This window comes from Nocardia sp. bgisy134, from assembly GCF_965341865.1.
In the GTDB taxonomy this organism is placed as follows: Bacteria; Actinomycetota; Actinomycetes; order Mycobacteriales; family Mycobacteriaceae; genus Nocardia.
Genome location: NZ_CBDQZP010000010.1, coordinates 225263 through 282933, shown reverse-complemented (window position 1 = coordinate 282933; position 57671 = coordinate 225263). Strand labels below are relative to the sequence as shown.

Here is a 57671-nt window from a genome sequence, read left to right as displayed (position 1 = left end):
GCCGATCTCCTTGCTTCGCGCGCACACGGCGGTCAGCAGGCTCGCCCGTCCCTCGGGATCGAAGACGTTCTGATCCACGATGTCCTCGGGCCCGAGGTTGCTCGCCGCCGTGGACAGCGGGTCGTAGCCGTCCCCGGCGGCCGAGGGGCGGCTCTGGAAGTACTGAACGAGCGCGTTGCCGTCGGCGTCGGTGAACGACTGGCCGATCAGGCTGCTGCCCACCACCGTTCCGTCCGACGTGAGCAGTGAGCCGTCGGCCTTCTCGTTCAGCCCCGGCAGTTGGCCGACCGCGAAAACCGCCAGCGGATAGACGATTCCGGTGATCGCGGTCAGCACGAGCAGGGCACGCAGCGCGGCAAGGTGCTGGCGGATCCAAGTGGACATACGCATGTCAGGACATCCCGGGGAGGAGGTGGACGACGAGATCGATGAGCTTGATGCCGACGAACGGCGCGACGATGCCGCCGAGGCCGTACACGGTCAGGTTGCGGCTCAACAGTTTCGACGCGTGCGACGGGCGGTAGCGCACGCCGCGCAACGCCAGCGGGATCAGCGCCACGATGACGATCGCGTTGAAGATCACCGCGGACAGGATCGCCGATTGCGGACTGGCCAGCCGCATGACATTGAGCAGGTCCAGGCCGGGGAACAGCCCGACGAACAGCGCCGGGATGATGGCGAAGTACTTGGCGATGTCGTTGGCGATGGAGAACGTGGTCAGCGCGCCCCGGGTGATGAGCAGCTGCTTGCCGATCTCCACGATCTCGATGAGCTTGGTCGGATCGGAGTCCAGATCGACCATGTTGCCCGCTTCTTTGGCCGCGGAGGTGCCGGTATTCATCGCGACGCCGACGTCGGCTTGGGCCAAGGCGGGAGCGTCGTTGGTGCCGTCGCCGGTCATGGCGACCAGACGTCCGCCGTCCTGTTCCTTCTTGATCAGGGCGAGCTTGTCCTCGGGAGTGGCCTCGGCGAGGAAGTCGTCGACGCCCGCCTCGTCCGCGATCGCTTTGGCGGTCAACGGATTGTCGCCGGTGATCATGACGGTGCGGATGCCCATCCTGCGCATCTCGTCGAAGCGCTCCCGCATGCCTTGCTTCACCACGTCTTTGAGGTGGATGACGCCGAGCAGTCGTGCGGTGCCGTCCTTGATCTCGCCGACGACCAGCGGGGTACCGCCGGAGGCGGCGATACCGTCGACGGTGATGCCGACCTCCTCGGGCACCGAACCGCCCTTGCCGCGCACCCATTCGGTCACCGCGCTCGCCGCGCCCTTGCGCAGCTGGTGTCCATCGGCGAGGTCGACGCCCGACATGCGGGTCTGCGCGGTGAATTCCACCCAGGTCGCGCCGGTCAGCTCGCCGGGGGTGCGCTCGCGCTTGCCGTAGGCCTGCTTGGCGTACACCACGATCGAACGGCCTTCGGGTGTTTCGTCCGCGAGACTGGACAACTGCGCGGCGTCGGCCACTTCGTCATCCGAAATACCGGGCATCGGAAGGAATTCCGAGGCCTGCCGGTTGCCGAGGGTGATGGTTCCGGTCTTGTCGAGCAGCAGCGTGTTCACGTCGCCGGCGGCCTCGACCGCGCGGCCGGACATGGCGAGCACGTTGCGCTGCACCAGCCGGTCCATGCCCGCGATGCCGATCGCCGACAGCAATGCGCCGATGGTGGTCGGAATCAGGCAGACCAGCAGCGCGACCATGACGATCCCGGTGATGCCGTCGGCGTTCAGCGCCGCCGTGTCGGGCACGCCAGGGTTGTTCGCCTTCGAGAAGATGGCCAGCGGCTGCAAGGTGGCGACGGCGAACACGAAGATGATCGTGAGCGCGGCGAGCAGGATGTTCAGCGCGATCTCGTTCGGCGTCTTCTGCCTGCTCGCGCCCTCGACCAGGGCGATCATCTTGTCGATGAAGCTCTGGCCCGGCTCCTGAGTGATCCGGACGACGATCCGGTCCGAGAGCACGGTGGTGCCGCCGGTCACCGCGGAGCGGTCGCCACCGGATTCTCTGATGACCGGGGCGGATTCGCCGGTGATGGCCGATTCGTCCACCGAGGCAATGCCTTCCACGACATCACCGTCGCCCGGGATGACCTGTCCCGCCTCGACCACCACGTAGTCGCCCCGGCGCAGTTCCGTTGCGGCGACCCGCTCTTCGACCACCCGAGCGCCGGGCGACCAGTCGGCGAGGCGCCGCGCCACCGTATCGGTCTTGGCCTTGCGCAGCGTGTCGGCCTGCGCCTTGCCGCGTCCCTCGGCGACCGCCTCGGCCAGGTTGGCGAACAGCACGGTGAGCCACAGCCAGACCACGATGGCCCAGGCGAACACGCTCGGATCGGCGATCGCGAGCACGGTCGACCAGACCGCGCCGATCTCCACGATCAGCATCACCGGATTGCGCCACAGCGTGCGCGGGTCCAGCTTGCGTACGGCGTCGGGCAGCGAGGTCAGCAGCAGGGCGGGGTCGAGCACGCCGCGGGCGACCTTGTGGTCGCCGCGTTCCGGCGCGGTGCCGGGCCGGGCGGCGGGTTCGGTTGCGGTACCGATCATGTCAGTCGATTCCTTCGGCGAGCGGCCCGAGCGCGAGCGCGGGCAGGAAGGTGAGCGCGACCAGGATCACGGTCACGCCGACCACCAGCCCGACGAACTGCGGGCGATGGGTCGGCAGCGTGCCGATCGAGGCGGGCGTGGTGCCCTGCTTGGCGAGTGATCCGGCGAGCGCGAGCACGAAGATGATCGGCAGGAACCGGCCGAGCACCATGGCCAGACCGAGTGCGGTGTTGTACCACTCGGTGTTGCCGGTGAGGCCCGCGAAGGCGGAGCCGTTGTTGTTGGCGGCCGAGCTGAACGCGTACAGCACCTCCGACAGGCCGTGCGGCCCGCCGTTCAGCATGCTCGCGCGCTGGCCGGGCAGCGCCATGGCGATCGCGGTGAACGTCAGCACCAGCAGCGGGCTGATGAGGAAATACGAAGCGGCCAGCTTGATTTCGCGCGGCGTGATCTTCTTGCCCAGGTACTCCGGGGTGCGTCCGACCATGAGGCCGGCGACGAAGACGGTGATCACCGCGAGGATCAACATGCCGTACAGGCCGGAGCCGACGCCGCCGGGCGCGACCTCGCCTAGTTGCATGTCGAACATCGTCATCAGGCCGCCGAGGCTGGTGTAGGAATCGTGGAAGGAGTCCACCGCGCCGGTGGAGGTGAGCGTGGTCGCGGCCGCGAAGGTGGCCGAATTCGACACGCCGAAGCGAGTTTCCACGCCCTCGGTGGCGGCTCCGATGGCCGTCGGCACGGTCCCGTGGTTCTGCAACTGGAAGAGATTCGTCAGCGCGATGCTCGTCAGCGCGATCGTGCCCATCACCGCCACGATCGCGTAGCCCTGCTTGGTGCTGCCGACCATGCGGCCGAAGGTGCGCGGCAGCGAGGAGGCGATGACCAGGATCAGGAAGATCTCGATCCAGTTCGTCCAAGTCGTCGGATTCTCGAACGGGTGGGCGGAGTTGGCGTTGTAGAAGCCGCCGCCGTTGGTGCCGAGTTCCTTGATGACCTCCTGGCTGGCGACCGGGCCGCCGGTGATCGTCTGCTGCGCGCCCGCGATCGTCTGGGCGACCTGATCGTGCAGCTGGAAGTTCTGGATGACGCCGCCCGCCACCAGCACGATCGCGAACACGAACGCGATCGGCAGCAGGATGCGCAGCGTGCCGCGCACCAGGTCGACCCAGAAGTTGCCGAGGTCGCCGGTGTGCCTGCGGGCGAACCCGCGCACCAGCGCGATCGCGACCGCCATGCCCACCGCCGCCGAGACGAAGTTCTGCACCGCGAGCCCGGCCATCTGCACCAAGTGGCCCTGGGTGGTCTCGCCGGAATAGTTCTGCCAGTTGGTGTTCGTCACGAAGCTGACGGCGGTGTTCCAGGCCAGCGCCGGGGTCATCTCGGTGGCGGGATCGTTCAGGTGCAGCGGCAGTCTGCCCTGGATCAACTGGAAGAAGAACAGGAACAGGATGCTGACCGCCGAGAACGCGAGCACACTGCGGGCGTAGACGGCCCACGTCTGCTCGACCTCCGGTTGCGCGCCGATGGCGCGGTAGACGAGCCGCTCCGCGCGGGAGTGCTTGGCGCTGCTGTAGACGCGGTACATGTAGTCGCCGAGCGGGATGTGCACCAGGGCCAGCGCGAGAACCAGGGACGCCACGAAGACGATCCCCGCGGTTGTCGTGTTCACCTAGAACCTCTCGGGGAAGAGCAGGGCCGCGACCATGTAGACGGCCACGGAAACGGCGAGCGCGAGACCGATCAGGTTCGCGGTCACAGCTTCTCCACCCCTCGTTGCACCAGACCCAGCAGTGCGAACACCGCGACCGTGAGCGCCGTGAACACCACGACAGACATGACTTTTCGACCTCCTTGCGGCTCCCGGATGCGGAGCGCACAGCGAGTCAAGCGCCCATTCGGGGGCGTGGCCGCTTCCCTGACGAGTTCTTAGCGCCTCTTGGCGCGCCATTGACGGTCCGTTAACGGGTCGGGCGCGCGGTGGCCGCGCGGGCGGGACACCGGTCTCGGGCACGAGCCGGACCGGTGTCGTGTCTCCCGCGCAGGGTGCGCACAAGGAGGACGTCAAGGACCGGGGCGGGACCGTCAATAGACCGTAAAGATCCGCCACTGGCGTCCGTGGCGGCGGTATTCCTGGTGGGGCCGGTCGGGCGGTGTATCCGCGCGACCGACGCCTTGCTCACCGTGTGGAAAGGTTCGATATGTCCCCCGTCACCGTCGCGGTGCTGCTCGGATTCGTGTGCTGCGCGCTGGTCATTCGCGTGTTCTCGCTGCGCGCAACGGAGTCGCGGCCGGTGACCGTCGCGTCGCCGAGTGCTCGGCAGGGAGACGCCGCGCCGGGCTTCGATGCGTGAAGGCCGGTGCAGCACGCCGCCTGATCAGAGGGATTCGCGGCGTGGATGCTGGAAAGCGCGATGATGGACGTGTGAAGCGCGGTCAACTACGGATCTACCTCGGTGCGGCGCCCGGTGTCGGCAAGACCTACGCCATGTTGGGCGAGGCCCACCGGCGGCTGGAGCGTGGTCGCGACGTGGTGGCGGCGGTGGTGGAGACGTACGGCCGGGCCAAGACCGAGAAGTTGCTGGCGGGTATCGAGCGGATTCCGCCGAAGATCATCGAGTACCGCGGCGCGCGGTTCCCGGAACTGGATGTGGACGCGGTGCTGCGGCGCGCGCCCGCGGTCGTGCTGGTGGACGAACTCGCGCACACCAACACGCCGGGCAGCGCCAATCAGAAGCGATGGCAGGACGTCGAGGAGTTGCTCGACGCGGGCATCGACGTCATCTCGACGGTCAACGTCCAGCATCTCGAGAGCCTCAACGACGTCGTCGAGCGGATCACCGGGATCACGCAGCGCGAGACGGTGCCGGACGCCGTGGTCCGCGACGCCGAACAGGTCGAACTGGTGGACATCACACCGGAGGCATTGCGGCGCAGGCTTTCCCACGGCAACGTCTACGCGGCCGACAAGGTGGACGCCGCGCTGCGCAACTACTTCCGTCCGGGCAATCTGACCGCGCTGCGCGAACTCGCGCTGCTGTGGCTGGCCGACCAGGTCGACGCCGCACTGGCGAAATACCGCGCCGACCACCACATCACCGAGCTGTGGGAGGCGCGCGAGCGCGTGGTGGTCGCGGTGACCGGCGGCCCGGAGTCGGAGACGATCGTGCGCCGGGCGAGCCGGATCGCGACGAAGTCCAGCGCCGATCTCGTCGTCGTGCACGTGGTGCGCGGGGATGGGCTGGCGGGCGTGTCGACCGAGCGGCTGGCTCGGCTGCGCGAACTCGCAGGCAGCCTGGACGCCTCGCTGCACACCGTCACCGGTGACGACGTGCCTGGCACGCTGCTGGAATTCGCCCGCGAGGTGAATGCGACCCAGCTGGTGCTCGGCACCTCACGCCGTTCCCGGTGGGCGCGCATCTTCGACGAGGGCATCGGCTCGGCCGTCGTGCAGCGCTCGGGGAAGATCGACGTGCACATGGTCACCCACGAGGAGGCCCACCGCGGTCTGCGCTGGCGTGCTCTGGTGCCGCGCCAACCGGCGCTCGCCTGGCCCGCCGCGATCCTGGTCCCGATTCTCGTGTGCGTGCTCAGCGCCGTGGCGCTGGACGGCTACCTCCAGTTGGGCGGGCTGAGCGCCGTGTTCTTCATCGGGGTCGTCGCGGTCGCGCTGCTCGGCGGCGTGCTGCCCGCCGCGTTCTCGGCGCTGCTGTCGGGATTGCTGCTGAACTGGTTCTTCACCGATCCGCGCTACAGCCTGACCATCGCCGAACCGGACAACTTCGTCACCGTGGTGGTGATGCTGTTCGTCGCGCTCGCGGTGGCCGCGTTGGTGGACGTCGCCGCCAAGCGAACGCGACAGTCGCGCAAGGCGTCTCGGGAGGCCGAGCTGTTGACCATGTTCGCCGGTGCGGTATTGCACGGGGCCGATCTGCCGAATCTGCTCGAGCAGGTGCGTGAGACGTTCGGGCTGCGGGCGGTGAGCATGGTGTGCGCGGGAACCGTCGTCGCGCGGGTCGGTATGGAGCCGCCGGAGCGGCCGGGCGCCGCCGACACCGTCATCGAGGCGGGGGACGGCACCAGCCTGCTGTTGCTGGCCGGGCACCCGCTCGACGCCGCCGACCTGCCGGTGCTCACCGCGGTGGCCAACCAGGCGGCGGGTCTGGTGCGCCAGGCCAGGCTGGCCGAGGAGGCGAGCGCCGCGGCGGCGCTGCTCGAGGCCGACCGCTTGCGCCGCGCGCTGCTCTCGGCGGTGAGCCACGATCTGCGGACGCCGCTGGCGGGCGCCAAGGCCGCGGTGTCCAGCCTGCGCAGCGACGACATCGAGTTCTCGCCGGAGGACACCACCGAATTGCTGGAGACCATCGAGGAATCGGTGGACCAGCTGACCGCGCTGGTGGGCAACCTCCTCGATTCCTCGCGACTGGCCGTCGGCGTGGTGAGCCCGCAGCTGCGACAGGTGTACATGGACGAGGTGGCGCACCGCGCCTTGGTGAGCGTCGGGATGGGCGCGCGCGGCCTGCGCCGCGCAGCGTTGAATCGGGTGGAGGTATCCGTCGACGAGGTGTCGGTGCTGGCCGACGCGGGGCTGCTGGAGCGCGTGCTGGCCAATTTGATCGACAACGCGATTCGCCACTCACCGCCCGACACCCACGTCCGGGTCACCGCCGAACACGATGGCGACCACGTCGCGATCGCGGTGGTCGACCGCGGACCCGGCGTGCCGCCCGGCGCGGAGGAACAGCTCTTCGAGCCGTTCCAGCGGCTGGGCGACCGGGACAACACCACCGGCGTCGGGCTCGGTCTCTCGGTGGTGCGCGGCTTCGTCGAGGCGATGGGCGGCGTCGTGCACGCCGAACCCACACCGGGCGGCGGACTGACGATGCTGGTCGACCTGCCCGCCGCGGAGTCGGCCGTCGCCGTGGGGAGTGCAGCTCTCGAAGCGTCGGACGTCGGCGACCAGGGCGGTGCGGCGGGCGACGGGGACGGGTCCGGCGAAGCGTCGGAGCAGAGTCGCGACCGGGCGTCGGCGGGCCGCGACACTACGCCCGCGGTGGACGGGGGCATCGCGCCCGAGGCGGGCTCGGGCGTCGTGCCTGCGACGAGCGGAGGGACCGGGGCGAGCGCGCGGCGCGCCTCCGACGCCGGGATCGGGCGTGTGTCGTCCGGCGCGGCTTCGGGGGAGCGCGTCGGTGCGGGGGACGATGGCAGAAATAGCAGGGACGGCGAGGACGCGGCGCGGACCGGGGGCGCGCACGGATGACGAGGGTGGTGGAAGGTGTCGAATCCGACGGGGCTGCAAGGGAATTCGTGGTGAACGAGGACAGGCCGGAAGCCGGAGCCGCGCAGGCTCCGTCGATCAGGGTGCTCGTGGTCGACGACGAACCGCAGATCGTGCGCGCGCTGCGGATCAACCTGTCGGTGCGCGGATACGAGGTGATCACCGCGGGAACCGGAGCGGCGGCGCTGCGCGCGGCCGCGGACAAACATCCCGACGTGGTGATCCTCGATCTCGGCCTGCCGGATATGGACGGCATCGAGGTGCTGGGCGGACTGCGCGGCTGGACCAGCGCGCCGGTGATCGTGCTCTCGGCGCGCACCGACTCCACCGACAAGGTGGAGGCGCTCGACGCGGGCGCCGACGACTACGTGACCAAGCCGTTCGGCATGGACGAGCTGCTGGCCCGGCTGCGCGCGGCCGTGCGCCGCGGGGCGACCGACGGCGAGACGTCCGATCCGGTGGTGGTGACCGATTCGTTCACCGTCGACCTGACCGCCAAGAAGGTCACCAAGAACGGCGAGCCCGTCCATCTCACCCCGACCGAGTGGGGGATGCTCGAGATGCTGGTCCGCAACAAGGGCAAGCTCGTCGGCCGCAAGGAATTGCTGCGCGAGGTCTGGGGTCCGTCCTACGCGACCGAAACCCATTATCTGCGGGTCTATCTCGCGCAATTGCGGCGCAAGCTGGAGGACGATCCCGCACGTCCGCGGCACCTGCTGACCGAGGCGGGCATGGGGTACCGCTTCCAGGTCTGACCGCGTCCGGCAGCGACGGCCGGGAGTGTGGCCGGGGTCGCAGCCAGGAATGGTGTCCGCCCGAGCGATGTTGGCAGGCGTGAGCCGTTCCCGACGAAGATGGCAGGATCGAACCCATGGCTGAACCAACCGTTGCCCCTGCGACCGCCACTACGGCATCGACCACCGCGGAGCCGACCACCCTCTGGGTCGAGCGCACCGGCACCCGTGCCTACACCGGCCGCAGCTCCCGCGGCGCCGAGGTGCTGATCGGATCGCAGGGCGTGCCCGGTGTGTTCACCCCCGGCGAGCTGCTGAAGATCGCGCTGGCCGCCTGCTCCGGGCTGAGCGCGGACTTCCCGCTCTCGCGCAAACTGGGCGACAACTTCGACGCGACCATCCGCGTCTCCGGCGACGCCGACCGGGAGAACGAGGTCTACCCGCAGCTCGACGAGGTGTTCGAGCTCGACCTGAGCGAACTGGACGAGCAGGCGCGCGAGCGGCTGCTGGTCACCGTGCAGCGCGCCATCGACAAGGTGTGCACCGTCGGCCGCACGCTGAAGGCGGGCAGCAAGGTCACCCTCTCCTTCGACGTCGACTCCTGAGGACGAAGTCCGCTCGCTGTGGTGGCAGCGCGGACAAGCTCTGACGACATCCCGGACGCCCGGCCGCGATGATGCGCCGCCGGGCGTTCGCCACGTCCTGCCCCCTGCGCCGCGCGCGGCGGCGGGTACGGCATTCTGATCGGATGACTGAAACTCCGCACGGCGCGGCCGCATCCACCGACCGGGTCCGGCTCGGCGCCTGGGTGCACGGCACGGTGCAGGGCGTCGGTTTCCGCTGGTGGACGCGGGCGCGGGCGCTGGAGCTCGGTCTGGTCGGATCCGCGCGCAACACCAGCGACGGCCGAGTGCACGTGATCGCGGAGGGCAGCCGCGCGGCGTGCGAGCGGTTGCTGGAACTGCTGCGATCGGGCGATACTCCTGGTCGGGTGACCTTGGTTGTGGAAAGCTGGGAGCCCCCGCGGGGAGATTCGACCGGATTCGAGGAGCGCTAGTGGTGGGTCCGAAGGGCATGGGGAGGGATCGGTGAGCACGCGGAATTCGGGCGACGGGGACCAACAGCGTCCCGACGAGCCCGCCAAGGAACCGGAGTGGACCACCCCCCAGCTGAACGTGCCCGAGCCGCCGGACCTACCGAGCCCGCAGGAACCACCGCCGCCCCTCGGTCCGCGGCCGGGCAGCATCCAGCGACAGGAGCCTGGCGTCACCCAGCCGCGCCCGCCGACCGTGGCCGAGGCGCGAGCCAGGGACAAGGCTCGCAAGCGCGCCGCCGACGCGCAGCGCGCGGCGCAGGCGGCGGCCGACGCCAAGAAACGCACCCGCAACCGGGTGCTGATCGGCGGCATCGCCATCGTGGGCGTCGCGGGACTCGTCGGCGGCGGATATCTGGCGTACCGGGCGCTCACCGCGCCGGACGAGGTCACCGCCTACTGCGTGCAGACCGAGAACGGCCAGGAGCTCGTCGTCGAGGACAAGTACTGCGGGCCGGGCCAGGCGGGTTTCGTCGACGACAGCGGCGGCTCGCACAGCCACGCGGGCCCGATCATCATCTACGGCGGCGGTCCGCAGTACCGCTACTACTACGGCGGCAGCAACACCGTCGGCAAGCCGCCCGTCGGCGGCTCCACCCTGAAACCCAAGGGCGCCCAGATCACCACCAAGTCCGGCACCACCATCCAGCGCGGCGGGCTCGGTAGCAAGAGCACCGGCGGCGGTGGTTCCTGATGCGTCGCGTCCGCGGCACACCGCGCCAGGATTGGCAGCGAATCATCGAGGGGCAGGGCCTGGTCTACGGCGCACCGGGCCGTGACGCGAGCGGTCTGCCGCGCCCGTACTGGGACGAGTCGGTGCACTACGAGTTCGACATGCCGGAGATCCTCGCGCTCGAGGCCGATGTCGAACTGCTGCACTCGATGTGCCTGAACGCCGTCGAACACGTCGTGCTCACCGAGCGGTTCCGGGATTTCGGTCTGCCGGAATGGAGTTGGGCGCCGATCGCCGAATCCTGGCGGCGCGGCGACCCGCACGTGTACGGCCGCTTCGACCTGCGCTACGACGCGCGCCGCCCGGCGAAACTGCTGGAGTACAACGCCGATACGCCGACCTCGCTGCTGGAGGCGGCGATCGTGCAGTGGCACTGGCTGACAGCGCTGTACCCCGACGACGACCAGTGGAACTCCTTGCACGAGAAGCTGGTCGAGCGCTGGGGCGTGCTGCGCGACACGTTGCCCTCGCCGCAGCTGCATTTCACCTGGTCCTCGGCCGACGCCACCGGCGAGGACAACGTCACGACGGCCTACATGCAGGAGACCGCCGCGGAGGCGGGCTTCGACACCATCGCGCTGCCCATCGAGGAAATCGGATTCGACACGGAGCTGGAGCGTTTCGTCGATCTGGCCGAGGCGCCGATCGAGTCGATCTTCAAGCTCTACCCGTGGGAGTGGGTGCTCGACGACGATTTCGGCAAGCGCGTGGTGCAGAGCCTGCCGCAGACCATGTGGATCGAGCCGCTGTGGAAGACGCTGCTCAGCAACAAGGCGATCCTCGCGATTCTGTGGGAGATGTATCCCGGGCACCCGAACCTGCTGCCCGCTTATCTCGATCAGCCCAACGAGCTCACCGAGTACATCCGCAAACCCAAGCTCGGCCGCGAGGGCGCCAACATGACCATCGTGGGCGCGGGCTTGGAGACCGCCACCGGCGGCGTCTACGGCGCAGAGGGTTTCGTGTACCAATTGCTCGACCCGCTCCCGGAATTCGACGAGATGCGGCCCGTGCTCGGCGCCTGGATCGTCGGCGACACCGCCGCGGGACTCGGCATCAGGGAGACCGCGGGACTGATCACCGACGACGGCGCGGCGTTCGTTCCGCACCGCATACCCACCGAATAGACCGGTGCGCGAGCACCACCGACCACCACACCAGCACCGAACCTTTCCGGAAGGACCACGATGACCGCAGTCGCCCTCGAATCGGGGTACTGGAGCGCGCTCGGCGAAGGCGTAGGGGCGATCGTCCTCTACGCCCTGGTCGGCCTCGTGCTCATGCTCGTCGGCTTCTACGCCATCGACCTGACCACACCGGGCGCCCTGCGCGGGCTGGTGGCCGAGGGCAAGCCCAACGCGATCATCGTCACGGCGGCGGGCATGCTCAGCATGGCGTTCATCGTCGTGCTCGCCATCTACTCGTCCGGCGGCAAGCTGGCCGAAGGGCTGATCGCCTCGCTGGTGTTCGGTCTGGTCGGCATTGTCGCCCAGGTCGTTTCGGTGCGGGTGGTCGAACGCGTCCTCGGCATCGATATCGGCGCCGCGCTGCACTCGGAGACCTTCACCACCGAGGTGCTCGTGGTCGCGGCCGCCCACTTCGCGCTCGGCCTGGTCGTGGCCGTCGCCATTCTCTGACCGGCGGGCGGCGCGGTTCGTTCCCGGAGCCCGCGCCGCGCTCAGTGGCCGCGGGCGATCCAGTCCGCCAGCGCGGGCTTCTCGGCGCCGATGGTGGTGCCCTCGCCGTGCCCGGTGTGCACCGTCGTCTCCTCGGGCAGCGTGAGCAGCCGGTCCCGAATGGAATCGATGATGGTGTCGAAGTCGGAATAGGAGCGGCCGGTCGCGCCGGGGCCGCCTGCGAAGAGCGTGTCGCCGGTGCACAGCGCGTGCAGGTCCGGCAGGTACAGGCAGACCGAGCCGGGCGAGTGTCCCGGCGTGTGCAGGATCTCGATCTCGGTGCCCGCCACCGAGATACGGGTGGTGTCGGCGAGCGAGCGATAGCCCGCGTCCGGATGGGTCATCCGCCACAGCGGATCGTCCGCGGGATGCAGCAGGACGGGCGCGTCGAATCGATCGCCGAGTTCCGGCGCGACGGTGACGTGGTCGTTGTGGCCGTGCGTGCACAGCACCGCGACGACGTGCCGCCCGCCGACCGCGTCCGCGATGGCGTCGGCGTCGTGCGCCGCGTCCACCACCAGCACCTCGCGGTCGTCGCCGACGAGCCAGACGTTGTTGTCGACCGCCCATGTCCCGCCGTCGAGGGAGAAGGTCCCCGAGGTGACCACCCGGTCGATGCGCGCGCTCACCAGACCACCACCGAGCGCAGCACCTCGCCCGCGTGCATGGCGGTGAAGGCCCGCTCCACCTCGTCGAGCGCGATCCGCTCGGTGACGAAGCGGTCCAGCGGCAGCCTGCCCTGCCGGTGCAGGTCGACGAGCATCGGGAAGTCGCGCTCCGGCAGGCAGTCGCCGTACCAGGAGGATTTCAGCGCGCCGCCGCGGGAGAACAGGTCGATCAGCGGCATCTCGATCGTCATGTCGGGCGTGGGGACGCCGACCAGCACCACGGTGCCCGCCAGATCGCGGCCGTAGAAGGCCTGCTTCCAGGTCTCCGGACGGCCGACCGCGTCGATCACCACGTCGGCGCCGAAGCCGTCGGTGAGCTCCTGGATGCGAGCGACCACGTCCTCCGCGCTCGCGTCGACGGTGTGAGTGGCCCCGAACTCGGTGGCCCAGGCCAGTTTCCGTGGGTCGCGATCGATCGCGATGATGGTGCGAGCCCCGGCCAGCCGGGCGCCTGCGATGGCGGCGTCGCCGACCCCGCCGCAGCCGATCACCGCGACGGTGTCGCCGCGTGAGACGTTGCCGGTGTTCAACGCGGCGCCGATGCCCGCCATCACGCCGCAGCCGAGCAGGCCCGCGACGGCCGGATCCGCCTCGGGATCGACCTTGGTGCACTGTCTTTCGTGCACCAGCGTTTTGTCGGCGAAGGCGCCGATGCCGAGCGCCGGGCTGAGCTCGGTGCCGTCGGTGAGGGTCATCTTCTTGCTCGCGTTGTCGCTCGCGAAGCAGTACCAGGGGCGCCCGCGCTTGCAGGCGCGGCATTCGCCGCAGATGGCGCGCCAGTTCAGCACCACGAAATCGCCCGGAGCCACGTGCGTGACCGCGGCGCCGACCGTCTCCACCACGCCCGCGGCCTCGTGGCCGAGCAGGAACGGGAACTCGTCGTTGATGCCGCCCTCGCGATAGTGCAGATCGGTGTGGCAGACGCCGCAGGCCTGCACCCGCACGACGACATCGTGCGGACCGGGATCGGGGATGACGATGTCGACCAGTTCGACCGGAGCGCCGATGGCTCGGGCGATGACGCCGCGCACGGTTTCGGACACGAAATCCTCCTCGAAGCTCGCATGCCGCCGTCGGCACCCGAACCATCTTGCCGTGCCGCGCGGCGCGCGGGGGCGCTGTCGGGCGAAGTCGGGCCGGAGCCCGCGCGTACCCAACAGGTAGGCGACGCGCCGTGCGGGGTTGACATTCCACATTGGAGGGTGCACGATTAGCGAATATTCCACTGTGGAGGGTGGAATCGTCGATAGGAACTGGCATGGACATCTCGACCGGTACCCGCGCCTCCGACGCCGAACGCGACCAGATCGTGCGGCTGCTCGGCAGGCACATGGCCGACGGCCGCATCGACTTGGCCGAATACGACCAGCGGGTCGCGCGCGTCTACGGCACCGCCACCCGCGACGACCTGCAATTGGTGCTCTCCGACCTGCCGAAGCTGTCGAAAGAGGCCGCCGCGCAACCGAAGCCACGCCCGCGCATCCCCATGTGGCAGCGCATCGAGGGCAGCAGCTGGCTCGGCGTCAGCATCCTGGTGCTCGTCATCTGGGCCGCCATCTCGATCGGCGTCGGCGAATTCACCTACCCGTGGCCGGTCTGGGTCATCGGCCCGTGGGGCGCGGTCCTGGCCTTCCGCATGCTCACCGGCTGGGAATCGGGACGCGGCGGCAAGCGGGCGGGGTAGTCGGCTTCCGTCCGAACCGATCGCGGGCAAGTGCGCGGAGAGAGCTGAACTGCCCGGGTGAAGCGCTGCTTACCGGTAGCGGTGCGCGCGGCGCTCGGACGTCGGCGGTGGATAGCTGCGCTCGGGTGGTTCCGAGGTGTGTCGGTCTTCGGAGGTCGCCTCGTAAGCGGCCGCCGCGGCGGGTCTACGCCGCGGGGGGACGCTTCGGTCGGAGGCCGCCTCGTAGGCGACTGCCGCCGCGGGCATGCGCTTCGGCGGTGCGGCGGACGGGGTCGAAGCGGCCGCCGTATGACGGCTCTGCGGCGCCGCGCCGCGATCGCGCGACGGTAGGTCCGCGGCGGATGGACGACCGTTCCGTTCCGGTGCGATCGGGTCGACGGGTACGGAGGGCGGCGCGTCCAGCGGGCGCGACCGGCGAGCGGCGCGTTCGGGTGCCCGCCTTTCGGCTGCCGGTTCCTCGGCTGGGCGCGGAGGTTCGTGGGCGGAGCGCGTGCGCCGGGTTGCCGACCGCTCCGGAGCGTCTGTGGTGCGGCTGCGCCGGGGCAGCGCGGGGCGGTGGTCCGCAGGTTCGGCTTCCGGTGTGGCGCGGCGGGATTCAGTGTCCTTCGCGGACTGCCGTGATTCGGTGACCTGGGTGGACCGCCGTGATTCGGTGACCTGGGCGGACCGCCGAGATTCGGTGACCGGGACGGACCGCCGGGATTCGGTGACTTGCGCTGACTGACGGGATTCGGTGACCGCGGCGGACCGCCGAGATTCGGTGACCTGCGCTGACCGTCGGGAGGCGGGGGCCGATGCCGCGCGACGGGACGCGACGGCGCTCCCGTCGGCCCGCGGGGCGACCGTCTCGCGGGCCGTTGCGGGTCGTGCCCGCTCCGGCGCCGCCTCGTCCGTCGCACGGGTAACTCCGGCGCGGGGGAGCGCCGCGGAACGGTCGGCCTCGGGCACGCGCCGCATGCCGACACGGAAGATCGGCAGTTTGGTGGTGACGCGGCTCGGGTGATCCCCCTTCTCGCGATAGGCGGCGGCGATGCCGTGCGCGCGCAGCCAGGCGCCGGGGTCGTCCCTGATCTCCGGCCCCGCCTCGAGAACGACGTCTTCGAGGAGTTCGATCAGATCGCTCTCGCTGTCGCCGCCCAGCGCCGCGCGGATGGCGGAGAACGTTTCGGGCCGGAAGGTCCAGGACCATTCGTGGCCGGGGTGCCGCCCGTCGTGGTCGTGGCCGTGCAGCACGAGGTTGCCCGACTTGGCGATGCGAGCGCGCACCGTGCGCCCGTCGGACTCGATGCGGCACTCGTTCGGCGGCTCCGCCCGGCGGGCCTCGTCGGCGGCGGGTTCGAGATCCTCTTCGTCTTCCAGTTCTTCGGCGCGGACGATCTCGAACCAGGCCACGACCATGGCGGCGACGCCCAGCGCGGCGGCGATCGCCAGCTCGATCCAGACGTCGGCCGGGATGACCCGCCTGGTGCGTTCGCACGCGTGCAGGAACAGCAGACAGCCGACGACGAGCGCGCCGATCCGGGCAAGCCGGAGAGCCGTGCCGGTGTCGACCGAAGGTGCGCGCATCCGCTGATAGCTCCCGAACAAGACTTGCCGCTGCCGAATCAGACAGGATCGTAAGCGCAGGAGCCCTCCGGTGGGAGACCGTAAGCGCCAGGGACGACAGGCGGTCGCTAGCCCGGCGGATGCCGGTCGATTACCAGCTCTCGGCAGCTAGGCTCGGGTCCAGATCCGCCCAAGCGGCCTCGCGCCCCTTGTGATGCGGCGCGATGTGGCCGATCCGGGTGCGACCGGCCCGGAGGCGACCAGGTGCGATGGTGCCGGAACGCGCCTGTGGCAAACCTCGAGCACATCGAAATGCGAAACATCGCCTGCCGACTCGTTAACCTGGATCGCACCGGTCGCCTCGAAGCCCACCCGCGACGCGGTGCGCCGCCCGCCGACGAACCCAGCCGCGACCGGCGGATACCATGGCTGGTCGCCCCGCGGGGACGCGTCCGACCACCGCGCACGGAAAGGTCGTCGAATTTGCACCTGAAGAGTTTGACGTTGAAGGGCTTCAAGTCCTTCGCGTCCGCGACGACGCTGCGCTTCGAACCCGGTATCACCTGTGTGGTCGGCCCGAACGGTTCCGGCAAGTCCAACGTCGTCGACGCGCTCACCTGGGTGATGGGCGAGCAAGGTGCGAAGGCGCTGCGCGGCGGCAAGATGCAGGACGTCATCTTCGCGGGCACGACGGGACGGGCTCCGCTCGGCCGCGCCGAGGTCACCCTGACCATCGACAACTCCGACGGCGCGCTGCCCATCGACTACGCCGAGGTCTCGATCACCCGGCGCATGTTCCGTGACGGCGCGGGCGAATACGAGATCAACGGCAGTTCCTGCCGTCTGATGGACGTGCAGGAACTGCTCAGCGACTCCGGCATCGGCCGGGAGATGCACGTCATCGTCGGACAGGGCCAGCTCTCCGCGATCCTGGAATCGCGCCCCGAGGACCGCCGCGCCTTCGTCGAAGAGGCGGCGGGCGTGCTGAAACACCGCAAGCGCAAGGAGAAGGCGGTCCGCAAGCTGGACGCGATGCAGGCCAACCTGGCGCGCCTGACCGACCTCACCACCGAACTGCGCCGCCAGCTCAAACCGCTGGGCAGGCAGGCCGAGGTGGCCAGGCGCGCGGCGACCGTGCAGGCCGACCTGCGCGACGCACGCCTGCGGCTGGCGGCCGACGACCTGGTGACCCGCCGCGGCGAGCTGGAGAGCCAGCAGAGCAAAGAGGCCTACGCCCGCGAACAGCAGATCACCGTGCAGACCGAGCTGGACGCCGCGAACGCCGCGCTGGCGCAGCAGGAATTCCAGCTGTCCAAGCTCACTCCGAGCGCGGAGGCCGCGGCCCAGATCTGGTTCCAGCTCTCCGCGCTGGCCGAGCGGGTGAACGCGACCATCCGCATCGCGAGCGACCGGGCCCGCCATCTCGACACCGAGACGCCGGTCGGCACCGGCCGCGACCCCGATCAGCTCGAGGCCGAGGCCGATCGCGTCGAGGCCGAGGAGGCCGAGCTGCGCGAGGCGGTCGAGATCGCGGTGGAGACCTTGGAGGCGGCCAGGGATCAGCTGGCCGAACGGGAGCACGCCGCGAAGGCCGCCGAACAGGCGCACCTGGCCGCCGTCCGTGCGATCGCCGACCGGCGCGAGGGTCTGGCCAGGCTCTCCGGCCAGGTCGACACGCTGCGGACCAGGGCGCAGTCGGTGGACGCGGAGATCGCCCGGCTGTCGGTGGCGATCGCCGAGGCCAGGCACCGCGGCGAGGCCGCGCAGGCCGAATTCGACAGCGTGCAGGACGAACTCGGCGAACTCGACGCGGGGGAGGAAGGGCTCGACGCCCAGCACGAGCACGCCGTGCAGGCGCTGGAGCTGGCCGACCAGCGGGTCACCGAGCTGCGCGAACAGGATCGCGACGCGGGCAAGCGGGTGGCCTCGCTGTCCGCGCGTATCGAGGCGCTCGGCATGGGCCTGGCCCGCCGCGACGGCGCCGCCTGGCTGGTGGAGAACCGCGCGGACGGACTGCTCGGCCCGCTGTCGGGGCTGCTGCGGGTGCACACCGGGTTCGAGGCCGTCGTCGCGGCGGCGCTCGGCCCGCTCGCCGACGCGGTGGCCGCCGACACCGAGGATGCCGCGCACGCGGCGGTGCGCGCGCTCAAAGCGGCCGACGGCGGCCGCGCCGCATTCGTTTTCGGCGCCGCGGAATCCGCGCGCTCGACCGGCGATCCGCTGCCGGGTTCGGCCCGGTGGCTGGCCGACGTGGTGGAATGCCCGGAGTCGGTGCGGGCGGCCATCGGCGCGCTCACCGCGGGTATCGCGGTGGTCGACGACCTCACGGCCGCGACCGAACTCGTCGCGGCCCGCCCCGAGCTGCGGGTGGTCACCCGCGACGGCGATCTCACCGGCACCGGCTGGCTGCTCGGCGGATCCGACCGCGCCCCCAGCCAATTGGAGATCCAGGCCGATATCGACGCGGCCGAATCTCAGCTGGTCGCGGCGCAGCGGCGCGCGGAGCAGCTGGAGGCGGCGCTCTCCGGCGCGCTGGCCGAACAGGCCGACCGCAAGGAGGCGGTGGACCACGCGCTGCTCTCGCTGCACGAATCCGATCAGGCGCTGATGGCCATCTACGACCGGCTCGGCAGGCTCGGCCAGGCGGCCCGCGCGGCACAGGCCGACAGCGACCGGCTCGCCGCTCAGCGCACCGAGGCGGAATCCGGGCGCGAGGAGGCGCTCGCCGCGCTGGCCGAGCTCGAGGACCGGCTGCGGCACGCGGAACTCGAACAATCCGAGATCGACGCCGACGGCCTCGGCGCGGCGGGCACCGAGACCGCCGGCCGTGACCGCGAGGAGGCGGCCGCCGCCTTGGCCGAGGCCCGCTCCATGGAGGTGGAGGCCAGGCTCGCCGTGCGCACCGCCGAGGAACGCGCGGAATCGGTTCGCGGCAAAGCGGATTCGCTGCGCCGCGCGGCCCGCGCCGAACGCGAGGCGCGGGCCCGCGCCGAACGCGCGCAGGCCGCGCGACGGCAAGCCGCGGCGGTCGCCGCCGCCGTCGCCGAGTCGGGCGCGCGGGTGGCGGGCGAGCTGGAGCGGGTGGTGGCCGAGGCGAGCACCCGCCGCGACGACCTGGTGCGCCGCCGCACCGAATGCGCGGCGCAGGTAGACCAGGTCAAGGAGCGGGCGCGCGCGCTGAGCACCCAGCTGGCCCAGCTCACCGACGCGGTGCATCGGGACGAGGTGGCCAAGGCGCAGGCCGCACTGCGGATCGAGCAGCTCGAGGCGACCATCGGAGAACAGTTCGGCATCGCGCTGAACGACCTGATCGCGGAGTACGGTCCCGACGTGCCGCTGCCGCCCTCGCCGCTGGAATGGGCGGAGTACGAGCAGGCCAAGGAGCGCGGCGAACAGGTCAGCGCGCCGCAGCCGATGCCCTACGATCGGGCCGGTCAGGAACGCCGCGCCAAACGCGCCGAGAAGGACCTGACCACCCTCGGCAAGGTGAACCCGCTGGCGCTGGAGGAGTTCGCGGCGCTGGAAGAGCGGTACAACTTCCTGTCCACGCAGCTCGAGGACGTCAAGAGCGCGCGCAAGGACCTGCTCGACGTGGTCGCCGAGGTGGACGCGCGCATCCTGCAGGTCTTCACCGAGGCATACGCCGACGTCGAGCGCGAGTTCGTCGAGGTGTTCGCCAAGCTGTTCCCCGGCGGCGAGGGCAGGTTGCTGCTCACCGATCCGTCCGACATGCTCACCACCGGTATCGAGGTGGAGGCTCGCCCGCCGGGCAAGAAGGTCAAGCGCCTGTCGCTGCTGTCCGGCGGCGAGAAATCGCTGACCGCGGTCGCCCTGCTGGTCGCCATCTTCCGCGCCCGCCCCTCGCCCTTCTACGTCATGGACGAGGTGGAGGCCGCGCTGGACGACACCAACCTGCGCAGGCTGATCGGGCTGTTCGAGCAGCTGCGCGAGAAGAGCCAGCTGATCGTCATCACGCACCAGAAGCCGACCATGGAGATCGCCGACGCGCTGTACGGCGTGAGCATGCGCGGCGACGGCATCACCCAGGTCATCTCGCAGCGATTGCGCGGCGAGAACCTCGCGCCCGCAACGGCTTAGGCGTACCTCCGCATCCGCTGCGGCCGTGCGCGGCTCGAAGAGGGACCGGCGTCCGGCAGCATTGGTCCAGGTGTACCTAAGCGCGGACCCCGGTCTCGATCACCTCGTGGACCGGGCGGCGTGGGGTGGACGGCAGCGGAGCGACACTGGCCGGCATGAAGCCGAGCCGGATCATCGCCTGCGGATGGGCGCAGTCGTGCAGCACGTCGGCGCGGATGGCGGAGCGCAATTCGGCCACGCCGAGCGGTTCGGTCTGCAGGCAGCTGGCCATGCCGAGGCTGGTCGCGGTGAGCAGCAGGGCGCTGGCGGCCTCACCCGCCCGCAGTTCGGTGCGGCGATCGTCGTCGGCCGTGCCGATCACCAGCCATTCCGAGCCGTCGGTCTCGAAGGAGGTATCGGCGAGTTCCGGCTCGAGGAAGGCGCGCTGCGAGATGTGGTCATCGGGACGCGGTCGCGGGGTGTTGGCCGCGGGCACGCCGTCCGCGGTGCCGTGCCTGCCGCTCCACGCGGCGAGCTCGGCGAGATAGGCGCGATCGTGAGCGTGCCGACCGGCCGCCGTGCGCGTCACCTGGCCGAGGGGCGTGCGCAGCGGCGGCGGGACCACCCGCGCCACCGCGCCGAACGGCACTGCGCGCTGCGCGACCTGGCGCAAGCGGCCGTACGGGACCCTACGGTCGCAGTAGTGCCTGCGATCGGATTGACGGTGCGCGATGGCGGCCCCGAGATCGATGTCGTCGCGGGTCGGGCTGTCCGTGTCCACCGAGATGCGGGCCAGATGATCGTGGTCGGCCGGATCGGGCAGGTAGTCGACCTCTGCGCTCCAGCCGTGCACCGCGAGCGCGACGCGCAGGTGGTGCAGCGCGGCGCCACAGCTGAGCAGCAGCGCGCGGCCGGTCGGGTCGGTCGACGGCAACCTACGGCGCGGGTCGGCGTACAGGTCGACGGATCGTTCGGATATTCGCCACCGCCACGGCTGGGTGTTGTGCACCGACGGTGCGCGGACCGCCATCGCCACGGCGTTTTCGAAGACCTCCGCGGTGGGTTGCCGCTGCTCCATGAATTCGGGTGATCCTTCCGGGGGGCCGGCGGCGATCGTGGCGCCGCGATATTTCCGGTTCGAAGCAATCTTCCCTGTTGACGACAGCCCGCACAGCCGAACAATTTCTCCGGGAGATATGTCACAAAGCTATGGACGTCAGCGGGCCCGTGCGGGCGCGAGCAGCCTGACCACCCCGGATTCCAGGTCGACCAGCGGATCGTCGCCCGCCTGCCGGTCGTCGAGCTTGGCGACCGCTACCCATTCTTTGCGTTCGTGGATGTGCTTGCGCGAGGGCCCGAAGATCTCGTCGATCTCGGCGCCGACCGGATCCCGTCGCTTGCGTGCGGTCCACCGCTCGAAGAGATTCACCGCATCCAGCGTATGGTCACCGGGCTCGATCCGCCGCAGCGAATCGGTGCGGCTGCCAGATGTGCCCGGCGGTGGCCGGGACGGCGCTGCCGAACTGGACGTCCGCGAAATGGCAGCCGTAGCCGAGGGTGCCGGGCGCGGCGAGTTCCTCGACGAGACCGTGCCGCACGTCCGCCGACCGCACCGGGTCGCGGTCGGCCACGGCCGAGAGCTCCGGGTAAGCGATCTGCAGCGACGAGTGCAGCGCGTCGCCGAACGCGACGAGCCGGTGCTCGCCCGTGCCGATGACGAACCCGGTGTGGCCGGTGGTGTGCCCTGGCAGCGCCAGCACCCGCACGCCGGGAAAGACCTCGTCGCCCTCGGCGACGGTGCGGATCTGGTGGGCGAACACGTCGAGCATCTCGGCGGTGGTGCCGTTGGCAGCGGCGAGGTCGCGGTGATGCCACTCGACTTCGGAGATCAGGACCCGCGCGTGCGCGAACGGTGTCCGGCGCGCACCGGGCGCCGCCTGCCAGAGCCAGCCGAAATGGTCGGCGTGCAGGTGGGTGACGGCGACGGTCTCGATCTCCGCTGGTTCGCGGCCGACCCGGGCGAGGTTGTCGAGCAGCGCGCCGCCGCGCAAGATCCCGACCCCGGTACGGAACGTCAGCGGGCCGAATCCGGCATCGATCAGCATGGCCCGCTCGCCGTATTCGATCAGCAGTCCGCCGACGCCGGCGACGAAGGAGTCGGCGTCGAGGTATTCGCTGTGCCTGCTCCAGAACCCGTCGGGCGCGGTGGGCAGCCAGGCTCGCGCGTTCATGGTGGTCAGGCCGTCGGGTAGGTAGGTGACTTGTAGAGCGCCGACCTGCACGGTGCGGAGTGAGGCGGGTTGGATCAAACGCTCGGCGACAGAGAAGGTCATCACGACTCGGCTTTCACGGGCGTCGGTGTGGGAGGTGCTCGTGACTCTATCGACGTTTCCGCGTCGCGTCGCGGTGAACGAACATCGAATAGGACTGTCGGAGAACGCTTCTCACATCGTCGCGGGCGGACCGCCGAAGTGCTGCGCCTTCGCGGGCGGGAAGGTGCGAATTTTCCCGTGGCGCCGCCTAGCCGATGATCGGCGAGGCGGCGCCGAGTTCGCCCGTGTGCCGAGTTCGCCCGTGTGCCGAGTTCGCCCGTGTGCCGAGTTCGCCCGTGTGCCGAGTTCGCCCGTGTGCCGAGTTCGCCCGTGTGCCGAGTTCGCCCGTGTGCCGAGTTCGCCCGTGTGGCGTGATGGTCCGAGTATCCCGGTCGTACCGGACGCCGAAGCCCGGCGGATCAGCGTGCGGCGCTGGCCTTCTGGGCGTCGAGCAGCGCCCCGATCCGGTCGGCCCCGCCGGATGCGAGCCAGGTGTCGAGGGTCCACAGCCCCGGGTGGAGTTCGCGCAGCGCGGGAAGGTCGGCGTGCCAACCGCCGGTCTCGCGCGTCACCCGCCAGACGTTGACGATCTCGGGGCCGATCGCCTCCGCCTCGGCCTCGCTCACCTCTTCGTACCGCACCGGATGTCCGGTGGCGCGAGCGATCGCCGCCGCGGCGGCGACGGGAGTGACCGCGTCGCCTGCCAATTCGAGGATCTGGCCGTGGAATCGGTCCGGATCTGCGAAGGCCAGCGCGGCGAAGACCGCGATATCGTCGACCGCGATCATCTGCAGCGGCCGGTCGGCGGGGAACAGATGGCGGTGCACGCCGTGCGCGATGCCGTCCACCGGAGAACCCTGGAGCAGGTAGTTCTCCATGAAACGGACCGGCCGCAGGACGGTGTAGCGCAGGCCGCTGGCGACCAAAGCCTCCTCGATGCGCTGTTTGCCGTGCGCGCCCCACGCGATGTCGTCGCCCAGCGAGCCGACGCCGGTGAAGACGACGTGGTCGACACCCGCGGTGCGCGCGGCCTCGATCAGCGCGATGCCACGCCGGGCCTCCAGGTCGCCGTCCCAGCCCGCGACGCGGTAAGTCGCTGGGGGAACGGCGAATACGCCGCGGGCTCCGGTCGCCGCGGCGAGCAGGGTGTCGGGCGCGTCGAAGTCGCCGATCGCCAGTTCGGCGCCTGCCGCTGCCAGCGCTCGCGCGGCGGGCGCGTCGGGGTCGCGCACCAGGACGCGCACCGGGATGCCGTCGGCCCGGAGCCTGCGGGCGGTCACGCCGCCCTGCTTTCCGGTGCCGCCGGTGACGAGGATCGGGTCGTGCTGAGAGGACATGTTCGCCTTCTTCTGGTGAATCGTCTCGATAGAATCGGGTCGGTCGACCCGTTTTCGGACGTTACGGGTGGCCCCACCCGGTTGGCCAGGCCATATATGGAAGGTGCGTAACGAAATGACGGTCCCCGTGGCACCCTCGACCCTCGCGGCGCGGGCCGACGCACAGCGCAATCGCGCGCTCGTGCTCGCCGCCGCGCAGCGGGCTTTCGCCGAGCGCGGACTCGCGGTGTCCCTCGCCGAGGTCGCGCGCCGAGCCGGTGTCGGCGCGGGCACGGTCTATCGGCACTTCCCGACGAAATCCGATCTGCTGGAAGCGGTTATGCAGCAGCGGGTGGACCGGCTGGCCCGGCTCGCCGCCGCGCAGGTGGGTGCGCGGGATCCGGGCGCGGCGTTCTTCGAGTTCTGCGTGGATGTGGTGTTGTCCACGCCGCGTAACCAGGCGCTGTGCGAGGTGGTGCAGTCCGACGACGGGTGGCCGCGCACGCTGATGCGCGGTGCGGGACTGCGATTCCACCGCGCGCTCGAGGCGCTGCTGCTCGCGGCGCAGCGGCAGGGCGCGGTCCGCGCCGACATCGTGCTGGCCGACGTGCTCGACGTCTTCACCGGATGCGTTGCCATCCAACGGAACAGGCCCGCGGGGAGTGAACTCGCGCGCGCCGCGGTGATCCTGCTCGACGCGCTGCGCGCCACCCCCGGCGGCACGAGCGTAACGAAACTCCGCGCTGTCCCGGATTCGCGTGACGAAACAGAGGCTCATAACGAAACTGCCGGGGGTTCGCGCTGCCCGGTCTGCGGCTCGGCACTGGCCGCACCCGGGACCGGTCGTCCCCGTCGCTACTGCTCGGCGGCTTGCCGTCAGAAGGCGCACCGTTCCCGTGCCGCCGCCCGCGCCATGGGCTGAACTGGCCGCGACATCGCACCGCGCGAATCGTGCGATGCCGAAGTCCGCGACGACCGATGGCGGTCGAAGCACAGGATGTCGGTGGCGTCACCCGGCATCGTGATCGACGCGGTGGCGCGATACCGGCGCGGATTGCCGAGCGCCCACCAGGCGGGGCTCGGCGCGGAAACAGCCCGGCCGCGAGAGACATTCGGGCCGACGGTGGCTGCGGTTGCCGTTCACCGCCGATCGATCAGGAACGGGTAGCCGCGATCGGACGCGTGGTGCGAGGAAGGACCGGGATAGCCCCGGGCAGGCCTACAGCAGATCGCTCACATCGTCGGGGACGTCGACGGCGTACTTGCGCAGGATGTCCATCGAGATCACTTCCAGGGCGTTCTCGTGGGTGGCCGCGAGCACCACGGGTGCGGCGACGCCGTCCTCGTGGGCGTGCAGCCAGCGCACCGCCACCACGCACCACCGGTCACCCGGCTGCAGGCCGGGGAAGTTGTTCTCCGGGCGCGGCGTACTGAGGTCGTTGCCGATGGACGCCTGATGTTCGAGGAACTCGGCCGTGACGACGGTGCACACGGTATGGCTGCCCAGATCCTCCGGCCCGGTGCTGCAGCAGCCGTCCCGGTAGAAACCGGTCAGAGGATCGGTGCCGCACTCTTCCAGCGGCCCCCCAAGCACGTTTCGATCGGTCACGTCGCCGATCCTATTGTCAGTTCGCGAGAAGTTCCGCAGGACAAGAAATCTCGGGGGCTGTGTCTCGGTCTCGCGCGTGGCGTGATAAGGCGCGGTTGCGCCGCTGCTCCGGCCGGGTGCGGGTGTCCGGAGGACCGGGTGCGACCGCGCCGGTCGCGTGCCGCCGCCTTCGCTCCCGCCGTGTGCGGACCGTGGCGGGACCATCTCGGGCCGCGCGTGTAATGGGATGGTCGCGCCGGTGATCGGACTCACATGGCGCGTCGGCGCGAGCCCGGCGTGGGCGCGGTCGGCGGACCGCGCCTATCAGCGGCGATGCGACGTTCTGCAAGGATGGTCGGCGTGAGTTCCGAAGTCTGGATTCTGATAGCCGCGATCGCCGCCCTGCTACTGGTGGCGTTCGTCGGCGGATTCGTGCTGCACAGGCGCCGCCGCGTCTCGATCACGGCGTCGGCGCCGGAGAAGGAGCTGACCGATCGGTCGGGCGGCTACACGGCGGCGGGCGGGTTCAACTTCAGTCAGGGCGGCGCGGCGACCGCGACACGCCCGGAACCGAGCCCGCAACCGAACCTGGAACGGACCGACACCGAGGGGCAACCGCACGTCGGTGACGACGCGGCCGTCCCGCGCGACGCCCCGCGGCGCGGCATCACCAATGTGGCGCTGCCGGACGCCGACGTCCTCGCGGAACCCGAGGGACCGACGGCCGAGCCGGTCGAATCGGCGCAGGACGGCACGTCCGCCGCGACGCAGGCCGCTCCGGAATCGCAGGCTCCCGCCGATCCGGAGACCCTCGCCGATACGCAAGCGACCGACCAGGCCCCGGCCGACCAGCTCCCCGTCGACGAGCCGGCGACTTCGGTCGAGCCGCCCGCACCGTCCGACACGGCGGTCGCCGAGCCCGAGACGACCGTCGGACCGGCCCCGGTCGTGCCCGACACCGCGGCCGCCGCCGAGACCGCTCCCGCACTCGAGGAGATCGAGCCCACCGCGGGCCGCCTGGTCCGTCTGCGCGGCCGACTATCCCGTTCGCAGAACGCGGTCGGCAAGAGCTTGCTCGGACTGCTCGGCGGCGGCGACCTGGACGAGGACTCCTGGGAAGAGATCGAGGACACCCTCGTCCTCGCCGATCTCGGCACCGCGAGCACCAGCGCCGTGGTCGGCCGCCTGCGCGAGGAGATGGCCGCGCGCAGCGTGCGCACCACCGACCAGGCCCGCGCCGTGCTGCGCGACGTGCTGGTCGAGGCGCTGCGTCCCGAGCTGGACCGTTCCATCCGCGCGCTGCCGCACGCCGACCATCCGTCGATTTTGCTGGTCGTCGGCGTCAACGGCACCGGGAAGACCACCACCACCGGCAAGCTGGCCAGGGTCCTGGTCGCCGACGGCCGCCGGGTGCTGCTCGGCGCGGCCGACACCTTCCGTGCCGCGGCCGCCGACCAGTTGCAGACCTGGGGCGAGCGGGTCGGCGCGGAGACGGTGCGCGGCAAGGAGGGCGCCGACCCGGCCGCGGTCGCGTTCGACGCGGTCAGCGCGGGCATCGAGCGCGGTGTCGACGTGGTGCTCGTCGACACCGCGGGCCGCCTGCACACCAAGACCGGCCTGATGGACGAGCTCGGCAAGGTCAAGCGCGTCGTGGAGAAGAAGGCCGAGGTCGACGAGGTCCTGCTGGTGCTGGACGCCACCGTCGGGCAGAACGGCCTGATGCAGGCGCGGGTGTTCGCCGAGGTCGTCGACATCAGCGGCGTGGTGCTGACCAAGCTGGACGGGACCGCCAAGGGCGGCATCGTCTTCCAGGTGCAGCACGAGCTCGGCGTGCCGGTGAAACTGGTCGGTCTCGGCGAAGGCGCGGACGATCTGGCGCCGTTCGAGCCCGGCGCCTTCGTGGACGCGCTCCTCGGCTGAGCCCGGTTTCGGCATCACGTCGGACGGCCGAGCGGACACCGCTCGGCCGTCCGACATTTGCGCATCGATAGCGGACGATCGAGGTCCGAGTCCGCTTTCAGGCCGCTTTCACGCCCTTTCTCTCGAGCATTCCGCCACCGATCTCGAGAGTTCCGCCGCGCAGGTCGGTGAACGGAAAGTTTGCGGTGTCCTACTCGCAGGTAACCGGTCGCCGCGGTGCGCCGACACAAACCTCACACCAGGCGGGAAACGTGTGGTGTACACCACGAAACGTGGTAGCAACACAACGGCGCTATCCGTTCACGCAGGCGCAACACGACAGCTCAACGGATGAAACACCGAATGGCGACCCTTCTGTGCAGGTCCATTTGCCGAAGGCGGCTGGGCCCGAGATGAGGAGGACATTAAGGTGGCATTTCCCGTAATCGGCGCGCCGGACGCCGGTGACACCGCATGGATGCTGGCGAGTTCAGCACTCGTGCTTCTGATGACACCCGGACTCGCGTTCTTCTACGGCGGCATGGTCCGCAGCAAGAACGTGCTGAACATGATCATGATGAGCATCAGCGCCATGGGACTGGTAACGATCCTGTGGTCGCTGTACGGCTTCTCCATGACCTTCGGTGAGGACAAAGCGAACCTCATCGGTGACCCGGGACAGTATTTCGGCCTGAAGAGCGTTTTCGGCGGTAGCTACCTTGCCTCCACCGACCCGGCGGCCCCGGCCGCGGTTCCCCTGAACGGAACCATTCCGCTGTCGGTGTTCGTCGCGTTCCAGCTCATGTTCGCGATCATCACCGTTGCACTCATCTCGGGCGCGGTCGCCGACCGCTTGAAGTTCGGCTCCTGGCTGGCGTTCGCCGGTATCTGGGTCACCGTCGTGTACTTCCCGGTCGCGCACTGGGTCTTTGCCTTCGATGGCTACACCGGTGAAGAGGGCGGCTGGATCGCCAACAACCTGAAGGCCATCGACTTCGCCGGTGGTACCGCGGTCCACATCAACGCCGGCGCCGCCGGTCTGGTGCTCGCGATCGTGCTCGGCAAGCGCAAGGGCTGGCCGGGCACGCCGTTCCGCCCGCACAACCTGCCGTTCGTCATGCTCGGCGCCGGTCTGCTGTGGTTCGGCTGGTACGGCTTCAACGCCGGTTCGGCGGTCGGCTCCAACGGCATCGCGGGCGCGACCTTCCTGACCACCACCATCGCCACCGCCGCCGCCATGCTGGCCTGGCTCCTGGTGGAGAAGATCCGCGACGGCCACCCCACCTCGCTGGGTGCGGCCTCGGGCATCGTCGCCGGTCTGGTGGCCATCACCCCGGCCTGTTCCTCGGTGAACGTCGTCGGCGCGCTGGCCATCGGCGTGGTCGCGGGTGCGCTGTGCGCCCTCGCGGTCGGCCTGAAGTTCAAGTTCGGCTTCGACGACTCGCTCGACGTGGTCGGCGTGCACCTGGTCGGCGGTCTCGTCGGCACCCTGATGGTGGGCCTGGTCGCCGCGCCCGAAGCTCCGGCGGCGGTCGAAGGCTTGTTCTACGGTGGTGGGATCGAGCAGTTGAAGCTGCAGGCTGTCGGTGCGTTCACCGTGCTTGCGTACTCCCTGGTCGCGACGGCGGTGATCGCTTACATCGTGAAGTTCACGATCGGTCTGCGCGCGACGGACGAGGGCGAGTCGGTGGGCCTGGACGAGTCCGAGCACGCGGAAACCGCATACGATTTCGCTGCTGTGGGTGGCACGGCACGCTCGCTCGTCAAGGAGGCATGACGACATGAAACTGATCACCGCAATCGTCAAACCGTTCACGCTCGAGGACGTCAAGTCCGGGCTCGAGCAGGCTGGCGTGCTCGGCATGACCGTCAGCGAGGTGCAGGGTTACGGGCGGCAGAAGGGCCACACCGAGGTCTACCGCGGCGCCGAGTACTCGGTGGACTTCGTGCCGAAGGTGCGCGTCGAGGTCGTCGTGGACGACGCGTCGGTCGACAAGGTCGTCGAGGTGATCGTCGAGGCCTCGCGCACCGGCAAGATCGGTGACGGCAAGGTCTGGGTCACTCCGGTGGAGTCGATCATCCGCGTGCGGACCGGCGAACGCGGTACCGACGCGCTGTAACCGCGGCGTGAGCATCGGGCCCGGAGGCGGTAGCGCAGCGTGACCACGAAGGGCCCGTGAGCGGCGCGCATGCGATACGGGACAACGAGCGGCGGCCCCGCTCCCACCGGAGACCGGTAGGGGCGGGGCCGCACGCATTGAATTGGGCGGTGGGTTGTGGGCAGCAGTAGCGGAAACGGCAAGCAGGACAACGGCGAACGGGTCTCCAACGGGGCGGCCGATCTGGTCGCCGCGCGAGATCAGCTGCTCGACGGCGGCATGCCGCGCAATCCGCGATTGGACGCCGAGTCCCTCCGGTCGGCGCTGGTCGACCTCTTCGAACTGTGGCTCACCAGCAAGGGCGCCGAGCTGGGTATCACCGCCGACAGCGGTCTCGCGGTGGTGGCGGTCGGCGGGCTCGGGCGCAGGGAGATGCTGCCCTACTCGGATCTGGATCTGGTGTTGTTGCACGACGACGTCGATCCGGCCAGGGTGGCCGAGGTCGCCGACCAGCTCTGGTATCCGCTCTGGGACGCCCACATCAAACTCGACCACAGCGTGCGGACCGTCCCCCAAGCGCTGCGGGTCGCCAACGACGATCTGATCGCGGCCCTCGGCATGCTCGAGGCCCGGCACATCGTCGGCGACGTGGAGTTGAGCAACCTGCTGATCGGCGGGGTGCGCCGCGAGTGGCGCACCGGAATCCGCAACCGCTTCGACGAGCTGATCGCCCAGGCACAGGCCCGCTGGCAGCGCAGCGGCGAGATCGCGCACCGCGCCGAGCCCGATCTGAAGAACGGCCGCGGCGGGCTGCGCGACATCCAACTGCTGGACGCGCTGGCCGTCGCCCAGCTGACCGACGCCATGCCGGGGCTGGGTCCTGATGTGCCCGGCGGCGGCGTGAAACAAGCGCAGCGTCGTTTGCTCGACGTTCGCACCGAGCTGCACCGTGTCGCGGGACGATCCCGCGATCAGCTGCGCGCGCAGGACGCCGACGAGATCGGCGCCGCCCTGCGCATCGGCGATCGGTTCGATCTCGCTCGCACGCTGAGCGATTCGGCGCGGACGGTCAGCTACTCCGTCGACGTCGGACTGCGCACGGCCGCCAACGCGCTGCCGCGCCGCGGCCTCGCTCGACTGCGCCGCATGCCCGTGCGACGACCACTCGATGAGGGGGTGGTCGAACACGCGGGCGAGGTGGTGCTGGCCAGAGACGCGCGGCCGCAACGCGATCCGGGGCTCATCCTGCGGGTTGCCGCCGCATCGGCGCAGACCGGGCTGCCGATGTCGGCCACTACGCTGAACCGCCTCTCCGAGGACGCGCCCGAGCTGCGCGAGCCGTGGCCGAAGGACGCGCTCAACGATCTGCTCGTGTTGCTCGGCGCCGGGCGCGGCACCATCGACGCGATCGAGGCGCTGGATCGCACCGGGCTGTGGGGCAGGCTGCTGCCGGAATGGGGCGCGGTGCGTGATCTGCCGCCGCGCGACGCCTTGCACACCTGGACCGTCGACCGTCATCTGATGGAGAGCGTCGCGTACGCGAGCGCGCTCAGCACGCGGGTGGCCCGCCCCGACCTGCTCCTGCTCGGCGCGCTGCTGCACGACATCGGCAAGGGCCGCGCCGGCGATCACAGCGTGGTCGGCGCCGAGCTGGCCACCCACATCGGCCGCAGGCTCGGGCTGTGGCCCTCCGACGTGCGCACGCTCAGCGCCGTGGTCCGCCACCACCTGCTGCTCCCGGAGACCGCGACCCGCCGCGACCTCGCGGACCCGGACACGGTGCAGCTCGTCGTCGACGCGCTCGACGGCGACGTGCAGCTGCTGGAACTGCTGCACACGCTGGCCGAGGCCGACTCGCTGGCCACCGGCCCCGGCGTCTGGGGCGACTGGAAGGCCTCGCTCATCGGCGATCTGGTGCGGCGCTGCCGCACGGTCATGGCGGGCTTCGAACTGCCGACCCCCGAGCCCATCGCGCCGGAGTTGCTGGCCAAGGCGGCGGCGGGCGGCGTTCACGTCGACCTGAAGCCAGGCGAGGGCAAGTACACCTATGTGGTGACGGTGATCGCGCCGGACACGCCCGGTTTGCTCTCCGACGCCGCGGGCGTGCTCGCGCTGCATTCGCTGCGGGTGCTCTCCGCCTCGCTCGGCGGCGAGGGCGCGTCGGCCGTCAACACCTTCGTGGTCTCGCCCAAGTTCGGCGACCCGCCGGACGCGGGTTTGCTGCGCCAGGAACTGATCAGGGCCATCGCCGGGGACCTCGATCTGCCCGCGCTGCTCGCCAAGCGCGAACGCGAGGCGAGCGGAGTGGGCCCGAGCCCGTACGCCCAGGCCCAGCCGCGGATGATCTGGTCGTCGACCTCGACGCCGGGCCAGGTGATCCTGGAGCTGCGCGCCGAGGATCGCGTGGGGCTGCTGAGCCGGTTGGCCGCGGCGTTCGCGGGCTGCGGAGCGAACGTGCGCTGGGCGAAGGTGGTCACCATGGGTTCGGCCGTGGTCGACTCGTTCTGCCTCGAGCTGGGTGGCGAAGACGCGCCGCAGCGCCGCGACGCCATCGAGAAGGCGGTGCTGGACGTGGTGCCGCGACCCGCGCCGAAGACGCCGGACCCGGCGCTTCCCGACAACGTTTCCTGAGCCGCGACGGGCCGTGCCTCGGCGCGGACGACGGCGTTGCACGCGATTTGCTGGATCTTCGCTCCGTGCGCCGTGACGCACCCTACTATCAGAGCGTCTGGCTATCGCGAGCACGAGGGGAGCAGGTCGGTGGCAATTGAGGTTGTTTCGGCTTCGATGATGACGAGCGACGAGACCACGCACATGGCGCGGTGTGTCGGCGGAGATCGATGGGTCGTTTCCTGGTTGCCCGGCCGGACCTTGACCGGACGGCAGGCCGTGACCGCGATGACCATCGCCTCCACGGTTTCCACCACGCCCGACGCGCCGGAGGGCGCGGACTGGGCGATGCTCGACGATCTGGCGCTCGAGCTCGGACTGACCGGCCGGGAGGCCGCGTACATGGTCCGGCTGGAGAACCACGACTACCGCAAGACTTCCAAACCACGCCGTCGCGCACTCGAATAAATACCGCGCTCCGCTCGAAGGACGCACCGCCTGCGCGAACACGCAGGCGATCCCATTACGCTGGGAGGAAGTTGACGTCACTCGAGATCAGGAGCGCGATCGGTGTTCGAATCCCTGTCCGACCGGCTTACCGGTGCCCTCAAGGATCTGCGTGGTAAGGGGCGTCTGTCACCGGCCGACATCGACGCCACGTGCCGTGAGATCCGCTTGGCGCTGCTCGAGGCCGACGTCGCGCTGCCCGTGGTGCGCGGTTTCATCGCCAAGATCAAGGAGCGCGCCAAGGGCGCCGAGGTCTCCGGGGCGCTGAATCCGGCCCAGCAGGTCGTCAAGATCGTCAACGAGGAACTGATCGGCATCCTCGGCGGCGAGACCAGGCGGCTGAACCTGGCCAAGAACCCGCCGACGGTGATCATGCTCGCCGGTCTGCAGGGCTCCGGTAAGACCACGCTGGCGGGCAAGCTCGCGAAATGGCTGAAGGGACAAGGACATCAGCCGCTGCTGGTGGCCTGTGACCTACAGCGCCCCGGCGCCGTCACCCAGCTGCAGGTGGTCGGCGAGCGCGCGGGCGCGCCGGTGTTCGCCCCGCATCCCGGCACCTCCGTCGGCGGTGGCGACAACCCGCTCGGCATCTCCGCCGCCGACCCGATCGAGGTCGCGCGCGCCGGTGTCGAGGAGGCGCGCGTCAAGCAGTACGACGTGGTCATCGTCGACACCGCCGGTCGCCTCGGCATCGATCAGGAGCTGATGCGCCAGGCCGCGGGCATCCGCGACGCGGTGCAGCCGGACGAGACGCTGTTCGTGCTCGACGCCATGATCGGTCAGGACGCCGTCAACACGGCCGAGGCGTTCCGCGACGGCGTCGGGTTCACCGGCGTCGTGCTCACCAAGCTCGACGGCGACGCGCGTGGTGGCGCGGCCCTTTCGGTCCGCAACGTCACCGGCGAGCCGATCATGTTCGCCTCCAGCGGCGAGAAGCTGGAGGACTTCGACGTCTTCCACCCCGACCGCATGGCCAGCCGCATCCTCGGCATGGGCGACGTGCTCACCCTGATCGAGCAGGCCGAGCAGGTCTACGACGCGCAGCAGGCCGAGGAGGCCGCGCGCAAGATCGGCAGCGGCGAGCTCACCCTCGAGGACTTCCTCGAGCAGATGCTGGCGATCCGCAAGATGGGCCCGATCGGCAACCTGCTCGGCATGCTGCCCGGCGCGGGCCAGATGAAAGACGTGCTCGCCCAGGTCGACGACAAGCAGCTGGACCGGGTGCAGGCCATCATCCGCGGCATGACCCCGGCCGAGCGGGACAACCCGAAGATCATCAACGCCTCCCGCCGACTGCGCATCGCCAACGGCTCCGGCGTCGCGGTCTCCGAGGTCAACCAGCTCGTCGACCGCTTCTTCGAGGCCAAGAAGATGATGGCCATGATGGGCCGCCAGATGGGCCTGCCCGGCGCGCGGCGCGGCGGCAGCAAGAAGGGCAAGAAAGGCAAGAAGGGCGGACGCGGCCCGACCCCGCCGAAGGTGCGCGGCGGTCTGCCCGGCATGCCCATGCCGGGGATGCCGGGAATGCCCGCGGGCATGCCCGACCTGTCGAACATGCCCGCCGGGCTCAACGAATTGCCGCCTGGCCTCGACGGTTTCGACCTGTCCAAGCTCAAGTTCCCCAAGAAGTAGGCGTACGCGCTCTCGACGGGCGACGGCTCGAAGGTAGGTTGGGAGACCAGCCGAGCAGGTCCAGGAGGTCGCTGTGCATCTACGCGGGGTGGTTCTGCCGGACGACGAGGTGCGCGATCTCTGGGTGCACGACGGGCTGGTGTCCTTCGAGCCGGTGTCCGGCGCCGAAACCCTGTGTGACACAGGGTGGATCGTGCCCGGCCTGGTGGACGCGCACTGCCATGTCGGTATCCGCTACGGCGGTGGCCACGAGGACCGCGAAGGCGCGATCGCCCAGGCGGTGACCGAACGCGACGCCGGTGCGCTGCTGCTCCGCGACGCCGGGTCGCCGATCGATACCCGCTTCGTCGACGAGCACGACGAGCTGCCGAAGATCATCCGGGCGGGCAGGCACATCGCGCGGCCCAAGCGCTACATCCGCGAGCTCGGCATCGAACTCGACGACGAGCGCGACCTTCCGGAGATCGTGGCCGAGCAGGCGCGGCTCGGGGACGGCTGGGTGAAGATCGTCGGCGATTGGATCGACCGCTCCGTCGGCGACCTGCGTCCGCTGTGGAGCGACGCCGTCCTGAAGGAGGCCATCGACGCCGCGCACGCCAACGGCGCCAGGGTCACCGCGCACGTGTTCGGCGAGGACGCTCTGCCCGGCCTGATCGACGCGGGCATCGATTGCCTCGAGCACGGCACCGGGCTCACCGACGAGACCATCGAGATGATGGTCGAACACGGCACCGCGCTGGTCCCGACCCTGATCAACATCGACACCTTCCCGTCCATCGCCGACGGTGCGGGCAAATTCCCTGTCTACGCCGCCCACATGCGCGACCTGCACCGCCGCGTGCGCCGCACCGTCGCCGACGCGTACGACGCGGGCGTGCCCCTCTACACGGGCACCGACGCGGGCGGTTCCATCCGGCACGGCCGCATCGCCGACGAGATCATCGCCCTCACCGGCGCGGGCCTGTCCTCGCACGACGCGCTCGGCGCCGCCTCGTGGAACGCGCGCACCTGGCTCGACCGCCCGGGCATCGAGCACGGCGCCCCCGCCGACTTCGTCGTCTACCGCGACGACCCGCGCACCGAACCCGCGACCCTCGGCACCCCCGAATACGTCGTCCTGCGCGGCCGCGTCCACCGCTCCGCGGGCCCCGTCACCGGCCACCGCTGACCACGATCCAGCCGATTCGCGCGCTGGCCGATGAATCGGAGGCCGGGGCGTCGTCGGTAGTCGAGAAGGGCTTTTCGCACTAGGGAGGTCGGCGGATGCGGGATCTGGTGGTGACGGAGAACATCACGGTGGATGGGGTGATCGATGCGACGGAGGGGTGGTTCACGGTCGGCAACGATGCGGTGGACGATCGATCCGACATCCTGGCCGAGCTGATGACCCACACCGCGGCTTGCGATGCGGTGCTGTTCGGGCGTGTCACCTTCGAGGACATGCGCGGGTACTGGCCGGAGCAGACCGACGATCGGACCGGCATCACCGACGACCTGAACACGATGGCGAAATACGTGGTGTCGCGCTCGATGGGCGACCCGGGATGGCAGAACTCGACCGTGCTGCGCGGCCTCGACGAGGTGCGCGCGCTCAAGGAACGGCCGGGGAAGGACATCGTCAGCACCGGAAGCATCGACCTGGTGCACCAGCTGATCGACGCCGGTCTCGTCGACGAGTACCGGTTGTTCGTCTATCCCGTGGTGCTCGGCCGCGGCGCCCGGCTCTTCGCCGAGGGCGCGAAGATTCCGGCACTGCGACTGGTCGAGAGCAAGCCGTTCCGTTCCGGTGTGGTGCTGCTGCGCTATCGCCCCGCCTGATCAGCGGTACGGTCGCGTCACCGAGGTCGAGAGGCGATTTCGGGCGGGGCGGCCCGGTCTGGCAGAATGGACCACCGTCCTTCCGGACAGTGTCAGCCCGTCTCCGGTTACGTACCGCGCGGCGGTCACACACTTCAAGCGCAAAACCGGGCTCGCAGACCGTGCGAGTCGCTGAATTGCGCCGTGACCAACTATCTGAAAGAGGCAGATCAGCATGGCTGTTCGCATCAAGCTCACCCGCATGGGCAAGATCCGCAACCCGCAGTACCGCGTCGTCGTCGCGGACGCCCGCACCCGTCGTGACGGCCGGGCCATCGAGTCCATCGGCAAGTACCACCCGAAGGAAGAGCCGTCGCTGATCGAGATCGACTCTGAGCGCGTGCAGTACTGGCTGGGTGTCGGCGCGCAGCCGACCGAGCCGGTGCAGCGCCTCCTGGAGATCACCGGTGACTGGCAGAAGTTCAAGGGCCTGCCGGGCACCGAAGGCACGCTGAAGGTGAAGCCGGCCAAGCCGTCCAAGCTGGACCTGTTCAACGCCGCGCTCGCCGCCGCCGAGAACGAGCCGGTCGCCGAGGCCGTCACCCCGAAGAAGAAGGCCAAGAAGGACGAGGCCGAGGCCGAAGCCGCCACCGAGGCTGCCGAGTAATCGTGAGCGAGCGCAGCGAGCGAACCATCGACACAGCGCGCACCGCGCTCGCGACGGAGCCGAGCGCTAGCGAGGTGGAGTCGTGAGCGCGGTCGTGGCTGATGCCGTCGAGCACCTGGTGCGCGGCATCGTCGCCAATCCCGATGACGTCCGCGTCGAGCTGATCACCGGCCGCCGCGGGCGCACCGTCGAGGTGCACGTCCACCCCGAGGACCTGGGCAAGGTGATCGGCCGTGGCGGACGCACCGCGACTGCGCTGCGCACCCTCGTCGCAGGCATCGGCGGCCGTGGCATCCGGGTCGACGTGGTCGACACCGATCAGTAGATGGAACTCGTCGTAGGGCGGGTCGCCAAGTCGCACGGCGTGCGCGGCGAACTCGTCGTCGAGATCCGCACCGACGAACCCGAAGAGCGTTTCGCGGTGGGCGCCACCTTGCGTGGCCGCCTGCCGCGCTCGACGGAGGTTCGCGACTTCACCGTGGAGTCGGCCCGCGAGCACTCGGGCCGGCTCCTCGTGTTTCTCGCCGGGATCGCCGACCGCACCGCCGCCGACGCGCTGCGCGGGACGCTGTTCCTGGTGGACAGCGAAGATCTGCCGCCCTCGGACGATCCGGACGAGTTCTACGACCACGAGCTGGAGGGCCTCACCGTCCAGCTCACCGACGGCGCCGTCGTCGGAACGGTCACCGAGGTGCTGCATTCGGCCGCGGGAGAACTGCTTTCGGTGCGCGCCGCCGACGACGGGCGGGAGATCCTGATCCCGTTCGTCACCGCGATCGTGCCCACGGTGTCGATTGCCGACCGGCTGGTGGTCATCGATCCGCCCGAGGGCCTGCTCGATCCCGAGTGATGGGCACACCACGCGCTGTCGCGACCGGGCGCGGACAACTCGGTGGAACGAAGGGGCTGGGATGAGGCTCGACGTCATCACGATCTTTCCGGAGTATCTGGAACCGCTGCGGACGGCGCTGCTCGGCAAGGCCATCGACAAGGGACTGATCTCCGTCGACGTGCACGACCTGCGGCGCTGGACCCACGACGTGCACAAGTCGGTCGACGATTCGCCGTACGGCGGCGGCCCCGGCATGGTCATGAAGCCGACCGTGTGGGGCGACGCGCTGGACGAGGTGTGTCCCGCCGACGCGCTGCTCGTGGTGCCCACGCCCGCGGGCGTGCCGTTCACCCAGGCCACCGCGCAGCGCTGGGCCGCCGAGCGGCATCTGGTGTTCGCCTGCGGCCGCTACGAGGGCATCGACCAGCGCGTCTTCGACGACGCCGCGCGCCGGGTGCGCGTCGAAGAGGTGAGCATCGGCGACTACGTCCTCATCGGCGGTGAGGCTGCGGTGCTGGTCATGACCGAGGCCGTGGTGCGGCTGCTGCCCGGCGTGCTGGGCAATCAGCAGTCCCACCAAGAGGATTCGTTCTCCGACGGGCTGCTCGAAGGACCCTCCTACACCCGCCCCGTCAGCTGGCGCGGTCTGGACGTGCCACCGATCCTGCTCTCCGGCGACCACGCGAAGGTCGCCGCCTGGCGCCGCGAACAGTCCGTCGCTCGCACCCGTGAACGCCGACCGGACCTGCTGCCGCCGGATTGAGACAACGCCCACAGGGTCTTTCGTCCGCCGCGTGTCTTCGCACCGCGGAACCCGGCGGACGACCCCATGCGGCGACCGCGTGCGCCGTTGCCGCCGAACGTCGTCGGCTCGCATCGCGCGCGTGACATCGGACGGCGGCATCGGGCGGCGATCACGCGAGGGTCGGCGCCGTTGCCGCGATCGTCCCTGCGAACCTCTCCAGGGCATGCTGCGGCGAGTGCCGAATAGCATTCCGGCAGAGTAATTTTCGTGGGTCGATAACGGGCTAGTCGGGCAACTGCGCCGTCGTGATGCAGAACGGGTGACCCGCCGGGTCGAGCAACACCCTCCACCGGTCGCCGGGCTGAGTCGGCGCGGGCACGGCGCCCAGGGCTATGGCACGCTGCTCGCACGCATCGAGGTCGTCGTCGGCCGACAGGTCCAGGTGCACGATCGCGCTGCCGGGCCACACCGGCGGCTCGTAGTCGGCGATCCGCTGCGCGATGACCGCTAGACCGGACGGAATGCGGATCGCCGCGCTGCGGTCTTTGTTCCACAGCATGTGCCCGCCGAGCAGATCGAGGTAGAACCGCGCGAGCGCATCGGGGTCGGCGCAGTCCAGGGACAATCCCGCGATACGGAAAGGCTCTGTCACGCAAGGGAGTGTAGGGCCGACCACATTCCCGCGCCGACGCGGGAGGTCATCGCGGCGCTCCGCATTCCGTTGGCGGCCGGGCGAATTCGTCCGGCCGACCCGAAATGCACGGTGATCAGGGGAGCAGGCCGAGCCGCCGCGCCGTTACCACGGCTTCGTGGCGGGTGTGCGCGTCCAGTTTGGTCATGGCGTTGCGCAGGTAGCTCTTCACCGTTTCCGCGCCGAGCGAAAGGCGCTGCGCTGCCTCCTGATTGGTGCAGCCGAGCGCGATCTCGGCGAGCACGTCCAGTTCCCGGCGGGACAGGCGCGGTGCATCGGGGACGGGTTCGCCGGTGAGGACCCGGCCGAGGCGGTCGCAGATTCCGTGCAGCCGCGCCCGCATTCGTTCGTCGCCTGCCGTGCGGGCCAGGCCGCGCAACTCGGCGCCGATGTCGCGTAGCTCCTCCGCGACCGCGGGTGCGGTGTCGGGCGTGGTGGCCGACGCCTCCAGCAGGCGCAGCCGCCGATCCACCTCGTCGCGGATCGCGATCTCGGTGGCCAGCCGCTTACCCGCCTGCACCATCAGGTCGGCGGCGCGATCGCCGAGCGGGCTGGCCCCGCGGGTCGCGGCGTAGAGCACCGCGCGCGAGCGGTCGTCCACCACCACCGGCACCGCGAGCACCGCGCGGATGCCCTCGCCCGAGACCGGAGCGTCGTAGTGGTGGGTGATGGAGGCGGCGTTGCGGTAGTCCGCCACCGACGCGGGCCTGCGCATGTCCATCACCTGGCCGCCGAGGCCGGATCTGCGGAGCACGGTCAGCCCGCGCAGACCGTTGGTCATCGTGCCGACGAACTCGGTGAGCAGCAACGCATCCTCGTGCACCTCGCCACCGAATACGACAGGGACGCCCGCCCGGTGCGCCACCCAGCGAATCTCGGCGCGCAGCGCGTCCGCGTCACGGGGGCGTAGCAGCGAAGTGGTGGTCAAACGACTCACCCCTTTTCGGGGGTAGTGACGAACGTGATGTGACCCACATCCTATTGGACACGAGGGTGGCGTGGATCACCGATGAGGAGAGGCGAGATGAGCACGGACCTGGAATCGCGGGTACGCGAACTACTGGAGAGTTACGACGGACCGGAGGCGTGTGCGGCGGAACTACTGTGCGACCGGCATCCCGCCGAACGGGTCGCGTTCACGGTGGTCGAGGCGGATCTGCGCGCCACCGACCTCACCTACGGCGAACTGCGAGAGCGTTCGGCGCGGTTCGCCGCGGCGCTGGCCGGTCTCGGCGTCGGCCGGGGCGATCGCGTCGCCACCCTGATGGGCAAGTCCGCGGATCTGATCGTGGCGCTGCTCGGCATCTGGCGCCGCGGCGCGGTGCACGTGCCGCTGTTCACCGCGTTCGCGCCGCCCGCCATCGCCTTCCGGCTGGCGGCCAGCCGGGCCGTGCTCGTCGTCGCGGACGCCGATCAGGCCGCGAAGCTCGCTCCCGGCGACGACATTCCGGCCGACGCGCCGTGGCGGCTGATCGTCGCGGGCGCGCCGGCGGAGGTCGGTCCGGACACGCTGCGCTTCGCCGACCTGCTCGACGCGTACGCCGCCGACGACCCGCGCGGGGCGGCGGTCTCGGTCGGCGGCGACGGACTGCTGGTCCAGCTGTTCACCAGCGGCACCACCGGGACACCGAAGGGCGTGCCGATCCCGGTGCGCGCGCTGGCCTCCTTCCACGCGTATCAGGAGTTCGCGCTGGACGTCCGCCCCGACGACGTCTACTGGAACGCCGCCGATCCCGGCTGGGCCTACGGGCTGTACTACGCGATCCTGAGCCCGCTCGCCTCCGGAACCCGCAGCCTGCTGCTGCACGCCGGATTCTCCGCACCGCTCACCTGGCAAGTGCTGGAGCGGTTCGGGGTCACCAATTTCGCCGCCGCGCCCACCGTGTACCGGGCTCTACGCGCCGACGACACCTCGCCGCCACCGGATTTCGCGCTGCGCCGCGCCTCCTCCGCGGGTGAACCGCTCACCCCCGAGGTCGTCGCGTGGTCTACCGAGAACCTCGGTGTCGCCGTCCGCGACCACTACGGGCAGACCGAGCACGGCATGGTCGTCTGCAACGCGTGGCACGACGAGCTCAGCGCCGCAGCCCCGCTCGGGTCGATGGGCAGGCAGCTGCCCGGCTGGACCTGCGCCGTGCTCGCCGACGACGCCGACCGCGAGGCCGCGCCGGGCGAACTGGGACGGGTCGCGATCGACACCGAACACAGCCCGCTGCTGTGGTTCCTCGGCTATCTCGACGCCCCCGAGCGCACCGCGCAGCGCTACACCGCAGACGGTCGCTGGTACCTCACCGGTGACGCCGGATCCCGTGACGCGGACGGCTTCTTCCACTTCTCCGCCCGCGACGACGACGTGATCATCATGGCGGGCTACCGCATCGGCCCGTTCGAGGTGGAGAGCGTGCTCGTGCTGCACGATCAGGTGGCGGAGGCCGCGGTGGTGGGTCTGCCGGACGAGCTGCGCGGCGAGGTGCTCGAAGCATTCGTGGTGTTGCGCAACGAATCCGCGGGCAGCGAAGAGTTGGCCGCCGAGCTACAACAATTGGTCAAGGAGAAGTTCGCCGCGCACGCCTATCCACGCCGGGTGCATTTCGTGACGAGCTTGCCCAAGACGCCCAGCGGCAAGGTGCAGCGTTTCGTGCTGCGGCAGCAGGGAGGTGCGCGATGACCCCCGCGCTGCCGAGCTATGCCTCGGGCACCTCGGACGTGCCGCTGCTCGGCGATACCATCGGCGCCGATCTGGATCGGACGGCGGCGGCGCATCCGGACCGGGAAGCGTTGGTGGACTTGCCGACCGGGCGCCGCTGGACCTATCGCGAGCTGGTCGCGGCCGTCGACGCGCTCGCGTCCGGGCTCGCCGCCGGGGGTCTCGGCAAGGGCGAGCGCGTCGGCATCTGGGCGCCGAACTGCGCGGAGTGGTTCCTCGTGCAGTACGCCACCGCCAAGCTGGGAGCGATCCTGGTCAACATCAATCCGGCCTACCGCACCAGCGAGCTCGGGTATGTGTTGCGCCAGGCCGGGGTTCGGGTGCTGATCGCCGCGCCGGAGTTCAAGACCTCGAACTATGTCGAGATGATCGAGGAGGTGCGGCCCGAATGCCCCTACCTCGAGCAGGTTTTGATCATCGGCGACTCGGCGTGGGCCGCGGTGGCGGGCGCGGCGGTCGACGGTGAGCGGCTCGACGCCATCGCGCCGACGCTCTCGGCCGACGATCCGATCAACATCCAGTACACCTCGGGCACAACGGGTTTCCCGAAGGGCGCCACGCTCAGCCACCACAACATCCTGAACAACGGATATTTCGTCGGTGAGCTGTGCGGGTATACCGAGCGGGACCGGATCTGCGTGCCAGTTCCGTTCTATCATTGCTTCGGCATGGTGATGGGCAATCTGGCCGCCACCAGTCACGGTGCGGCGGTGGTGATTCCGGCGCTGTCGTTCGAGCCGGCCGCCACCCTCGCCGCTGTCGAGCGGGAGCTGTGCACCTCCCTGTACGGCGTGCCGACGATGTTCATCGCCGTGCTGGCCGAACTGGACGCCACGCTCGAAAAGGCCGGAGCGACACCGGATCTGTCCAGCCTGCGCACCGGCATCATGGCGGGTTCGCCGTGCCCGGTCGAGGTGATGAAGCGGGTCATCGACCGGCTCGGCATGCACGAGGTGTGCATCTGTTACGGCATGACGGAGACGTCACCGGTGTCCACCCAGACCCGTCGCGACGACGACATGGACCGCAGGACCGCGACGGTCGGCCGCGTCGGCCCGCACCTCGAGGTCAAGATCGTCGACCCAGCAACGGGGCTGACCGTTCCGCGCGGTGAGCCCGGCGAGCTGTGCACCCGCGGCTACTCGGTGATGCTCGGCTACTGGGACCAGCCGGAGAAGACCGCCGAAGCCATCGACGCGGCTCGCTGGATGCATACCGGCGACCTCGGCGTCATGGATGCCGACGGCTACATCGCCGTGACGGGACGAATCAAGGACATGATCATTCGCGGCGGCGAGAACATCTATCCCCGCGAGATCGAGGAGTTCCTCTACACCCACCCCGACATCCTGGACGCGCAGGTGATCGGCGTCCCCGACGAGAAGTACGGCGAGGAACTGATGGCCTGGATTCGCATGCGCGAGGGCGCAACTCCCCTCGACGCCGCAGCCCTGCGTGCCTTCTGCACCGGCAAACTCGCCCACTTCAAGATCCCCCGCTACGTCCACCTCGTCGACGAATTCCCCATGACGGTGACAGGCAAGATCCGCAAGGCCGAAATGCGGGAAATGGCAAAGGAGCTCCTCGGCTGACCCACGAGGCCTGCCACGACAGCAACTGATCTCGCGAGAACAAGGGCTCGGGCACGCCGAGAACTCGCCCGAGCCCTTGACCGCGGAGTCCGCCGAGGTGACAACTGTTCTGGGCATCCCCAAGGCGACAACTGATCTCGCACGGGCCGGGTAACTCACCGGGTACGCCCAAAACTCGCCCCCGTCCCCGACCTCCGGTCCGGTACGAAACTCCCGAGGCACTTACGACCGGCCTGAGACGCGGAGAGGCGGGCCTGCCAGCTAGTGTTGCGGGTCGTGACGACAGCGCCCGAGATCGCCAGTCCAGATTCGAACAGCACCGACACGACCGCCGCCGCACCGACCGGCGCCGCCCCGGCCAGCGTGGGCAGGCGGCTCGCCGACGAACTCGGGGTGCGCGAGAGTCAGGTCCGCGCCGCGGTCGAGCTGCTCGACGCGGGGTCGACCGTGCCGTTCATCGCGCGGTACCGCAAGGAAGCGACCGACGGGCTGGACGACGCCCAGTTGCGCCAGCTCGACGAGCGGCTGTCCTACCTGCGCGAACTCGACGACCGTCGGGGCGCGATCATCGAATCCATCCGTGGCCAGGGCAAACTCGACGACGCGCTGCTCGGGCAGCTGATGCTGGCCGAGACCAAGGCCCGCCTGGAGGACATCTATCTGCCGTACAAGCCGAAGCGGCGCACCAAGGCACAGATCGCGCGCGAGGCGGGTCACGAGCCGGTGGCCGACGCGCTGATCGGCGATCCGTCCACCGACCCAGCCCAGTACGCCGCCGAGCAGCTCGACGGCGCCCGCGCGATCCTGGTCGAGCGGTTCGCCGAGGACGCGGATCTGGTGGGCGAGTTGCGCGAGCTGATGTGGAATCGCGGCCAGATCACTTCGAAGGTGCGCCCCGGCAAGGAGGAGGCCGGCGCGAAGTTCGCCGACTACTTCGAGTTCGACGAGCCCTTCCACAAGCTGCCCTCGCACCGCGTGCTCGCGCTGTTGCGCGGCGAAAAGGAGGACGTGCTCAGCCTGCACCTGGAGCCGGACACAGACGAGCCGGAGCCGGGGGAGCGCACCGTCTACGAAGGCCGGATCGCGGTGCGTTTCGGCATCGCCGACCGTGGCCGCCCCGCCGATTCCTGGTTGCTGGACACGGTGCGCTGGGCGTGGCGCACCAAGCTTCAGGTCAGCCTCGGCATCGACATCCGGATGCGGCTGCGCCAGGCCGCGGAGAAGGACGCGGTCGACGTGTTCGCCGCCAACCTGCGCGATCTACTGCTGGCCGCGCCCGCGGGCACGCGGACCACGATGGGCTTGGACCCGGGCTACCGCACCGGCGTGAAGGTCGCGGTCGTGGACGCCACCGGCAAGGTCGTCGCCACCGAGGTGATCTACCCGCACAAGCCGCAGGGGCAGACGGAGAAGTCTCTCGCGGTGCTCGGCGCGCTGGTCGCGCGATTCGGCGTCGAGCTCATCGCGATCGGCAACGGCACCGCGTCGCGCGAAACCGACGCTCTGGCCGCCGAGCTGATTTCACGCATCGCCGCAACGTCGGAGAACGGGGCGAACAAGCCGACCAAGATCGTGGTCTCGGAGGCGGGCGCCTCGGTGTACTCGGCCTCCGCTTACGCCTCCCAGGAACTGCCGGACATGGACGTGTCGCTGCGCGGCGCGGTGTCGATCGCGCGCCGCCTCCAGGATCCTCTCGCGGAACTGGTGAAGATCGACCCGAAGTCCATCGGCGTCGGGCAGTACCAGCACGACGTCTCCGAGACGCTGCTCGCCCGTTCGCTCGGTGCGGTGGTCGAGGACGCGGTGAACGCGGTCGGCGTCGACGTCAACACCGCTTCGGTGCCGCTGCTCTCCCGGGTCTCGGGCATCGCGTCCTCGGTGGCGGAAAGCATTGTGGCGCACCGGGACCAGCACGGTCCGTTCCGCAGCCGCACCGCGCTGCGCGACGTGCCCCGGCTCGGTCCGAAGGCGTTCGAACAGTGCGCGGGCTTCCTGCGCATCCGCGGTGGCGAGGATCCGCTGGATACCTCCGCGGTGCACCCCGAGGCCTATCCGGTGGTCCGGCGCATCCTGGAATCCACCGGGCGCGGGGTGGCCGAGCTGATCGGCAACACCGCGGTGCTGCGCGCGTTGCGGGCCGCGGAGTTCACCGACGAGACGTTCGGCGTCCCGACCGTCACCGACATCATCAGCGAACTCGAGAAGCCGGGTCGCGACCCGCGCCCCGAGTTCAAGACCGCCGAGTTCGCCGCGGGCGTCGAGAAGGTCGCCGACCTGAAGCCGGGCATGGTGCTCGAAGGCGTGGTGACCAATGTCGCGGCGTTCGGCGCGTTCGTCGACGTGGGCGTGCACCAGGACGGTCTGGTGCACGTCTCGGCCATGTCGCACACCTTCGTCAAGGATCCGCGCGAAGTCGTGAAGTCCGGTGACGTGGTGAAGGTGAAGGTGCTCGAGGTCGACGTCGCCCGTCAGCGGATCGGGCTCTCGCTGCGCCTGGACGACGAGCCGGGCGCGCCCGCGAAGACCGAGCGCGGCGGAAATCGCGGCCAGGGCGGCGGGCGGCAGGGCGAAGACGGCAAGCAGCGGCAGAATGGTCGAGGACGGCAGCAGCAAGGCCGCGGTCAGGGTAATCAGCGGCGCAATGCCCCCGCGCCGAGCGGTTCCATGGCCGACGCGCTGCGCCGGGCCGGTTTCGGCCAGTAGACCTCAGCGCGGGGGCGGAGGGATGTAGGCGGCCATGCGACGGTGGCTCGAAGAAGACGTGATCGCGCAGGGCCGCCTACCCCTGCTGTTCTTCCTCTTCGGCTTCATCATCGGGTTCCTGTTCATCCGGGTCAGCGTCCGGATGATCAGGGCCAAGGTGCGCTGGTGGCCGGGCAATCTGCGCGCCGGGTCGGTGCACGTCCACCACATGGTGTTCGGCGTGATCCTGGTGCTCGGGTCCGGGCTCGGCTTGGTCGCCGTCTTCGAAGACGGGAGCAATGCCGCCGGAGCCGCGCTGTCGGCGGCGTTCGGCGTCGGCGCCGCCCTGGTGCTGGACGAGTTCGCGCTGATCTACTACCTGCGCGATGTGTACTGGGAGGAGCAGGGCCGCACCTCGGTGGACGCGGTGTTCGTCGCGCTGGCGGTGACCGGGCTGCTGTTGCTCGGCTTCCATCCGTTGTCGCTGCTGGAGATCAACGACTTCCGCGCTTCCGTCGGCACCGGCGCGCGGATCGTGGTGACCGTGTTCGCCATCGTGAATCTGATGCTCGCCGCGATCGTCATCGCCAAGGGCAAGATCTGGACCGGCCTGTTCGGTATGTTCTTCCCGCCCCTGCTCATGGTCGGCGCGCTGCGGCTGAGCAGGCCGAGCGCGCCGTGGGCGCGGTGGCGCTATGCCGAACGGCGGCGGCTGATGTCCCGGGCGATCGTGCGGGAACGCCGATATCGCAGGCCGGTCATCCGGGCCAAGATCTTCGTGCAGGACCTGGTCGCGGGCAAGCCGAGTGTCGAGCATGTCCGCACCGCGACGGAGGCTGAGCTGGCCAGGACCGTGATGGCGGCGCCCCCTGCGCCGTATCGGGAGCACCACCACCACCTGCCGTGGGCGGCCGAGCACGCCGAGGAGCACTTTTGATCGGCGTTGGTGCTCGATAGCGGGGCTCACCGGCCGGGCGGCCGTTTGTGCCCGCAGGTCTCGTTCGGTCGGCCGGACAGCGACCCGATCCTGCGGGCCCGATTTTCGGCGAGGCCCTCTGGTCTGGCACAATGCACAGGTTGCCCTGGGTGCATGTCGACCCCGGGAGCATCCCTTAATTCGGAGCATGAACCGGTCGAGCACGTCCGTGCCGCCAGGGTCCTCTGTTCGCGCGAACTCCAGAAGGATGGAAATGAACACCCTTGACTTCGTCGACGAAAAGTCGCTGCGCAGCGACGTCCCCGACTTCCGTCCGGGCGACACCCTCAATGTGCACGTGAAGGTCATCGAAGGCTCGAAGGAGCGCATCCAGGTCTTCAAGGGCGTCGTGATCCGTCGCCAGGGCGGTGGCATCCGTGAGACCTTCACCGTCCGCAAGGTGTCGTTCGGTGTCGGCGTGGAGCGCACCTTCCCGGTGCACAGCCCCAACATCGACCACATCGACGTCTTGACCCGCGGTGACGTCCGCCGGGCGAAGCTGTACTACCTGCGCGACCTGCGCGGTAAGGCGGCCAAGATCAAGGAGAAGCGCTGAGCGCTTCGCCGTGACCCGGCACAAATGATCTTCACTGGCCCGGCACCGGACGCGAGTCATGGTGCCGGGCTAGTCTGTTCCGCGTGGCAGACGAAAGTGGGTCGGTGTCGGTGTCCGGATCGGGCGACGAGGGGGCGGGACGCCGCGGCAGGCGGCAGGCGAAGAAGGCGAAGAAGCAGCGTCCGTTCTGGCAGGAGCTTCCGGTCCTCATCGTGATCGCGGCCGTCATCGCCGCACTGATGGTCAGCTTCGTCGGGCGGCCGTACGTGATCCCCTCCCAGTCGATGGAGGAGACCCTCCAGATCGGCGATCGCATCTACGTGCAGAAGGTCAGCTACTACGGCAGCGACCCGCAACCCGGTGATGTGGTGGTCTTCGTCGGACCGTCCTCCTGGAACACCCGCTACCAGTCGATCCGCTCGGACAACGCGGTGGTGCGCGGGGTGCAGAACTTCTTCTCCTTCTTCGGGCTCGTGCCGCCCGACGAGAACGATCTGGTCAAGCGGGTCATCGCGGTCGGCGGCCAGACCGTGCAGTGCTGCGACGCGCAGGGCAGGGTCATGGTGGACGGCAAACCACTGGACGAGCCGTACGTCGAGAACGACTACCGCTGGCTGCCCGGCCAGCAGAACGCCACGTATCCCGCGGGCCGCGTGTTCGGTCCGGTGAAGGTTCCGGAGGGGCACCTGTGGGTGATGGGCGACAACCGCAACCAGTCCGCGGACTCCCGCGCCCACGTCGGCGACGAACTGCAAGGCACCGTCCCCATCGACAACGTGCGCGGCAAGGCCGTCATGAAGATCTGGCCGCCGAACCGGATGGGTCTCATCCGTTCTCAGGACCCTCAGACGAACTGAGGCGCGCGGCCGCAGGATAATTGGACGGTGGGGCAGGCCGGAGCAATGGGTAACCGAATGACGGTGAGCAACGGGTGGCCGCCGCGCGTGGTGATGCGCAAGGCGGGCGGCCTTCGCACGCTGGAGGCGGCGCTGATCCGCAGCGGGCTCGGCCCGGTGGCCGGCGTGGACGAGGCCGGTCGTGGCCCGTGCGCCGGACCCTTGGTCGTGGCGGCCTGTCTGCTCGCTCCCAAGGCCTACGACAGACTCGCGGGCCTCGACGACTCCAAGAAGCTCACCGAGGCCACCCGCGAGCAGCTGTATCCGGTCATCACCCGGCTGGCGTTGTCCTGGAAGGTCGTGGTGATCCCGGCCTGGGAGATCGACTCCATCGGTATCCACGTGGCCAATATCGAGGGCATGCGCCGCGCCGTGGCGGGCCTCGGGCACACTCCTGGCTACGTGCTCACCGACGGGTTCCGCGTCCCGGGCATTCCGGTGCCGTCGCTGCCTGTGATCGGCGGCGACGCCGCGGCGGCCTGTATCGCGGCGGCCAGCATCCTGGCCAAGGTGACCAGGGATCGGATCATGGTGGAGATGGATCAGCGATTCCCCGGTTACGGATTCGCGGCGCACAAGGGCTACAACACGCCCGAACACACCGCAGCGCTCAACGCCCTCGGTCCGTGCAGCGAGCACCGGCGGTCGTGGCGCAATGTGCGCGAGACGGCGGGATTACGGCCACTCGATCCGGTCGTCGAATACGCCGGCGCGGTGCTGGCAGACGGCCTCGAGGACGGCCGGGTAGCTACCGATGCCGCCCATGCGGGATGATTGAGCAGAGACGACCAGGCGGTGTGAGCGTCAGGCCACGAGGCAGGAGCGCGGGGTAACCACGCAGGCCACGCGAACGCCGCCGATACGATGCAGTGCGGCGAGAAGGAGGACGTCCCACCCGATGAGTGCCGAGGACCTCGAGAAGTACGAAACCGAGATGGAGCTCTCGCTGTATCGCGAGTACAAGGACATCGTCGGCCAGTTCTCGTACGTGGTGGAGACCGAGCGCCGCTTCTACCTCGCCAATTCCGTGGAGCTGCGCCCGCAGAACGCCGACGGTGAGGTGTATTTCGAGGTGCGCATGAGCGACGCCTGGGTGTGGGACATGTACCGGCCCGCGCGCTTCGTCAAGCACGTCCGGGTGATCACCTTCAAGGACGTCAACATCGAGGAGCTGGAGAAGCCCGACCTGCGGCTTCCCGAGTAAGCCCGCGGCTCGACCCGCTGTCGGCGCCCGTTAGCACACCGCGCCGACAGAGCGGCCCGGCGACGAGCGCCGCGACGGCGTGTCGTCCACAGCGAAGGCGTCGTCCACAGGACTGGTATCGGCCCAGGTCGTCGCGGCCGGGCCGCGGCGCGGTGCGGTCACGATCGTCGGGTGGCAGACAAACAGGCGCTCGGCGCGTACGGGGAAGAGCTGGCGGCACGGTTCCTGCAAGACGCGGGCATGGAGATCGTGGTTCGCAACTGGCGGTGTCGGTACGGCGAACTCGATCTGGTCGCGCGTGACTCCGACACCACCGCTTTCGTCGAGGTGAAGACCCGCAGCGGCCTCGGCTTCGGCACGCCGGCCGAGGCCGTCACCTTCGTCAAGCAACAGCGGATACGGCGGCTGGCGCTGCTCTGGCTGGCCGAGCAGGACGGCCCGTGGCGGCGAGTCCGCTTCGACGTGATCTCGGTGCTGCTCGCGCCCGGCGGACGCCCGGTGATCGACCACCTCGAGGCGGTCTTCTGATGGCGCTCGGGCGTGCCCATTCGGTCGCGGTCGCGGGCGTGGACGGGCAGTTGGTCGAGATCGAGGCCGACATCGGCCAGGGCCTGCCCTCGGTGCATCTGGTCGGACTGCCCGACACCGCGCTCTCGGAATCCCGCGACCGGGTCCGCTCCGCGGTGGCGAATTCGGGAGAGAAGTGGCCGGACGGACGGGTGATTCTCGCGTTGTCGCCCGCGACCCTGCCCAAGATCGGCAGCGTCTACGACCTGGCGCTCGCGATTTCGGTACTGGACGCGGCGGGCGCGGTGCCCTCGGAGCGGCTGGCGAAGACGGTGCTGCTCGGCGAGCTCGCACTGGACGGGCGGGTGCGCCGGGTGCGTGGCATCCTGCCCGCGGTGATCACCGCGCGCAACGCGGGCTGGTCGACGGTGGTGGTGCCCGAATGCGCCATGGCCGAGGCGGGTTTGGTGGAGGGCGTCGAGGTCTTCGGCGCGGCCAGCCTGCGCGCCGTGATCGCCTGGCTGCGCGGGGAGGGCGCGCTGCCTGAGCCGAACGGTGAGTTGCCCGACACGGCGCGTTCCTGCGGCGATCTCAGCGAGGTGGTCGGTCAGGACGAGGCTCGATGGGCGCTCGAGGTCGCCGCGGCGGGTGGGCATCATCTCCTGCTCACCGGGCCGCCCGGGATCGGCAAAACAATGTTGGCGCAACGTCTTCCTGGTCTGTTGCCGCCGCTGTCGGAAGCGGAGGCGCTGGAGGTGACGGCGATTCACTCGGTGGCGGGCGCGCTGTCCGGCGATCATCCACTCGTCACCGAGCCCCCGTTCGTCGCGCCGCACCACTCCACCTCGGCGACCGCGATGATCGGCGGTGGCTCGGGCTCGGCCCGTCCCGGCGCGGTGAGCCGCGCCCACCGCGGTGTGCTCTTTCTCGACGAATGCGCCGAGATCGGCGGAAAGGTACTCGAGGCGCTGCGAACACCGTTGGAGGAGGGCGAGGTTCGCATCGCCCGCCGCGACGGGGTGGCGCGGTATCCGGCGCGCTTCCAGCTCGTCTTGGCGGCCAATCCGTGCCCTTGCGCGCCCGCCCGCGACGTGGACTGCATCTGCGCGCCCCTCGCGCGCCGCCGCTACCTCGGCAAGCTGTCGGGTCCCCTGATGGACCGGATCGACATCTGGGTGCAGATGCACGGCCAGTCCGGTGCGACGTTCAGCGCCGACGCCGCCGAGAGCAGCGCGGTGGTGCGCGAACGCGTCGCCGCCGCCAGGAAGGCCGCGCTGCACCGCTGGCGGGAGGACGGCTGGCTCACCAATGCCGAGGTGCCGGGACACGCACTGCGCCAGCGGTTCCGGCTGCCGCGCGAATCCGTCGCTCCGGTCGAGGCGGCCCTGCGCATGGGCCGCATGTCCGCCAGGGGCGCCGACCGCGCCATTCGTGTTGCCTGGACGGTGTCCGATCTGCGCGGGGCCGACGTTCCGAGCGCCCAAGACGTCATGCTCGCGCTCAACTTCCGCCAGCGGGGTGTGCAGTGAACGAGCTGCGTGGAAAGGACGAGTGTGTCGTGGAGATCGGGGTTCGAGACCGTTTCGATCGCAGTGATTCGCGACAGTCGCCGGGCACGGCGGCGCGGGCGCCGAGCGGTGTGGGTGCGGTGGATGCGGACGAGCGGCGGCTGGCTTGGGTGTATCTGTCGCGGGTCGTCGAAGGGCCGTGTGCGGCGCTGTCCGCGTTGATCGAATCGGTTGGGGTGGTGGAGGCCGCGCGGGCGGTGCGGGAATGCGATCTGCCGGAGTCGCTGCGCGGGCCGACGCGGCGGCGACGCGAGATCGACTCGGCGGCACGCGATCTGACGGTCATCGAGCGGATCGGCGGCCGCGTGGTGACACCCGACGACCCCGAGTGGCCCGCGTGGCGGCTGCTCGGACTGAGTCAGCTCGAAGCGGGGCGCGATCCGGACGGCGCGGCGCCGCTGGTGCTCTGGGTGCGGGGACCGCGCTCGCTGCTGGAGTCGAGCGAACGGGCGTTGGCCGTGGTCGGGTCGCGGTGCAGCACGGGATACGGCAATCGGGTCACGGCCGAGATCGCGGGAGAGCTGGCCGCGCAGGGCTGGACCATCGTGTCCGGCGCGGCGTTCGGCATCGACGCGATGGCGCACCGGGCGGCGCTGGCGGTCGGCGGGCCCACCATCGCGGTGCTCGCGTGCGGTGTGGATCGCCCGTACCCGGCCCAGCACGAACGGCTGCTGGCCGAGATCGCGGAGGTCGGTCTCGTGGTCAGCGAGTACCCGCCGGGCACGGTGGCGAGGAAGCATCATTTCCTGGCCCGCAATCGGCTGGTCGCTGCATTCGCCGACGGCGTGCTCGTCACCGAGGCCGGGCTGCGCAGCGGTGCGCGCAACACCGTGAAATGGGCGCGGCGACTGGGTCGTCCGGCCCTGGCGGTCCCCGGACCGGTCACCTCGGCGGCCTCGACAGGATGTCACCGGATGATCCGCGACGGTGAGGCGCTGCTGGTCACTCGCACCGAGGAAGTCGTCGACGAGGCCGGACCGCTGCGCCTGTCCCTGCCAGGCAGCGCGGGTCGGGTTCCGGACACCCCCGAGCAGCTCACCGGCGACGAGGCCGCCGTCTTCGCCGCGCTGCCCGCGATAGGCTCCCGCCTGCCCCACGAACTGACCAGGCACTGCGAACTCCCGCTGCCCGCGATCCGCGCGGCCCTCGTCGCGCTCGACCTGGCGGGATTGATCGGTCTCGACGAAAGCGGTTGGCACCGTAAGCAGGTGAGACGATGAGGAGACTCGTGCGATGCGCGACACTCCTGGACGCGCGGCCCGGCGCGGGTCCTTGCCAACCGCCGCGTTCACGGCAACCGTGGTGGGGTGGAGGATTTGCCGGAGGACCTGGACGCGCTGCTGTCGGAATACGGGCGGCACCTGCGGCTCGGCCGCAACCGCTCGGCCCACACCGTGCGCGCCTACCTCGGCGACGCCCGGTCTCTGCTGGCCCACCTGTACGCCCGCTCCCCGGATTCCGCGATCCGGGAACTGGACCTGGCCTTGCTGCGCTCCTGGCTCGCGGAGCAGTCGGCGAACGGCGCGGCCCGCACGACGATGGCGCGGCGCGCGTCCTCGGCGCGCACGTTCACCGGCTGGCTCACCAAGACCGGCAGGCTCGAGGTCGACCCCGGCCTGCGGCTCGGTTCGCCCAAGGCGCACCGGACGCTACCCGCCGTGCTCGGCAGGCAGCAGGCGGTGGAGGCCATGGACGCTGCGGAATCCGGTGCGGCGCAGCACGATCCGATGGCGTTGCGGGACAGGTTGATCGTCGAGTTGCTGTATTCGACCGGGATCAGGGTGAGCGAACTCTGCGGCCTGGACATCGACGACGTGGACCGGGAGCGGCATCTGGTGCGGGTGCTCGGCAAAGGGAACCGGGAGCGCTCCGTCCCGTTCGGCGCGCCCGCCGACCGTGCCGTCGCGGAGTGGCTGCACTACGGCCGTCCCGCGTTCGCGATCGCCGAATCGGGGCGCGCGCTGCTGCTCGGCAGGCGCGGTCGCCGTCTGGATCAGCGGCAGGCCAGGAGCGTGGTGCACGAGGTGGTTTCGGCGATCCCCGGCGCGCCCGATCTCGGCCCGCACGGACTGCGCCACAGCGCGGCCACCCACCTGCTCGAGGGTGGCGCGGATCTGCGCGTGGTGCAGGAAGTGCTCGGCCACGCCAGCATGGCCACCACCCAGCTGTACACGCACGTGTCCATCGAACGACTGAAGAAGGTGCACGACCAGGCGCACCCGCGCGCCTGAAGCGGCGGAAAGGCGCGACCTGGTAGGGAATCCGTGATACCTCTGTAACGAGTTCTAGTTGTGGAGGATTCGGATGCCGGAGAACGCGGGCGAGCCGACGACGAGCGCCCACACCGTGCTGGGCAGGCCGGTTCCGATGCCGGTGCGGATCCGGAGGGCGCGGGCGTTCATGGCGTCGTACCGCGTGCCCGCCGGTGTGGCGCAGGAAGTGATCGCCTACTCGGGTCTCCGGGTGATCCAGCTGCCGCGGGATCGCGCGCTGTGCACGCTGGTCTTCGTCGAGTACGTGGACGGCGACCTCGGTCCGTACCACGAGTTCGGCGTGGCCTTCATGGTCCGGCACCACACGGCGGCGGAGGTCGGCGGACTGGCCGACCTGCGGGCGTTGTCCGGTGGCACCGCGGGCGTGTTCATCCATCGGCTGCCGGTCGACGGCGAGTTCACCCTCGCCGCGGGCCGGGGGATCTGGGGATTTCCGAAGGAACTGGCCGATTTCGAGGTCGAGCACGAGGGCGCCCGCCGCGGCGTGCTGCGGATGGACGGCAAGCTGGTCGTCGATCTGACGGTGCGTCCGGGTCTGCGAACGCCGTCGCGTCGTGGCGCGGGCGGCGCGTACGACGCCTACGCGCACATCGACGGCGTCACGCGTCGCACGCCGTGGCGGATGGAGCAGTCGGGCATGCGCGCTCGCGTGGGCGGGGCCGAACTGATCCTCGGCGACCATCCGCTGGCCGCCGAATTGGCCGCGCTGGAACTACCCACCCGCACACCGCTGACCTCGACCGTGGATCGGCTCGCGATGATCTTCCACGACGCCGCGCCGGTGTGATTCCGGGTCGTCGCGGGCGTGTCGCACGCTTCAGCGAGGTTCGTGGACGACCGTTCGGTCTGCCGATACGCTGACGTTGCGGAACGTTTGCTTGCGGCACGAATCGGACCAGAGACGGAGTGGTGCCCGTGCACCCTGAACGAAGCGTGACCCCGGACGCTCTTCAGCGCCCGGCCGATTCGGTCGCGGCCGTGCTCGTTCCGCACTCGTTCCCCGGGGAGGTGGCGTGACACTGCCGGACGTCGGCGCGGAATCGGAGGACGGCGAGGAGAACGTCGACTATCGCTTCACGCTCGCCAACGAGCGGACCTTCCTGGCGTGGATGCGCACGTCGCTCGGCCTGCTCGCGGGCGGCGTCGCCGTGCACACCTTGGTGCAGCCGTTCCACATGGCCGGTCTGCGTAGGCTGCTCGCGGTCAGTTGCATCGTGCTCGCCGTCGTCGTCGCGCTCGGCGCCTACCTGCACTGGCGCCGGATCGGACGCGCGATGCGCCGCGGCGAGCCGCTGCCGCAGACGCTGTTGGTGCCGATCCTGTCCGTGGGCATCGGCGCCGTGTCGATCATGGCGTGCATCGCGGTGCTGCTGCGATGACGGCCAGGGACGCGGGTCTGGCCGCCGAGCGCACCGCGCTGGCGTGGCGCCGCACCGCCATCAGCGCCATGGTCGTCGCCGCGCTGTGCATCGATCACGTGGTGAGCTCCGGTTGGCGGGCGGCCGCGATCGCCCCCGCCGTCGCGGCGCTGACCATGATCGCGGTGGCGGTCGCGGGTTATCTGCGCAGCCGGTGGCTGCGCCACGGCCACCGCGGCAGACCCGACGGCGTCATCGCCGCGACGACGCTGGCGATCCTGTTCGCCGGCTGTGTCGCGGCCGCACTCGGTTTCACGGAACCACCGAGGTGATCCATTCCAGGACAGACGAGTTCGGCCGAGACGAAGGAGGAGGACGATGCCCGAAGTGACGGAGCCGACCGAGGTGATCGTCGCCGCGCACCAGCGCGCCGCGGCGATGCTGCCGTTCGCCGACGAGGCCGACCTGGCCGACTCCCAGCGCGGATTCGTCGCCGCGCTGGAGCCCGGCGTGGTCGCCCAGGACGACGAATCCGTGGTGTGGGACAACGACTCCTACGGTTTCCTGCGCGAGCCGTGCCCCGCGTCCGTCCATCCCAGCCTGTGGCGGCAGTCCGGGCTGGTCGCCGCACAAGGACTGTACGAGGTGACCGACGGGATCTATCAGATCCGCGGCTTGGATCTGTCGAATATGACGCTGGTCGAAGGCGAGCGGGGCGTCATCGTGATCGATCCGCTGATCTCCGCCGAGACCGCGGCCGCGGGGCTGCGTTTGTATCGCGAGCACCGCGGCGAGCGCCTGGTCACCGGGCTCATCTACACCCATTCGCATGTCGACCACTTCGGCGGCGCATTCGGGGTCGCGAGCGCGGAAGACGCCGCGGAGGGCCGCATTCCGGTCGTCGCGCCCGCCGGATTCCTGGAACACGCGGTGTCCGAGAACATCTTCGCGGGCACCGCGATGGCGCGCCGTGCGGCCTACATGTACGGCGCCGTGCTGCCGAGGGGTCCACTGGGCCAAGTGGGCGCCGGTCTCGGGCAGACCACCTCGCTCGGCACGGTCACCCTGATAGCGCCGACCGTGGACATCACCGACACCGGCCAGGAGATGACGATCGACGGCGTGCGGATCGTCTTCCAGGTCACGCCGGGCACCGAGGCGCCCGCCGAGATGAATTTCTACTTCCCCGATCGCCGCGCGCTGTGCATGGCCGAGAACGCCACCCACACCCTGCACAACATCGTGACCCTGCGCGGTGCGCTGGTCCGCGACCCGCACGTGTGGGCCCGGTACCTGACCGAGGCCATCAATCTGTTCGCGCGCGAGTCCGATGTCGTGTTCGCCTCGCATCACTGGCCGACCTGGGGCACCGAGCGCCTGGTGGAATACCTGGCGCTGCAACGTGATCTGTACGGATACCTGCACGATCAGACGTTGCGGATGCTGAACCAGGGGTACGTCGGCGCCGAGATCGCCGAGCAGCTGACAGTGCCGCCCGCGATCGAGAACGCCTGGCACGCGCGCGGGTACTACGGTTCGGTCAGCCACAACGTCAAGGCGATCTACCAGCGCTATCTCGGCTGGTTCGACGGAAATCCGGCGCACCTGTGGGCGCATCCGCCCGTCGAATCGGCCCGCCGCCACGTGGAATTCATGGGCGGCGCCGAGGAAGTGCTGCGCAAGGCGCGCGAGTCCTACGCCGAGGGAGACTTCCGCTGGGTCGCGCAGGTGGTCGACTACGTGGTGTTCGCCGAACCGGGCAACGAGGCGGCCAAGGACCTGCTCGCCTCGGCCTACGAGCAACTCGGCTACGGCGCCGAGAACGCGACGTGGCGCAACTTCTATCTCAGCGGAGCCTACGAACTGCGCTACGGCTCGTTCGGCACCCCGACCAAGGTCGACTCGATGGCCATGCTGACCGCGTTGACCGTCGAGCAGATCTTCGACGCCATGGCGCTGCGCGTGGACGGTCCGAAGGCGTGGGACATGCGGGTGATCACCGACTGGCACCTCACCGACGAAGGCCGCGTCTACCGGCTGGAACTGCGCAACGGCAGGCTGACCCACTACGACCGGCCCGAGGGTGTCGCGCTGCCCGCCGCGGACGCCGAATTCACCCTCACCAGGGCGACCATGATCCGAGTCCTGTTGCAGGGCGAGGACTTCGGGGTGGCCGCCGCCGCGGGTGACATCGCCATCGAGGGCGATCCGACCAAGCTCGCCGCCTTGGTCGGCGTGTTCGACGAACCGGACCCGGATTTCGCCATTGTGACGCCCTGAGCGACCGCGGGCCGGAAATCGCTCGACCCACGGCGGCCGGCCCGCGTACGGTCGATGCCCAGGTCCATCGAAACCGTCGACAGGTCCCTGCCGCTGCGCGAGCGATTGCGCGTCGCGCTGCCCGCCGCCGTGAAGGTGCGCGACCGCCACGTAGCCGCGGCGCTGCGCTCGGCGCTCGGCGCCATCGACAACGCCGAGGCCGTCGAGATCGGTGGCGCGCGAGCGGGCGCGATCGAGGAGAGCGCGGCCGGGCTCGGCGGCGCGGAGGTCGCGCGGCGGGAGCTGAGCGAGGCCGATATCGAGGGCATCGTCCGCGCCGAGATCGCCGAACGCCTGACGGC

Annotated in this window: 54 protein-coding genes (2 of these 54 running past the window's edge); 40 read left to right on the top strand and 14 right to left on the bottom strand. The window is 70.0% G+C overall.

Annotated features, from left to right (window positions below; all coding sequences use genetic code 11):
* The 4 genes in view from ACRWNM_RS19865 to ACRWNM_RS19850 are tightly spaced (at most 1 nt apart) and all read right to left on the bottom strand, a layout consistent with a single transcriptional unit that may run on beyond the window.
* Positions 1-390: the start of a potassium-transporting ATPase subunit C gene (locus ACRWNM_RS19865; RefSeq protein ID WP_431969516.1), read on the bottom strand. The gene continues 495 nt to the left of window position 1, outside the view; only the first 390 of its 885 coding nucleotides appear in the window; it begins with the start codon at positions 388-390; its stop codon lies off the left edge, out of view.
* A 1-nt stretch (position 391) separates the two neighbouring features.
* Complete coding sequence (gene kdpB / locus ACRWNM_RS19860; protein WP_431969515.1) at positions 392-2545, bottom strand: potassium-transporting ATPase subunit KdpB; 2154 nt, start codon at positions 2543-2545, stop codon at positions 392-394.
* 1 nt (position 2546) lies between these two features.
* Entirely contained in the window at positions 2547-4217 is a 1671-nt protein-coding gene (gene kdpA / locus ACRWNM_RS19855; protein ID WP_431969514.1) for a potassium-transporting ATPase subunit KdpA, read from the bottom strand.
* A complete protein-coding gene (locus ACRWNM_RS19850; protein ID WP_431969513.1) occupies positions 4218-4496 on the bottom strand; it encodes a potassium-transporting ATPase subunit F in 279 nt (92 codons plus the stop codon). It abuts the gene before it with no gap.
* Between the two features lie 250 nt (positions 4497-4746).
* Here ACRWNM_RS19850 and ACRWNM_RS19845 point away from each other — a divergent pair, with 250 nt between their 5' ends.
* From ACRWNM_RS19845 to ACRWNM_RS19810, 8 genes are all read left to right on the top strand, one after another.
* Positions 4747-4899, top strand: coding sequence for a hypothetical protein (locus ACRWNM_RS19845; RefSeq protein ID WP_431969512.1), 153 nt, complete (start codon positions 4747-4749; stop codon positions 4897-4899).
* Between the two features lie 71 nt (positions 4900-4970).
* Entirely contained in the window at positions 4971-7808 is a 2838-nt protein-coding gene (locus ACRWNM_RS19840; RefSeq protein ID WP_431969511.1) for an ATP-binding protein, read from the top strand.
* Positions 7809-7909: 101 nt separating this feature from the next.
* Positions 7910-8581, top strand: coding sequence for a response regulator (locus ACRWNM_RS19835; protein ID WP_431969547.1), 672 nt, complete (start codon positions 7910-7912; stop codon positions 8579-8581).
* 116 nt (positions 8582-8697) lie between these two features.
* On the top strand, positions 8698-9165 hold the full coding sequence (locus tag ACRWNM_RS19830; protein ID WP_431969510.1) for an OsmC family protein: 468 nt from the start codon (positions 8698-8700) through the stop codon (positions 9163-9165).
* 143 nt (positions 9166-9308) lie between these two features.
* Positions 9309-9617, top strand: coding sequence for an acylphosphatase (locus tag ACRWNM_RS19825; protein WP_431969509.1), 309 nt, complete (start codon positions 9309-9311; stop codon positions 9615-9617).
* A gap of 31 nt (positions 9618-9648) precedes the next feature.
* Positions 9649-10347 (top strand): hypothetical protein, encoded by a 699-nt coding sequence (locus ACRWNM_RS19820; protein WP_431969508.1) that lies wholly within the window; start codon positions 9649-9651, stop codon positions 10345-10347.
* On the top strand, positions 10347-11513 hold the full coding sequence (locus tag ACRWNM_RS19815; protein WP_431969507.1) for a glutathionylspermidine synthase family protein: 1167 nt from the start codon (positions 10347-10349) through the stop codon (positions 11511-11513). The genes ACRWNM_RS19820 and ACRWNM_RS19815 overlap by 1 nt, the downstream gene beginning before the upstream one ends.
* 60 nt (positions 11514-11573) lie before the next feature.
* Positions 11574-12023, top strand: coding sequence for a DUF350 domain-containing protein (locus ACRWNM_RS19810; protein WP_431969506.1), 450 nt, complete (start codon positions 11574-11576; stop codon positions 12021-12023).
* 41 nt (positions 12024-12064) lie between these two features.
* Here the strand turns inward: ACRWNM_RS19810 and ACRWNM_RS19805 are convergent, their stop codons facing one another.
* Positions 12065-12691: an MBL fold metallo-hydrolase gene (locus ACRWNM_RS19805; RefSeq protein WP_431969505.1), complete on the bottom strand. Its 627-nt coding sequence runs from the start codon at positions 12689-12691 to the stop codon at positions 12065-12067.
* Positions 12688-13773 carry an S-(hydroxymethyl)mycothiol dehydrogenase gene (locus tag ACRWNM_RS19800; RefSeq protein WP_431969504.1) on the bottom strand — a complete coding sequence of 362 codons (1086 nt, stop codon included), beginning with the start codon at positions 13771-13773 and terminating at the stop codon, positions 12688-12690. The genes ACRWNM_RS19805 and ACRWNM_RS19800 overlap by 4 nt, the downstream gene beginning before the upstream one ends.
* Before the next feature lie 215 nt (positions 13774-13988).
* On the opposite strand from ACRWNM_RS19800, the gene ACRWNM_RS19795 reads away from it, so the two are divergent.
* The gene (locus tag ACRWNM_RS19795) at positions 13989-14414 is read left to right on the top strand and encodes a DUF1707 SHOCT-like domain-containing protein (protein ID WP_431969503.1); all 426 of its coding nucleotides are present in this window, start codon (positions 13989-13991) and stop codon (positions 14412-14414) included.
* Positions 14415-14483: 69 nt separating this feature from the next.
* On the opposite strand, the gene ACRWNM_RS19790 is transcribed toward ACRWNM_RS19795, so the two are convergent.
* Positions 14484-15980, bottom strand: a complete 1497-nt coding sequence (locus ACRWNM_RS19790) for a hypothetical protein (protein WP_431969502.1) — start codon at positions 15978-15980, stop codon at positions 14484-14486.
* 462 nt (positions 15981-16442) lie between these two features.
* Between ACRWNM_RS19790 and smc the strand changes: the two genes are divergently transcribed.
* Positions 16443-20057: a chromosome segregation protein SMC gene (smc, locus tag ACRWNM_RS19785; protein ID WP_431969501.1), complete on the top strand. Its 3615-nt coding sequence runs from the start codon at positions 16443-16445 to the stop codon at positions 20055-20057.
* Between the two features lie 76 nt (positions 20058-20133).
* Here smc and ACRWNM_RS19780 read toward each other — a convergent pair whose 3' ends face one another.
* The 4 genes from ACRWNM_RS19780 to ACRWNM_RS19765 form a co-directional block, all read right to left on the bottom strand.
* Entirely contained in the window at positions 20134-21114 is a 981-nt protein-coding gene (locus tag ACRWNM_RS19780; protein WP_431969500.1) for an Acg family FMN-binding oxidoreductase, read from the bottom strand.
* A gap of 138 nt (positions 21115-21252) precedes the next feature.
* Positions 21253-21465: a hypothetical protein gene (locus ACRWNM_RS19775; RefSeq protein WP_431969499.1), complete on the bottom strand. Its 213-nt coding sequence runs from the start codon at positions 21463-21465 to the stop codon at positions 21253-21255.
* Positions 21466-21481: 16 nt separating this feature from the next.
* Positions 21482-22369 (bottom strand): MBL fold metallo-hydrolase, encoded by an 888-nt coding sequence (locus tag ACRWNM_RS19770; RefSeq protein ID WP_431969498.1) that lies wholly within the window; start codon positions 22367-22369, stop codon positions 21482-21484.
* A 398-nt stretch (positions 22370-22767) separates the two neighbouring features.
* Positions 22768-23685 carry an NmrA family NAD(P)-binding protein gene (locus ACRWNM_RS19765; protein ID WP_431969497.1) on the bottom strand — a complete coding sequence of 306 codons (918 nt, stop codon included), beginning with the start codon at positions 23683-23685 and terminating at the stop codon, positions 22768-22770.
* A gap of 115 nt (positions 23686-23800) precedes the next feature.
* Between ACRWNM_RS19765 and ACRWNM_RS19760 the strand changes: the two genes are divergently transcribed.
* Positions 23801-24586, top strand: a complete 786-nt coding sequence (locus tag ACRWNM_RS19760) for a TetR/AcrR family transcriptional regulator (protein WP_431969496.1) — start codon at positions 23801-23803, stop codon at positions 24584-24586.
* Positions 24587-24883: 297 nt separating this feature from the next.
* Here ACRWNM_RS19760 and ACRWNM_RS19755 read toward each other — a convergent pair whose 3' ends face one another.
* Positions 24884-25273: a DUF2237 family protein gene (locus ACRWNM_RS19755; protein WP_019048221.1), complete on the bottom strand. Its 390-nt coding sequence runs from the start codon at positions 25271-25273 to the stop codon at positions 24884-24886.
* 330 nt (positions 25274-25603) lie between these two features.
* Here ACRWNM_RS19755 and ftsY point away from each other — a divergent pair, with 330 nt between their 5' ends.
* The 12 genes from ftsY to trmD all read left to right on the top strand — a co-directional run bounded on the left by ftsY (position 25604) and on the right by trmD (position 38058).
* Complete coding sequence (ftsY, locus tag ACRWNM_RS19750) at positions 25604-27172, top strand: signal recognition particle-docking protein FtsY (protein WP_431969495.1); 1569 nt, start codon at positions 25604-25606, stop codon at positions 27170-27172.
* Between the two features lie 457 nt (positions 27173-27629).
* Positions 27630-28928 carry an ammonium transporter gene (locus ACRWNM_RS19745; RefSeq protein ID WP_431969546.1) on the top strand — a complete coding sequence of 433 codons (1299 nt, stop codon included), beginning with the start codon at positions 27630-27632 and terminating at the stop codon, positions 28926-28928.
* 4 nt (positions 28929-28932) lie between these two features.
* Positions 28933-29271 carry a P-II family nitrogen regulator gene (locus ACRWNM_RS19740; RefSeq protein ID WP_040868325.1) on the top strand — a complete coding sequence of 113 codons (339 nt, stop codon included), beginning with the start codon at positions 28933-28935 and terminating at the stop codon, positions 29269-29271.
* Positions 29272-29427: 156 nt separating this feature from the next.
* Positions 29428-31881, top strand: coding sequence for a [protein-PII] uridylyltransferase (locus ACRWNM_RS19735; protein WP_431969494.1), 2454 nt, complete (start codon positions 29428-29430; stop codon positions 31879-31881).
* A gap of 129 nt (positions 31882-32010) precedes the next feature.
* A complete protein-coding gene (locus tag ACRWNM_RS19730) occupies positions 32011-32328 on the top strand; it encodes a hypothetical protein (protein WP_245668712.1) in 318 nt (105 codons plus the stop codon).
* 102 nt (positions 32329-32430) lie between these two features.
* Positions 32431-33999: a signal recognition particle protein gene (ffh, locus tag ACRWNM_RS19725; protein ID WP_431969493.1), complete on the top strand. Its 1569-nt coding sequence runs from the start codon at positions 32431-32433 to the stop codon at positions 33997-33999.
* Between the two features lie 73 nt (positions 34000-34072).
* Positions 34073-35167 carry an amidohydrolase family protein gene (locus tag ACRWNM_RS19720; protein ID WP_431969492.1) on the top strand — a complete coding sequence of 365 codons (1095 nt, stop codon included), beginning with the start codon at positions 34073-34075 and terminating at the stop codon, positions 35165-35167.
* A 95-nt stretch (positions 35168-35262) separates the two neighbouring features.
* Positions 35263-35817, top strand: coding sequence for a dihydrofolate reductase family protein (locus ACRWNM_RS19715; protein ID WP_431969491.1), 555 nt, complete (start codon positions 35263-35265; stop codon positions 35815-35817).
* Positions 35818-36031: 214 nt separating this feature from the next.
* Positions 36032-36463 carry a 30S ribosomal protein S16 gene (rpsP, locus tag ACRWNM_RS19710; protein ID WP_431969490.1) on the top strand — a complete coding sequence of 144 codons (432 nt, stop codon included), beginning with the start codon at positions 36032-36034 and terminating at the stop codon, positions 36461-36463.
* A gap of 82 nt (positions 36464-36545) precedes the next feature.
* Positions 36546-36788 carry an RNA-binding protein gene (locus ACRWNM_RS19705; RefSeq protein WP_067782143.1) on the top strand — a complete coding sequence of 81 codons (243 nt, stop codon included), beginning with the start codon at positions 36546-36548 and terminating at the stop codon, positions 36786-36788.
* Positions 36789-37313: a ribosome maturation factor RimM gene (gene rimM / locus ACRWNM_RS19700; protein WP_431969489.1), complete on the top strand. Its 525-nt coding sequence runs from the start codon at positions 36789-36791 to the stop codon at positions 37311-37313.
* 61 nt (positions 37314-37374) lie between these two features.
* Positions 37375-38058 (top strand): tRNA (guanosine(37)-N1)-methyltransferase TrmD, encoded by a 684-nt coding sequence (trmD, locus tag ACRWNM_RS19695; protein ID WP_431969488.1) that lies wholly within the window; start codon positions 37375-37377, stop codon positions 38056-38058.
* A 265-nt stretch (positions 38059-38323) separates the two neighbouring features.
* Here trmD and ACRWNM_RS19690 read toward each other — a convergent pair whose 3' ends face one another.
* The gene (locus tag ACRWNM_RS19690) at positions 38324-38692 is read right to left on the bottom strand and encodes a VOC family protein (protein WP_431969487.1); all 369 of its coding nucleotides are present in this window, start codon (positions 38690-38692) and stop codon (positions 38324-38326) included.
* Positions 38693-38807: 115 nt separating this feature from the next.
* Positions 38808-39659, bottom strand: a complete 852-nt coding sequence (locus tag ACRWNM_RS19685; RefSeq protein ID WP_431969486.1) for a LuxR C-terminal-related transcriptional regulator — start codon at positions 39657-39659, stop codon at positions 38808-38810.
* Positions 39660-39755: 96 nt separating this feature from the next.
* On the opposite strand from ACRWNM_RS19685, the gene ACRWNM_RS19680 reads away from it, so the two are divergent.
* The 17 genes from ACRWNM_RS19680 to ACRWNM_RS19600 form a co-directional block, all read left to right on the top strand.
* Complete coding sequence (locus tag ACRWNM_RS19680; RefSeq protein ID WP_431969485.1) at positions 39756-41399, top strand: AMP-binding protein; 1644 nt, start codon at positions 39756-39758, stop codon at positions 41397-41399.
* Complete coding sequence (locus tag ACRWNM_RS19675; RefSeq protein ID WP_431969484.1) at positions 41396-43030, top strand: AMP-binding protein; 1635 nt, start codon at positions 41396-41398, stop codon at positions 43028-43030. Before ACRWNM_RS19680 ends, ACRWNM_RS19675 begins: the two co-directional genes overlap by 4 nt.
* A gap of 276 nt (positions 43031-43306) precedes the next feature.
* A complete protein-coding gene (locus ACRWNM_RS19670; RefSeq protein ID WP_431969483.1) occupies positions 43307-45733 on the top strand; it encodes a Tex family protein in 2427 nt (808 codons plus the stop codon).
* A 34-nt stretch (positions 45734-45767) separates the two neighbouring features.
* Positions 45768-46649, top strand: a complete 882-nt coding sequence (locus ACRWNM_RS19665) for a hypothetical protein (protein ID WP_431969482.1) — start codon at positions 45768-45770, stop codon at positions 46647-46649.
* A gap of 253 nt (positions 46650-46902) precedes the next feature.
* Positions 46903-47244 carry a 50S ribosomal protein L19 gene (gene rplS, locus ACRWNM_RS19660; protein WP_357400359.1) on the top strand — a complete coding sequence of 114 codons (342 nt, stop codon included), beginning with the start codon at positions 46903-46905 and terminating at the stop codon, positions 47242-47244.
* 83 nt (positions 47245-47327) lie between these two features.
* Positions 47328-48101: a signal peptidase I gene (gene lepB / locus ACRWNM_RS19655; protein ID WP_431969481.1), complete on the top strand. Its 774-nt coding sequence runs from the start codon at positions 47328-47330 to the stop codon at positions 48099-48101.
* A 63-nt stretch (positions 48102-48164) separates the two neighbouring features.
* Complete coding sequence (locus tag ACRWNM_RS19650; protein ID WP_431969545.1) at positions 48165-48914, top strand: ribonuclease HII; 750 nt, start codon at positions 48165-48167, stop codon at positions 48912-48914.
* Positions 48915-49038: 124 nt separating this feature from the next.
* Positions 49039-49344 carry a DUF2469 domain-containing protein gene (locus ACRWNM_RS19645; protein WP_011210678.1) on the top strand — a complete coding sequence of 102 codons (306 nt, stop codon included), beginning with the start codon at positions 49039-49041 and terminating at the stop codon, positions 49342-49344.
* A gap of 171 nt (positions 49345-49515) precedes the next feature.
* On the top strand, positions 49516-49872 hold the full coding sequence (locus tag ACRWNM_RS19640; protein ID WP_431969480.1) for a YraN family protein: 357 nt from the start codon (positions 49516-49518) through the stop codon (positions 49870-49872).
* Entirely contained in the window at positions 49872-51380 is a 1509-nt protein-coding gene (locus tag ACRWNM_RS19635) for a YifB family Mg chelatase-like AAA ATPase (RefSeq protein WP_431969479.1), read from the top strand. The genes ACRWNM_RS19640 and ACRWNM_RS19635 overlap by 1 nt, the downstream gene beginning before the upstream one ends.
* 119 nt (positions 51381-51499) lie before the next feature.
* Positions 51500-52639: a DNA-processing protein DprA gene (dprA, locus tag ACRWNM_RS19630; RefSeq protein WP_431969544.1), complete on the top strand. Its 1140-nt coding sequence runs from the start codon at positions 51500-51502 to the stop codon at positions 52637-52639.
* 87 nt (positions 52640-52726) lie between these two features.
* The gene (locus ACRWNM_RS19625; protein ID WP_431969478.1) at positions 52727-53650 is read left to right on the top strand and encodes a tyrosine recombinase XerC; all 924 of its coding nucleotides are present in this window, start codon (positions 52727-52729) and stop codon (positions 53648-53650) included.
* 73 nt (positions 53651-53723) lie between these two features.
* Positions 53724-54479, top strand: a complete 756-nt coding sequence (locus ACRWNM_RS19620; RefSeq protein WP_431969477.1) for an acetoacetate decarboxylase family protein — start codon at positions 53724-53726, stop codon at positions 54477-54479.
* Between the two features lie 226 nt (positions 54480-54705).
* On the top strand, positions 54706-55071 hold the full coding sequence (locus tag ACRWNM_RS19615) for a YidH family protein (protein WP_431969476.1): 366 nt from the start codon (positions 54706-54708) through the stop codon (positions 55069-55071).
* Complete coding sequence (locus ACRWNM_RS19610) at positions 55068-55382, top strand: DUF202 domain-containing protein (RefSeq protein WP_431969475.1); 315 nt, start codon at positions 55068-55070, stop codon at positions 55380-55382. The genes ACRWNM_RS19615 and ACRWNM_RS19610 overlap by 4 nt, the downstream gene beginning before the upstream one ends.
* Positions 55383-55428: 46 nt before the next feature.
* Positions 55429-57330, top strand: a complete 1902-nt coding sequence (locus tag ACRWNM_RS19605) for an alkyl/aryl-sulfatase (RefSeq protein WP_431969474.1) — start codon at positions 55429-55431, stop codon at positions 57328-57330.
* A 54-nt stretch (positions 57331-57384) separates the two neighbouring features.
* A protein-coding gene (locus ACRWNM_RS19600; RefSeq protein ID WP_431969473.1) for a hypothetical protein crosses the window boundary here: on the top strand, positions 57385-57671 show its 5' portion. 85 nt of this gene lie beyond the right edge of the window; only the first 287 of its 372 coding nucleotides appear in the window; its start codon is at positions 57385-57387; the stop codon falls past the right edge of the window.

What these genes read in the sequence shown, in the direction of transcription:
- kdpB (WP_431969515.1), bottom strand. Translation starts at nt 2,545, where the DNA reads ATGATCGGTACCGCAACCGAACCCGCCGCCCGGCCCGGCACCGCGCCG.
- ACRWNM_RS19850 (WP_431969513.1), bottom strand. Translation starts at nt 4,496, where the DNA reads ATGGCGCGCCAAGAGGCGCTAAGAACTCGTCAGGGAAGCGGCCACGCC.
- ACRWNM_RS19845 (WP_431969512.1), top strand. Translation starts at nt 4,747, where the DNA reads ATGTCCCCCGTCACCGTCGCGGTGCTGCTCGGATTCGTGTGCTGCGCG.
- ACRWNM_RS19830 (WP_431969510.1), top strand. Translation starts at nt 8,698, where the DNA reads ATGGCTGAACCAACCGTTGCCCCTGCGACCGCCACTACGGCATCGACC.
- ACRWNM_RS19825 (WP_431969509.1), top strand. Translation starts at nt 9,309, where the DNA reads ATGACTGAAACTCCGCACGGCGCGGCCGCATCCACCGACCGGGTCCGG.
- ACRWNM_RS19815 (WP_431969507.1), top strand. Translation starts at nt 10,347, where the DNA reads ATGCGTCGCGTCCGCGGCACACCGCGCCAGGATTGGCAGCGAATCATC.
- ACRWNM_RS19810 (WP_431969506.1), top strand. Translation starts at nt 11,574, where the DNA reads ATGACCGCAGTCGCCCTCGAATCGGGGTACTGGAGCGCGCTCGGCGAA.
- ACRWNM_RS19795 (WP_431969503.1), top strand. Translation starts at nt 13,989, where the DNA reads ATGGACATCTCGACCGGTACCCGCGCCTCCGACGCCGAACGCGACCAG.
- ACRWNM_RS19790 (WP_431969502.1), bottom strand. Translation starts at nt 15,980, where the DNA reads ATGCGCGCACCTTCGGTCGACACCGGCACGGCTCTCCGGCTTGCCCGG.
- ACRWNM_RS19780 (WP_431969500.1), bottom strand. Translation starts at nt 21,114, where the DNA reads ATGGAGCAGCGGCAACCCACCGCGGAGGTCTTCGAAAACGCCGTGGCG.
- ACRWNM_RS19770 (WP_431969498.1), bottom strand. Translation starts at nt 22,369, where the DNA reads ATGACCTTCTCTGTCGCCGAGCGTTTGATCCAACCCGCCTCACTCCGC.
- ACRWNM_RS19765 (WP_431969497.1), bottom strand. Translation starts at nt 23,685, where the DNA reads ATGTCCTCTCAGCACGACCCGATCCTCGTCACCGGCGGCACCGGAAAG.
- ACRWNM_RS19760 (WP_431969496.1), top strand. Translation starts at nt 23,801, where the DNA reads ATGACGGTCCCCGTGGCACCCTCGACCCTCGCGGCGCGGGCCGACGCA.
- ftsY (WP_431969495.1), top strand. Translation starts at nt 25,604, where the DNA reads ATGGTCGGCGTGAGTTCCGAAGTCTGGATTCTGATAGCCGCGATCGCC.
- ACRWNM_RS19745 (WP_431969546.1), top strand. Translation starts at nt 27,630, where the DNA reads ATGCTGGCGAGTTCAGCACTCGTGCTTCTGATGACACCCGGACTCGCG.
- ACRWNM_RS19740 (WP_040868325.1), top strand. Translation starts at nt 28,933, where the DNA reads ATGAAACTGATCACCGCAATCGTCAAACCGTTCACGCTCGAGGACGTC.
- ACRWNM_RS19715 (WP_431969491.1), top strand. Translation starts at nt 35,263, where the DNA reads ATGCGGGATCTGGTGGTGACGGAGAACATCACGGTGGATGGGGTGATC.
- rpsP (WP_431969490.1), top strand. Translation starts at nt 36,032, where the DNA reads ATGGCTGTTCGCATCAAGCTCACCCGCATGGGCAAGATCCGCAACCCG.
- rimM (WP_431969489.1), top strand. Translation starts at nt 36,789, where the DNA reads ATGGAACTCGTCGTAGGGCGGGTCGCCAAGTCGCACGGCGTGCGCGGC.
- trmD (WP_431969488.1), top strand. Translation starts at nt 37,375, where the DNA reads ATGAGGCTCGACGTCATCACGATCTTTCCGGAGTATCTGGAACCGCTG.
- ACRWNM_RS19680 (WP_431969485.1), top strand. Translation starts at nt 39,756, where the DNA reads ATGAGCACGGACCTGGAATCGCGGGTACGCGAACTACTGGAGAGTTAC.
- ACRWNM_RS19675 (WP_431969484.1), top strand. Translation starts at nt 41,396, where the DNA reads ATGACCCCCGCGCTGCCGAGCTATGCCTCGGGCACCTCGGACGTGCCG.
- ACRWNM_RS19665 (WP_431969482.1), top strand. Translation starts at nt 45,768, where the DNA reads ATGCGACGGTGGCTCGAAGAAGACGTGATCGCGCAGGGCCGCCTACCC.
- rplS (WP_357400359.1), top strand. Translation starts at nt 46,903, where the DNA reads ATGAACACCCTTGACTTCGTCGACGAAAAGTCGCTGCGCAGCGACGTC.
- ACRWNM_RS19645 (WP_011210678.1), top strand. Translation starts at nt 49,039, where the DNA reads ATGAGTGCCGAGGACCTCGAGAAGTACGAAACCGAGATGGAGCTCTCG.
- ACRWNM_RS19635 (WP_431969479.1), top strand. Translation starts at nt 49,872, where the DNA reads ATGGCGCTCGGGCGTGCCCATTCGGTCGCGGTCGCGGGCGTGGACGGG.
- ACRWNM_RS19620 (WP_431969477.1), top strand. Translation starts at nt 53,724, where the DNA reads ATGCCGGAGAACGCGGGCGAGCCGACGACGAGCGCCCACACCGTGCTG.
- ACRWNM_RS19610 (WP_431969475.1), top strand. Translation starts at nt 55,068, where the DNA reads ATGACGGCCAGGGACGCGGGTCTGGCCGCCGAGCGCACCGCGCTGGCG.
- ACRWNM_RS19605 (WP_431969474.1), top strand. Translation starts at nt 55,429, where the DNA reads ATGCCCGAAGTGACGGAGCCGACCGAGGTGATCGTCGCCGCGCACCAG.